The following is a 57,671-nucleotide window of genomic DNA, read 5'->3' as shown; positions in this document are numbered from 1 at the left end:
CCCTCGTCATAATGGTGCGCCAAGATTCTCTCCGGACGGCAAGAAGTTAGCACTCGTGCTGTCAAAAACAGGTAGCCTTCAGGTTTACACGCTAGACCTACAAACTCGCAAGTTGACGCAAATTACGCGTGGACGTGCCAACAATACGGAACCTTTCTGGCATCCGGATGGCAAGTCTCTCATTTTTACGTCTGATCGCGGTGGTAAACCCCAGATTTATAATGTAAATTTGTCAAATAATTCTACTCAAAGAATTACATGGCAAGGCAGCCAGAACTTAGGTGGTCAAATTACCCCTGATGGTCGATTCCTAATCATGGTGAATCGCAGCAACTCTGGATTTAACTTGGCTAAGCAAGATTTGGAAACCGGTGCAGTGCAGGTATTAACCAAAACCTTGCTAGATGAGTCGCCAAGTATCGCGCCAAATGGAGGTATGGTTATCTATAGCTCTATTTACAACCAAACAAATGTATTGTCGATGGTTTCTATCGATGGTCGTTTTAAAGCTAGATTACCGGCAACTAACGGACGCGTAAGAGCGCCTGCATGGTCGCCGTTTCTGTAGCCACGCTTAACCGAAATTAGCTATTGATAGTAATAACTATTGTAGCAAGTAACTATCTATAGCAATTTATCGGCTGTAGAAACTAAGTTTGATAACGTAAGGAAAATAAGATGCAACTTAACAAAGTTCTTAAAGGCTTGATGATTGCACTACCAGTGATGGCAGTAACAGCATGTAGCTCAAGTGATGATGCAACATCTGCGACTTCTGGTACTGAAACTAACCAAGCAACTTCAGGTACAGAAAACAACGTAGACACAACTGTTGTGACTCCAATTGACGCGAACGGTCAACTGTCAGAGCAAGAGCTAAAAGAGCAAGCTCTACGTGAAACTCAAACTATCTACTTCGCATTCGACAACTCTACAATCGCGGGTGATTACGAAGAGATGCTAGCAGCTCACGCAGCTTACCTAAGCAAAAACGTAGACATGAAAGTGACTATCGAAGGTCACGCTGATGAGCGCGGTACTCCTGAGTACAACATCGCTCTAGGTGAGCGTCGTGCACAAGCTGTTGCTAAATACCTACAAGCTCTAGGTGTTCAAGCTGACCAAATCTCTATCGTAAGCTACGGTGAAGAGAAGCCACTTCTTCTAGGTCAATCTGAAGATGTGTACGCTAAAAACCGTCGTGCAGTACTAGTTTACTAATCAGTAGACTTTTTATTTGAGGAATAGCCTCATGTTCAGTAACACAAAGCGAGTCATTATGCTTTCGTTACTGGCAAGTGCAGCGAGCACCGCGCTCGCTGCACCAGCTCCAGTATCCGATCTTAATAGCACCGCAACCAATTCAACTTCCTCTTCTACTCGTACGGCTTCGAACGAATCCGATATCGAGCGTCTAGAGCGCTTGCTACAAAATCGCAATCGCGTTCAACTTCAAATGCAGCAACAAATGGACGACATGGCACTGGAAATTAGTGAGCTACGTGGTCAACTTGAGCGCAACAGCTACGACATGAAACAAATGTTGGAGCGTCAGCGTGAGCTGTTTATTGAGCTTGATAAAGTAAGAAGTGAAGTAAAAACATCAGGTTCTGCAGCTGCTGTTGTTCCAGCAACAGATGCGAAAGGCGCTGAAGGTACCTTTAGTACTGATGTCGATGAGCAAACGGCTTATCAAAACGCTGTGGATATGATCCTAAAACAGCGAGACTACACGGGTGCGATTGCTGCATTCCAGAAGTTTCAAACTGACTTCCCAGATTCTACGTTCACACCTAACTCACACTATTGGTTAGGTCAGCTCTATTTTGCTAAGAAGCAAGATAAAGAAGCAGTGAAGAGTTTTGCAGCCGTTGTGGCATACAAAGACTCAAACAAACGTGCCGACGCTTTAGTGAAGCTTGGCGACATCGCTGCGCGTAACAATAATTCTGAGCAAGCGAAAAAGTACTACGAACAAGTGGTTGCCGAATACCCGAACAGCGCGTCGGCAAAAGTAGCCAAGACTCATTTATAGTTCTTTAGTAAAAGAGGCGCGTCAGCGCCTTTTTTTATGCCCAATCCTTTTTGATCCCAGTCGTTGTACTGTGTAGAATGCTCTAATTCTCGGAAGAAGTTGCGTAGAGCAAGAGCAATGAGCCATATATTAGATAAAATCGACACTGTTTACCCATTCCCACCTAAGCCAGTTCCATTGAGCGATGCTCAAAAACAGGCACACGTAGCGAATATCAAAAAGCTTCTGCAAGAAAAAGACGCTGTTCTTATTGCACACTACTACACGGATCCTGAAATCCAAGCGCTTGCAGAAGAGACAGGCGGCTTTGTTGGTGATTCACTAGAAATGGCTAAGTTTGGTAACCGCCATTCAGCAAGCACGCTTATTATTGCAGGTGTGCGCTTTATGGGTGAATCAGCAAAAATCTTAACGCCAGAAAAACGTATTCTAATGCCAACACTCGACGCTGAGTGTTCGCTTGACCTTGGCTGTCCTGCAGACAAGTTCACTGAGTTCTGTGACGCACACCCAGACCACACTGTTGTGGTTTACGCTAACACCTCAGCAGCTGTTAAAGCACGTGCTGATTGGGTTGTGACCTCTAGTATTGCACTGGAAATCGTAGAAAGCTTAGACGCGGAAGGTAAGCCAATCATTTGGGGTCCAGACCGTCACTTAGGTTCTTACATTGCGAACCAAACTGGCGCAGACATGTTGCTATGGCAAGGTGAGTGTATTGTTCACGATGAATTCTCTGCTGATGCATTGAGAAAAATGAAGTCTGTGTACCCAGAGGCGGCAATCCTAGTGCACCCAGAGTCACCAGCAAGTGTGGTTGAACTGGCAGACGCAGTAGGTTCTACCAGCCAGCTGATCAAAAAAGCGAAAGAGCTACCGCACCCGCAAATGATTGTGGCGACAGACAAAGGTATCTTCTTCAAGATGCAACAATTGGTTCCTGAGAAAGAGCTGATTGAAGCACCAACCGCTGGTGCCGGCGCAACATGTCGCAGCTGTGCACACTGTCCTTGGATGGCGATGAACGGTCTTGAGGCGATTGAAAACGCGCTTGAGAATGGTGGTGAGCAACACGAAATCTTCGTTTCTGATGAGCTTCGTGTTAAATCTCTTATCCCATTGAACCGTATGCTTGATTTCGCAGATCAGTTGAACATGCAAGTGAAAGGCAACGCGTAAGCAAGGTCTTCACCTTCAGAATTTAATAGCCAGCATTCGTGCTGGCTTTTTTGTGCCTTATTCTCGAGTTTTACATCAGATATCTTGTTGATATCGTGAATTTTTCCTAGCATGTAAATAACAAAATACTAATTTGAGGTGCAGATGATTATCTGGTTACAACTCAAACGCTGGCTTCAAGCGAATTTGTTTGTGTTAAATGGAAAAAACCTACTGGTCGCTTTTGCCGGGTATGTGATCACGGCATGGTTACTGCTGTTTTTCGCCGGCGAACACGATCTTACTTCCTCGGTCACCACCTTTGCGTACTACTTGGTGGTGACGGCCTCAACGGTGGGTTATGGTGATTTGTCACCGATCACTGAATTTGGGCAGTGGGTAGTGATCTTATTTGTCATTCCTGGAGGTTTGAGCCTTTTCGCTGCCTTACTTGGTAAAGTGGCGACGGAAGGTGTCGAGTATTGGCGAGCTGGACTATTGGGAAAAAGGAGAATTCGAGTGGAAAACCACATTTTGATGCTAGGTTGGAATGAGCAAAGAACCATACATCTCATTCGTATGTTGCAACACGAAGAGACAGGTAAACGACCTATCGTTTTATGTACGCGCTCTGATATTGAAAATCCGCTTCCGGGGGAGATCAACTTCGTTAAGGTGAACAGCTACACCGATGGCAAAGAGATGGAAAAGACAGGCATCGAGTCTGCGAGCTGTATTCTGATCGATAACCCAGAAGACGATATCACTCTATCGGCGGCTCTCTATTGTGCCAACCGTAATCCTAATGCTCACTTGTTGGTTTACTTTAAAGACGAAGCCTTGAGTGATTTACTCCATAAGCACTGTCCAAACTCAGAGTGTATTCCGGCGGTGGGTGCCGAGATGCTTGCTAAGGCGGCGGTCGATCCGGGTTCAAGTGCGCTGCACCAAGAGCTGCTCAGTTCAACACGTGGTATGACCCAATACTCTACTTACTACCCAGATAACGCCGAGCCAACAACCGTGGCACCGATCTTCACTATCTTCAAAGAGCGTTATCAAGCAACGTTGATCGCGATTGATCATGGCAAAGGGCAGGGGATCGAACTGAATCCAGAGCTGGATGTAACGGTAACTGCAGGATCAAAACTCTTCTATATCGCGGATGAGCGTATTCCTGACTTCAATTGGCAAACCATTACTGACAAGTAACCGCGCTGATGATGCGTATGAGGTTTCTGCCAAGATCAAAAAAGGCTTCCAATCGGGAAGCCTTCTGTTTTCATAAATACCCTTGGGTACTTTGAGCGGTGCTTTTACGCTTATTGCGCTTCAGCCAGTGCGATGCCGCGCTGAGTCAAACCACATAGCATCACAGGGACAGCGTTGAAGATCTCTTCAAACTGCTCTAGGCCTTCAACACCTTGCTCTGCCAGTGTTGCGATCGACGTTTCTGGATCGTAAAGCATGCTGATAGAAAGTAGAACGCCACCAATAAGTGCGTTGTCTTCGCTGTCTTCTGGCATCAAGGTTTCCCAATCATCACGAGCTATCTGCCAACCTTGTAGTAGACCTTCACAGAAGTCACGAGTTGCTTCGTTTACTACTTCTTCTTCATCTAACTGGCAAGCTTCTGGCCAAGTCCAGTTGCCTTCCATTAGCGCTGGACGAGTTTCGTTCCAAAGCGCGATGATCACCTCAATGTAGCTCTCTAGTTGTTCGCCATCACTGAAAGGGGCAACTTCCTCACCACCCCATAGGAATGGTAGCCATTCATGAGGAGTTAACACGTTTGGCGCAGCTGCCATAGCTGTAACAAAGCCCAGTGTTTTATGTTCTGTGATGAGTTTGCCTTCCAGCTCAGGAAGCGCAAGAATTTCTTGTAGTGTCAAACTGAAGTACCGTAGTAGGTGAAACAAATTGGTGCTTATAGTACCAATGTCGCTGCCGCAATCAAACTCCAATCTAAAAAGGCTTGATGTAACTGGATATAATCGCTAGCTTAAACAAAAAAGTAACAACAAAATAATATGCAGATACGTTCCTCTCTTAAGAAAAAAAGCATGATTGCGCTGGGGCTTTACCTTGCGACCTTCATTGCCATCATCGGCAGTGTGACCTATTTCGTTGTTGAATCGCCCGTACGTGCCAAGCTGCAACAGAACTTAGACCTACGAGCAGAAATCCTTTCTTCATTAATTGAAGCGCCACTCAATAGTTCTGAGGGCTTTTTACACAGTTTGGTTGGTCTTGCTCAAGCGAAGCCTGACGCTCAACAGTTAGCCCATCATTTCAAATCTATCCTTGCTACCAGTGACGACACCATCATTAGTGCTGGTATCTGGCCTGAACCCTTTATGTTCGATGCCGAACGAGAGCGAGACAGCTACTTCTTCAACAAAGCGGACGACGGCAAGATTGACCAATTGTTTGCTTACAATAATCCTAAGTCGATTCTGTATCATGACGAAGCTTGGTACTCATCAGTCGACAATAAACCAACAGGTACCATTTCTTGGAGCGACGTCTACCTCGACCCGTATACTCACATTAAGATGATCACCGCTTCCGCACCTTTCTATTATGGCGAACAGTTTGCCGGTGTTGCGACGGTGGACTTATCCCTTACCGAGCTTCTTAACTTCATCAAGAGCCATGCCGAAGAGTACAACCTCGGCATCACGCTGCGAGACCAGCATGAACAGATCTTGGTGTCTCATAACTTCAATCTGGTCGAAGGGATCTACATCAGCAACCATAAATTCGGTCAGTTTGATTGGCAGGTTGATGTCGTCAACTCAAAGCTTCTTGTTGCCGATGAAGTGTTTAGACAAGTTATGAGTATTGAAGGGGGTATCGCACCGTTTCTACTCCTTTGCGTTATGGCTGGTTACTACCTTCTTAATCGTTATCTCATCAGTCCAATCACGACCATCGCCGCCAAGGTCGATGATTCCAAAGCGGGTGGCATTATTGATGTGAATTACCATAGCCAAGACGAGATAGGGCACCTCATCAAAACCTTTAATGAGAAAACCGTGTTCTTGGAAGCTGAGAAAGTGAAGGCTCAAGCGTCGACCAATGCTAAAACCGCTTTCTTGGCGACACTTTCTCATGAAATCAGAACCCCTATGAATGGGGTTCTCGGTACGGCGCAAATTCTTCTGAAAACCCCTTTAAACAGCGAGCAAGAGAAGCATCTCCGTAGCTTGTATGAATCGGGCGATCACATGATGACACTGCTCAACGAAATATTGGACTTCTCTAAGATAGAGCAGGGCAAACTCGATCTCGATAATACTCGTTTCCCATTGGACTCACTCATTGGCAGTATTAATAGTGTTTACTACACCCTATCTGCTGAGAAGGGGCTGCAGTTTAAGGTCTACACTGAAGTACCCGCTGGTCGTTGGTACTTTTCTGATAAAGCGCGTCTGCGCCAAATCCTCTTTAACCTACTCAATAATGCGGTGAAGTTCACCTCACGTGGCTTTGTGGAAGTCTATTTCAAAGAGGTCGTCAGAAATGGGCACACGTACCTGAACATTCGAGTTCGCGATACAGGGATTGGTATCTCAAAAGAGGCACAAAAGCGTATCTTTAATCCGTTTGAACAAGCAGAGTCTTCTACGACGCGTCGTTTTGGTGGTACGGGACTTGGCTTAGCGATTGTGAAAAAAATCACTGAGTTAATGGATGGCGATATTCAGGTGACCAGCGAAGAGGGGATTGGCACCAGTTTTGACGTAAACCTGAGAATTGACCCAACAGAGCCGGGAGAGGTAGAAAGCCTTCCACACTCGAAGCTGAATTATTCTGGGTTAAAAGTGCTCATTGTTGAAGACAACCGCACGAATACCGTGATTATCGAAACCTTTATGAGCAACAAAGGCTTTAGCTGTAAGAGTGTCGAAAACGGTGAGCTTGCAATTCAAGCGGCGGCCTCGGAGCGCTTCGACTTAATTCTGATGGATAATCATATGCCAGTAATGGATGGCGTAGAATCAACCACGGCTATTCGTGCGCTGGCCAATGATATGTCGTCAGTGCTTATATTTGGTTGTACCGCGGACGTGTTTAAAGAGACCCGAGAGCGAATGATTGGTGCAGGTGTCGACTACATCATCGCTAAACCAATTGATGAGAGAGAGCTTGACGATGCGCTGTTCAGGTTCTCGAACAAGCTATATCAATACCATGAAGCCTCGCCCCAAACCAACCAAGAGCCAGCAATCAAGGCCCCAGATAACACAGAAGAGTTGTTGGTTACCTTATACATAGCACTTGAAGATCAGAGCATAGAGCTAGCGACATTCGCGCTAGAAAACTTATTGATCCATATTGAACCAACAGACGACTCGTTACTTCCTTCTTTATTAACGCAAGCTATTCAAGAGCTTTCCAAAGGGCGTTTCCCTTCACAGGAGCTGATTAACTCGATTACGGTCAATATACCCGTTGAATAACTGTATTTAAACTACAGTAAACAAAGTACGGTTTGAGCGAAATTTGAACTAGATCTACTTTTCTGGTGAAAGTAACTGGTTTTACTGGTATTTCTGGTTGTAAATTTACCACTTTGTTTTGAATTTGAAATCTATCACTGCAATTCTTGTGATTTAATAGTGGCATAATCTGGCCGGGTAATGTTTTACCCTTTTTATATGTTACTAAATCACTAAATTTGCAGTGATATCTTTTGGGTTTAATCAATGAAATCTCGTGGACCATTTTGTATCCGTAACGCAGCAGCGGATACTTTTGCTATGGTAGTTTTCTGTTTTATTTCAGGCATGATCGTAGAGGTGTTTATCTCGGGTATGTCATTTGAACAGTCTCTTGCATCACGAACGCTCTCTATCCCTGTTAATATTGCCATTGCATGGCCTTACGGTGTATTCCGTGATTGGGTTTTACGTAATGGTGCAAAGCTATCTGATAGCTCATTGATGAAGAACCTTTCTGATTTGGTTGCTTATGTTCTGTTTCAGTCGCCAGTTTATGCGGGTATCTTATTGGCCGTGGGTGCATCAACAGATCAAATCATTACAGCGGTAACCAGTAATGCCGTGATTTCGTGCGGTATGGGTGTGCTATATGGCTACTTCTTAGATATGTGTCGTAAGTGGTTTAAAGTGCCAGGCTACTACCAGCAAGCGTAATCTTGTTGATTATTGGTCTGTTTTCGATCGAATGAGTTAATTTGTAAGCGAACAGACTATTTAAGCCAACTTTTTTGACAATGCCCCTTGACCAAAGCAAGCAGAATCAATAAAGTAGCGCCTCGTTGAGCAACGCGCTTAACAACAAAATTTGGTGAGGTGTCCGAGTGGCCGAAGGAGCACGCCTGGAAAGTGTGTATACGGAAACGTATCGAGGGTTCGAATCCCTCCCTCACCGCCATATTCTAGAAAGCCTAGCAGCAATGCTAGGCTTTCGTCGTTTCAGGCTATCAGAAAGCCTGACCTAAATATCAAAAAACATATCTTTAGTCATTTTCTTCGTTTAGCTAACTGCAGGTTTATGTGGTCTGCACGTCCTAAGCTCACCTTGTTTCCTTTATTTGGCTAAGCCGCTAAACACGTCCAAACACCCTTCTAAAGCGCATATCTCATTGAAAGTACGGCATAATCACAAATAAATTATACGCACCATCTAGGGGCTTCTTGAGCGTGTTTGCTAATAAAGACACTAGAGGTTGGATTTCATTCGTGATGAAGATCATGGCTCACAAGGTGTTTACGTATTTTTACTTGAAAAATATGATTATAGGAACATAATGAACGTAAAATTTACGTTCGTAGTCAGAGGGAACAGTGTGAGTGAATCGAAAACTGAGGCCGACTTAAAGAAAACAACGATACATGAGGCTGCAAAAATTGCTGGTGTATCAATTGCTTCTGTCAGCCGAGCCTTAAATAATAAACCCGGTATCAGTGAGAAAACGCGTAAACGTATTCTCGATATTTGTAAGGATTTGGGTTACGTACCGAGCACGTCGGCGCGTGAATTAATGGGTAATCACAAAAATACCATTGCGATTTCCCTCGGGCCTATCGATTTTTACGCTTCTCGTTACTTGGGTATGCTGTGGCCATCACTCTCTGCAGCAATTCGTAACTCGGGACGTAACTTGTTACCTGTGAGCTTTGGTGAAGTCGACTTGCAACAAGTAGGGGGCGCCATTTTACTGGGTATGACAGCCAATGATCCGCGTGTCGAAACCTGTAAAGACCTCGGTTTACCTTTTGTCTGTATTGGTATGAGCGAAGGCTCGTTTTGGGTCGCGCCAGACGATTTTAATGGTGGTCGAGAAGCAACACAACACCTTGTAGATAAAGGTCTAAGCGATATCTGCTTTGTGACACCAACCACTTATGGTGACGGCTATCAGTTCCGCCACCAAGGCTATATGTCAGTCATGGCGAGCAATGCACTCCCTATCAGAGAACTGAGGACAGGGCATGATCCACTAGGAGAAATTGCCGCGTACCGATATTTTATCTCAATGGATAAACAGCAACTTGAGGGCTATCAAGGCTTTGTCTGTGAAAGCGATGAAACCGCACTTGGTGTGATTGCTGCATTGAAAGACAAGGGCTATCGCGTTCCTGAAGATTTTTCTGTTGTTGGTTATGACGGTTTGCCGGGAATATCAAAAACACTGACGACCATCGTTCAAGATACGGATAAGATAGCGGCTAAAGCAGCGTCTATGCTTGAACTTGCTATTCTTGGTGAGCAACCCGTAGGTGCGGTCGTTCCGATTACCTTAAAAATCGGCGAAACGACGTAAAACTAAACACTATTCTCCAATATTAAAGGGGCATATCGAAAGGTATGCCCCTTTTTTATTTATCTAACGAAAGATTTACTCAATCGTGACATTGTAAACGTTTAGTTATCGTCTCTCTGTACGGTTTTTAGGGGTTATCATGCCCAAAATCGCTAAAAACGCGCGTTATTTAGAGCGAGATCACTAAATTGAACATGCCTTACGTCATCCAAAACGAAAGTGTGATCAAATTAACGTAAGCGTTTACGTAAAGTCTGCATAATACCCTCAGATTTTGAAATTAAGGAACTGAGGGCAACATGAAAAAAACAATATTGGCAGCATCCCTACTCGCTGCAAGCCTATCTGCAACCGCCACTGAAAAGACAGAAATTACGATTGCTGGCTGGGGTGGTAACGATGTCGTTGTATTGAATAACTTGGTCAAAGAAGTATTGGCTGACGACTTTGAAAAAGCAGGACTAAGCGTTAAATACCAAGCGGTAGAAGGCGACTTCTCTCAGTTCATTACCAACTCTTTATCGGCAGGTACTGCGCCAGATGCATTCTACGTTGACGTGGTTTTTGCGAATACTCTCGTTAACTCTGGCAAAGTAGCAGCAAACAGCGAATCACTCGCTAGTGTTAGCTCTGCTGTTATCCCAAGTCTAAATAGCGCGTTTACGTTAAATGGTAAACAGTATGGAATTGCTAAGGATTTCAATACGATCGCACTGCAATATAACAAAGATATTTTCGATGACGCCGGCGTTGATTACCCAACAAACAGCGATTCTTGGGAAGATTTACGTAAAAAGCTGATCGCGGTGAAAGATGAACTAGGCGATGAAGTATCCGGTATCTGTGTTATGCCTGATTACGCACGTTTCGCTCCATTCGCACTGGCGACAGGCTGGAAGCCATTCAATGAAGAAGGCAAGACCGTACTGGATGAGAACTTCGAGCGTGCATTCAACTTCTACACGGGCCTAGTTTCTGAAGATGAAGTCGGCATTTTGGCAACAGACTTAGGTCAGGGCTGGGGTGGCGGTTGTTTTGGTACAGAAGAAACAGCGGTTGCGCTTGAAGGTAACTGGATCAGTGGATACCTGCGCGACAAAGCGCCAAACCTTCCTTACGGCACAACGTTAATGCCAACCGATCCAAAAACAGGTGAGCGTGGCAATCTTCTATTTACTGTTGCTTGGGGCATAAACGCAGATGGCAAAAATGTAGAAGCAACGCAAAAAGCGGTCGAAATCTTAACTAGCCAAGAGGCGCAGGAGTGGGTACTGGACTCTGGCCTTGCGCTTCCAAGCCGCGAATCTCTCGGTGACGCTAAATTCTTCGAGGTTGAAGATGCAGAAAGTGAATTGGCGAAACAAGTATTTAAAGGTGCTCTAGAAGGTAACGTCGAACCCTTTGCGTTTGGTGATTACGGCACAGCTTGGATGACTCCAATCAACGAAGCCTTGAACTCTGTACTGCTTGGTCAAATGTCGCAAAAAGAAGCGCTCAAGATGGCTCAAGCTAAATACGATGCACTAACGGCTAAGTAGTAGGACGAGCGATGAACTCTTTACGTCTTCGCCAACAAGTTTACGGATGGCTCCTAGCTGGGCCATTTGTACTGACTTTGGTGGTGTTTTTTCTTTATGCATTAGTTCGAACGGTTTACTTCAGTTTTACTGAATACGACCTGTTTAGTGATGCAGTATGGGTTGGTTTAGCGAATTTCAAAGCATTGCTTACTGACGACTTATTTTTACTGTCTTTGGCAAACACGATTTGGTTCTCCCTTATCGTTACCTGTGTTCAAACGGTATTAGCACTGGGCTTAGCAATTCTTGTTAACTCTAAGATTCGTGCGAAAAGCTTCTTTAGAACAGCTTTTTATCTGCCAAGCATTCTTTCCAGTGCTGCGGTAACGCTGATCTTCATTTGGTTCTACCAAAAGAACGGTTATCTAAATGGCTTTGTTACAGATGTTGTGAATCACTACCCACACATCAGTTGTTTCGTGCTTGTAGCGGTGGCAACTCAATTTGTTTTAGTGACTAAAGACCGTATCAAGGGACTGCCTGTGGGCTGGTTCGACCCGGCGTGGGCCATTCTCTCTGTGATTGTGGCGGGTATCGCTACCTTTATCGCTAGTGCAGTGGGTTGGATTGAAGTGACCAAAGATGTGGTAGAGGTTAACTGGCTGAACACCCGTGACCATGTTGGTCCAATGCCATTAACACTCTGGGCTATCGTGATCCAAAACATCTACACCACGATTCCGACCTTCATGCTGCTGTTTTTAGCGGGCTTGCAAGGCATTCCTGGTGAGTTGTACGAAGCAGCGCACATTGATGGGGCGAACAAGTGGCAACAACACTGGAACATTACGATTCCGCAATTGGCACCAGTGACATTCGTTGTCGTGACCTTCTCGATCATCGGCACGCTACAGATGTTTGACCAAGTCGCTCTGCTGGGTTCAGCAGCCCCACTTGAGTCACGTATTACTCTGGCTTACTACGTTTACCACAATGCATTCCCACCGGGTGGCACGCCACAAATCGGTATGGCGAGCGCGGCGGCATTGGTATTGGCATTCATTACATTGGCAGTAGTTTATCTGCAGAAAATCTTTGGAATAAAGGAGAAGGCAGATGGCTAGCCACACTATGACGTCAAAAGATGATGCAGCTCCTGTGGCAACTATGGAGCAGGTCGCAAAGTTTCAAGCGCGACGCCGCTGGGCAAAAGTGGCTTGGGTATACAGCGCACTGATTCTGGTTGCAACCGTAATGCTAGGCACGTTCGTCGTTGCTTTCCTAGCGAGTTTGAAAGATGACCCGCTAGAGCAGCCATTTAAATTCAGTTTTGCTCAGGTTCAGCCAAGCAACTGGGGTGCTGCATACCAACTTGGTCAAGAGGGCAACAACGCGCCAATGTTCGGTGGTTTTGCTCCGGGTGCAGAGGTTAACTTCACGGTGACTTACGCGGTGGAAGAGGGCAAGGAATTCAAAGTTCCTACCATCGAAGTTCCGCGTCGTCGTCCGGGTACGGGTATGGCTGCTGCGACAGTGACAGATTTCGCTTCTGATTACGCTGTGGTGAGTGAGCCGCGCTTAGTGAGTTCAAGTGACGATGTCACGTATGTCGAGAAGCGTGGCCGCAACGAGATTACAAAGCAAGGCCAGAGCCAGACTTGGGAGTTCAATGTTCGTTATCAAGGTAATGGTCCTGAAATTGCGACGCTTCCTCTGACTGTTGAAGCACCACGTGGTCAGGTGCTGATTGATAGCACGCTAGCACCAAGCAAGATGGAACGTCGCGGTCGAGTAGCGGCATGGGATAACGCTGCGCCGGGTTTGATTGGTTATGTATTTAAGTCTTACGTTCGTGTTTACACCGAGTCAGTAAGTTTAGATACCGGTAAGAGCTTATTCATGAGCTGGACCATCAACTCGTTCTTCATCGCGATTGGTAAGGTGATTCTAACGCTGTTCTTTGCTTGTACCGCAGGTTACGCCCTAGCTCGATTGAAGTTCACTGGAGCACGCGCTGTATTCGCTTTCATGTTGTTTAGCATGATGATTCCAGGGCAGGTGACGTTTATTTCCAACTATCTGATCTACAAAGATATTGGATTATTGAATACGCCTTGGGCCGTGATTACTGCGGTGGTGGCATCGGGGCAAGTTCTGATTATGAAGCAGTTCTTCGAGAACATTCCTAAAGAACTTGAAGAAGCCGCAATCGTCGATGGCGCGAGCCCAGCCGTGATTCTTTGGAAAGTCTTTATGCCACTGGCTAAGCCAGCCATTTTGTCGGTCACTATCCTTGGTTTCCAAGGTGCATGGAACGACTTCTTCTGGCCGCTGGTGGTGATAAACAGCCCAGCTGACGCATTCACGCTTCCTGTTGGTCTATTAAGTTTACGTAACGCCTATGGCGTAGCAGGTGACTGGAACCTGATTCTGGCAGGCGCATTCCTGTCGACAATCCCAGTACTGATTGTATTTATGGTATTTCAACGTTACTTCGTTGGTAACGATATTTCTTCCGCTGTTAAAGGTTAATTCTCGGGGATATTTAAGATGTTTATGAACTACACCGCTGGTCAAGGCGAACTAAAAAACTGGATCGTTGAAGAGACGGCATTTGATTCAGCACTTCAAGGTAAATGTGAAGTTGTGATGAGTTTAGGTAATGGCTACATGGGTGCACGTAGTGCCACGGAAGAAAAGTATGTAGGCCAAGTGCGTAACCTATTCGTCGCAGGTACTTATAACAAGTTTGATGAAGAGGAAGTAACCGAGCTTCCAAACGCTGCAGATATGAGCTCAATTGAGATGTTCATTGATGGCCGTCGTTTCCACCTAGAGTCTGGCGAAGTAAGTAACTACTCGCGTCGTCTAAACGTGAAGAACGGTGAACTGACGCGTGAGTTCACTTGGACAAACACAGAAGGCAAAACGTTTGAGATGCGCTTCCGTCGCTTTATCTCTCAAGCAAACCTTCACCTGATGGCGTTCGACGTTCACGTTAAGGCTGTAAACAGCGATGCGGAAATCGAAATCCGCTCTGGCGTTGATGCTCAGCTGTCTAACTCAGGCGCTCAGCACTTCCACGAAGGTGAGAAGCGTATCTACGACAAGCGCTTCATTGAGCTTCTACAACACACAACAGAAAGCAAAGTTGATTTCGTATTCCTAACGTCTCACCGTTACTTCGTAAATGGTACAGAAGTTGAGATCGACCCAGGTCTACAGATGGATCGCCGTAAAGTATGGCTGAACATCCATCAAGAGCTAAAAGCTGGCGAGACATTCGGCACTGAAAAAGTCGGTGTTGTACACACGTCTCGTGACAAGCAGTTCGACGTTGAAGGTTACGAGCTACAAGCACTACGTGACCACGCGCTAACTAACCTGAAAATGAACGCTGACCGCAGCTTTGACGAGCTACTAGCAGACAGCGCCGTTGAGTGGGATAAGCGTTGGGACAACATGAACATCACCATCGGTGGTAACGATTTTGACCAACTAGCGACGCGTTTCGCTCAGTACCAACTAAACATCTTTACGCCAATGCACGACTCTCGCTTCGGTATCGGTGCGAAAGGTCTATCTGGCGAGGGCTACAAAGGTCACTCATTCTGGGATACAGAAGTATTCATGCTTCCGTTCTTCATCTACACAATGCCAGAAGTTGCACGCAGCCTACTTGAGTACCGCTTCAAAACACTTGGCGGCGCACGTAAGAAAGCAGCAGACAACGGCTACATCGGTGCTCAGTTCCCATGGGAATCTGCACTAACAGGTGAAGAAGTAACGCCAGTATGGGGCGCAGTAGACATCATCACTGGTAAGTCGACTAAGATCTGGTCTGGCTTTATCGAGCAGCACATCACGTGTGATATCACTTACGCACTATGGCAGTACTACCAAATCACGGGTGATCAGAAGTTCATGGACGACATGGGCTACGAGATCATGTTCGACACAGCAACGTTCTGGACAAGCCGCCTAGAGTGGCTAGAAGACCGCAACATGTGGGGTATCTGTAACGTAATCGGTCCTGATGAGTACAAAGAACACATCGACAATAACGCGTTCACTAACTACATGGCAGTAGAGAACATCAAGCTAGCGATTCGTTATTACGAAGACCTAGAAGCGTCTAACCCAGAGCTACTGGCTAAGCTGTCTGACAAGCTGAACCTAGTCGAAGCTCGCAAGATGTGGCTAGAGCGTGTAGATGACATCTACCTACCGCAACCGCGTGAGGAAGATAAGATCATCCCGCAGGACGATACTTACCTACAGAAAGAGATCATTGACCTAACTAAGTACAAAGAGCAGCCGTTCGTTGGTGGTCTGTTCCAAGACTACAGCCTAGATCAAGTGAACGAGATGCAGGTATCTAAGCAGGCAGACATCATGGTTCTTTTCCTACAGCAGGAAGACAAGTTTGACCTAGAAACTAAGCTTGCTAACTGGAACTACTACGAGCCGAAAACGCTACACGATTCGTCTCTAAGCCTATCAACTCACTCGGTACTGGCTTCGGATGTGGGTAACCCAGAGCTGTCTTACGACCTGTTCCAACAAGCGGCTTCTATCGATATCGGTCAGAACATGAAGAGCTCGGATCACGGTATCCACGCGGCGTCTATCGGTGGCATGTGGCAGTGTGTGGTATACGGCTTCGGCGGTGTACGTATGCTTGGCGGCGAGCTTCGCATTAACCCTAACCTACCTAAACAGTGGGATAGCGTGAACTTCCCAATCTACTGGAAAGGTGAGCGTCTAGAAGTAACGGTAGACAACACACAAGTAAGCATTGTTCGTCCAGAGTTTAACGGCCAACCACTTAACATTGAAGTTGCGGGTGAGCCACGTGTAATCGAATCAACAGAGGCTGTATTCAATGTGTAAGGCATTTATTTTCGACCTTGATGGTGTAATTACCGATACCGCTGAACTGCACTACCAAGCGTGGCAGCGCATGGCGAACGAAGAAGGATACTACTTCGACCGTGAAATCAACGAGCAGCTGCGTGGTGTATCTCGCGAAGCGTCTCTAAAGATCATCCTAGATGGTCGTGAGATCAGCGAAGAGAAGTTTGCAGATCTAATGAAACGTAAGAACGACTACTACGTTGACCTGCTAAACACGATTTCAGCAAAAGACGTACTGCCAGGAATCGAACAGTTCCTACTGGAGCTAAACGCACGCGGTATTAAGGTGGCACTGGCGTCAGCAAGTAAAAACGCGCGTCCAATCCTACACCGTCTTGGCTTAACGCCGTTGTTTGATGCCATCGGTGATGGCTGGTCAGTACAACGCTCTAAGCCTGCGCCAGATGTGTTTATTCACGCAGCAGGGCAAGTAGGCGTAAACGCGGACGAGTGCATTGTGGTTGAAGATGCAGAAGCGGGTGTAGACGCAGCGAAAGAAGCAGGCATGCGTGTTGTGGGTATCGGCCCTGATGAGCGTGTTGGTCATGCAACATGGCGCTTCGAGGATACAGCTGAGATGAAACTCGCTGCAATCCTGTAAAGCTAACCGCTAGCAAAAACAAGCTTTACACATAATAAGAAAGGGGCAGCTTGCCTGCCCCTAATACGCCCAACAAGGCGAAAGAATTAGAACGTAGGTAGAACAATGGCACGCTTAGAACTGAAGAACATCAACAAAATCTATCCAGATGGTGCGCACATCATCAAAGACGCCAACCTAGTTATCGAAGACGGTGAGTTCACGGTTTTCGTTGGCCCATCCGGTTGTGGTAAATCAACTATGCTGCGCATGGTAGCTGGCTTAGAAGAGATTTCTTCAGGCGAAATGTGTCTAGACGGCGAGGTTGTGAATAACCTGTCTCCTACGGATCGTGGTATTGGGATGGTTTTCCAATCCTACGCACTCTACCCACATATGACGGTAGAAGAGAACATCGCATTTGGTCTAAAACTGGCGAAAAAGCTCAGTGCAGACGAAATCAAAAAAGCAGTCAAAGATGTTGGCGAAATGCTTGAGCTGACCAACCTTATGAAGCAGAAGCCAAGTCAACTTTCTGGTGGACAGCGTCAGCGTGTGGCGATTGGTCGTGCGATTGTCCGCAACCCGAAACTTTTCCTTCTTGATGAACCGCTATCGAACTTAGACGCGTCACTGCGTGTTCGTATGCGTCTTCAATTAGCGGAATACCATCAGAAATTGAAATCGACGGTGATTTACGTAACACACGACCAAGTTGAAGCGATGACTCTTGCAGACAAAATCGTGGTACTGCGTGATGGTGCGATTGAGCAAGTCGGTTCGCCGTTAGATCTTTACTACTTCCCGAAAACTCTGTTCGTTGCTGGCTTTATTGGTTCACCAAAGATGAACTTACTGCCAGCGACACTGATTTCTGCTTGTGAAGAAAAAGCGCACGTAGAAGTCGGTGACTACAAATTTGAAGCGGAAGTGAATGCTCAAGGAGCGACACAAGGTGCGCTAATGACATTGGGCATTCGTCCCGAAGATATCCACCTAGATGAGAAAGGCGTTGGCGTTATCGTTGAAGGTCTTGAGCGTCTTGGAACGGAATCATTGCTTTACACAACACTGGTGCGCGGCGGACAAGAGGTACTAGTGCGCGTTCCGGGTACGGTACATGTTGAAGTAGGGCAGCGTTTGAACATCCGCATCCCTGCTGAAAAGTGTCATCTATTTGATAGCAAAGGTAAGGCATACGAGCGTGGTCATACGCTTAATGACCTAATCACGTTGCCACCTCAAGTGCAGCAAGCAAGTTAATTACGATAAGAATAATAAAAAAGCCCGCGGGCGAGCGGGCTTTCGATTACTGCGTTAGCAACGGTTGCAGCCAATGCCAACGTGAACATTAATGCCTGTTGTAGCAGGTACCAATAATTGCTCCTCATCGGAGCGACAGTAACATAGTGATAATAAGGTAATAATCATGAAAAAAACAGTAGTGGCTTCCTCTGTTCTCTTAGCTCTCGCTTTTTCTGGTGTTTCATTCGCTGAAGAAACGGACGTAACCAAGGAAAACCAAGACCAAGAATTGGCAAAAACCGTTGAGCAGTTGAAATCTGAGTATTCCACCGCCGAGCTATTAACTGCATTGGATGTTCCAAAGCAAGAAGAGAGTAAATTTCACGGCACACTAGGTTCTAACGTAGAAGTTGAACGCTTGATTCGTGATGATGGCGTGAATGAAGGTAAAGTGAAATATACCATCGCGCAAGGTAGCTTCCGCCATGATGACTTACCGGGTTGGGACTTTGGTTTCTACTCTGGTCGTGAAGAACTGTTTACTGGCAACCTAAAGCATGCTGACTACAACCGAGGCGTAAACTCAATTCAAGAAATCTATGTTAACCGCAGCTACAACCATGAAAAAGGTAATATCGGTTGGGGTGTGAAGTTAGCCGGTGAAAGTATTGACCAACGTACGACTCCGGGCGGTAAAGTGTTTGGTTCTTACCAGCTGACCGATCGTTTAGGCATGCACGGTTACGCGCTCTACCATGTTGAGTACAAGCGTGGTACGGGTGAATTTCCATACTGGGAAGTTGAGCCGGGCTTTGGCTACAAAATCAATGACAACACAGGTGCGTGGTTGAACTTCCGTTACCAAGAAGGTCAATGGAATGCGAAAGATGGCTACTCTGAAACTGAAACAGAGTGGATCATCAAGCCGGGTATTTGGCATAACTTCGGTAAGCTGTCTGCGTCACTATGGGGTGAATTTGGTTCATTCGAAAAGACTGTTGATGCAACAGGTGCTCATGCGTGGACGGAAGACTACTCTAAGCTAGGTGTGTCTGCTAACTACCCACTTTCAAAGAGCTGGCGCATGTTTGGTGAAGCAAGCTACAAGAAGATTGACTTCACAAGTGGCCCACAACGTGACGAGTTCGATGGTTACATCCCACTGTTCATCCTAGGCGTCAACTACAGCTTCTAGTCTAAATTTTCATCCCTCCTTCAAGCGAAGGGGGGAACTCCACTCTTTTTAGTATTTCTAGTTTCGGACTGGCTTTGGCGGCAACAGGTCCTTTTTGGAGCCTAGGTGTAGGCTCCTTTTTTATCACCTATTCGAACCTAGACATATTTTTAACAACATCGGTATCGGCTTATGAGCGAACAATATCGCCCTTCACTCCATATGACTCCTGAATCTGGCTGGATGAATGACCCCAACGGATTGGTCTACTTCAACGGCCAGTATCACCAGTTTTACCAATATTACCCTCATGACACTGTTTGGGGACCAATGCACTGGGGACACAAAACCAGTACAGATCTGATTCACTGGCAAGAACATAGGCCAGCACTACTTCCTGATGAGTCAGGAATGTGCTTCTCTGGCAGTGCAATTGTCGATTGGCATAATACCTCTGGATTATTTGAGAATGGCCAGCCGGGTTTACTCGCTTTCTATACCTCGTTTATTCAGCCTAAGGTAATACTTGCCGATGGCTCGGAGGTTGAAGACCCTATTCAACAACAGTCACTAGCGTACAGCCAAGATGGCATGACTTGGACGAAGTATGCTGACGGCGCGCCGATTATCCCAGCTCGTGGCAACCCTGACTTCCGTGATCCTAAAGTGCTCTGGCATGAAGAGAGCCAAGCTTGGGTGATGGTGGTCTCTTGTGGTCAGCATATCGAGTTCTACCGATCAACCAACTTACTAGACTGGCGATTAGTGAGTGAGTTTGGTTACCGCCACGGCGCGCACAGCAAAGGCCCTTGGGAGTGTCCTGACCTGTTTGAGATGCAAATTGAAGGCAGCGACGTAACTCGTTGGGTGCTGGTGGTCGGCATTGGTGAGGGAGCACATTGTGGTGGTGCAGGCACTCAATATTTTATTGGTGATTTCGATGGTGAAACTTTCACTAACCATAATCACCCAGAGAGTGTACTGTGGCTAGATTTCGGTCGTGATTACTACGCAACACAATCCTTCTCTGATGTTCCACCGCAAGATGGTCGACGTATCGTAAGTACCTGGATGAGCAACCACCAATATTCACTCGAGTTGCCAACGCAAGCGTTCCGCAGCTCTATGGCGATGCCGCGTGAGTTATTCCTGTTTGAAAGCAAAGCAGGCTTGCGAGTAGGGCAGCGTTTTATCAAAGAGCTTAACAAGGCGTTAAACCTTGATGCACAAGAGATCTTGCCAAGTGATGAGCAAGCAGTAAGCATCTACAGCCAACATAAAACAATGAAGTTCAGCGCGCATTGTGAGCTTGAAGCTGAGCAAACTCTACACTTAAACCTGTACCAAGACACACCAGTTTTCTTCGAATTTAAACGCTCGGAAAAGGGCATTGATGTGCGTTCGGTGCGTCGTGGTCAATTCGGCAAAGAGCGCATTGATGAGTACTTCCCACACGACTACCGTGTCGAGCTTCCTGTCGATAACAAATTCCAGATTGAATTACTGATTGATAAAGGCTCCATCGAGCTATTAATCAATGGTGGTGAGTTCAGCTTTACCAACCTCGTTTATGCAAAAAACACAGACGCAAGTATTGCGCTGAGCGTCGATAGCGGCAGCCTAAGTTTGGCCAGCATTGAAGTAGCAAGCCTAATGGGAGAAAAATCATGTTAACTGAACAACAAGCTCAAAAGGCGCTGCATCAAGTACTTGCATCCGTTGAACTGCCTAAGCTAACCAAAAAAGATGAAAAGGTATTTCTAGAGCGCCTAGAGCAGTACTTTCCATCACTTACCAGCAAATTACATGATCTCTACGGTGAGCGTTATGACTTTTTCCTGCACCTACAAAAGCTGGTGGTTGTGCTTGCTAAAGCCTTTGCTGGCCGTAAACGTAAGTGGAAGAACCTAGACGAAAAGCGATTGAAGAATCCAGCTTGGTATCGCAGTGAAAAAATGCTTGGTATGGCAGTGTACGTAGACCTGTTTGCTGGCGATTTGAAAAAGCTACAACAGAAAATACCTTACCTAAAATCATTAGGCATCAACTACCTACACCTAATGCCACTATACAAAGCACCAGAGGGTGACAGTGACGGTGGCTACGCGGTATCGGACTACCGCAAGGTAGACCCAAAACTTGGCACAGAGAAAGACCTAGCACAACTTGCAGAAGCACTATCAGACGAGGGCATCAGCCTAGTACTTGATTTTGTGTTTAACCACACTTCAGACGAGCACCATTGGGCAGAGCAAGCACGCAAAGGTAACCCTGAGTTTGAAGATTTCTATTACTTCTTCACTGATCAGCAGGATGTCGACGACTATAACCAAACTTGTCGTGAGATTTTCCCAACCGTACGCCGTGGCAGTTTTACGTATTTAGATGATATTCAAAAGCATGTTTGGACTACGTTCAACAGCTTCCAATGGGATCTGAACTATTCGAACCCAGCGGTGTTTAATGCAATCACTGATGAGATGCTATTCCTAGCGAACATTGGCTGTGAGGGCTTACGCCTAGATGCGCTTGCGTTTATCTGGAAAGAGAAGTGGACTCAGTGTGAAAGCCTGCCAAAAGCACATACTCTGATTCAGTGTTTTAACTCCTGTCTACAAATCGCGGCACCAGCGGTCCTGTTCAAGTCTGAGGCGATTGTTCACCCAGACGAGGTGGCACAATACATCGACAAAGATGAATGCCAGTTATCGTATAACCCATTAATGATGGCGTTGATGTGGGAGAGCCTCGCAACACGCAAAACCGAGCTCCTGACGGCTTCGCTTAAGAAGAGCTTCGAAATCTCAGGTGAGTGCTCATGGGTGAACTACATCCGTTGCCATGATGATATCGGTTGGACGTTTGATGATGCAGTTGCCGAACAGTTAGGCATCAATGGTTTCGAGCACCGTCGATTCTTGAACCAGTACTATACCGGCAAGTTTGAAGGTTCATTCTCTCAAGGCGTGCCATTCCAAGAAAATCCAACTACGGGCGATTGTCGCGTGTGTGGTTCATTGGCATCTCTAGCGGGGTTAGAAAAAGCTATTGAAGCCGACGATTCACAAGAGATTGAGTTTGCTCTCAAACGTATTCGTCTATTAAACAGTATCAACCTCAGTATTGGTGGTATCCCGCTTATCTACCAAGGCGATGAGTTAGGGATTCTGAACGACCACGCTTATCTAGAGGATGAGTTTAAACGTGATGATACTCGTTGGGTAAACCGTCCCGCTATCACTGCTGATGCGATTAAACTTGCTGAACAATCTGGCAGTTACCAAAACCGAATCAGCCAAGATCTGAAACAGATGGTAGCGCTGCGTAAGCAAAACCCAGTGTTTGGAGAGGCGAAAACGGAAATTTTGGAAACCTATCGTCCACACTTGTTTGCTTACTACCGAAGTCATGAAAACGGTGAAAGCCTGTTGGCGATATGCAACTTTAGTGAAACGGTTCAACATCTTCCAGCCTCTATTTGTGATGTGTTAGGTGGGCGAGATTGTGTTGATATTCTCTCTGGACAACGTTTCGATAATCCAGTAATTGAAGTGCCCGCGTACGAGGTCTTGTGGTTAACCAAGAGCACAAAGGCGTGATGCACTGCGAGTTATTACGCTCATTTGATTTGTAGGCTCTGTTTATTTATCAACTAGATAGCCAGTTTACGTGATGACTTAACGAAAACGCATGCTGTAAAGCCCCACCAACGCGTGGGGCTTTTTACGTTAATTATCGGGAATAACGTAAATAAATCTAATGAAATCTCATTTTGAGTAAATCTAAATCATTGTAAAATAATGATATTTTCTTTGTTTGTCGGAGTTCTATGTACTAAGGTTTTAGTGTCACCTTATCAGAGGTTGCATCGAACTCGATTACTTAGGAGAGCCAAATGAAATATCTCATCGCACTTGCCGTTGCACTGACTTCTTTGTCTTCAATCGCCGAAGTACCTAAAAATGCGGAGCCAATTATGGCGTGCTATTTTAATGGGAACCTGATTGGTACTATGACTCCGACACAATGCTTCTCGAAAGGAGGCGCTTTGTATCATGTTCAGCGATCATCATCTCGTTCATCATCATAAACTCGTTATGGGGAGAGCATGACTAGGTTTCAATGGTGATGCTAACCCCTAACAAAAAGAAGCTCGTAGATATGATTAATAGAGATTGGGTCAATTTCGACATGACCGTTGAGTAGGGAGGTAAAGTTAGACAGGATATGAGCTAAGATGACCGGAGATACCAGTAAAGCTCCAATGAGTATCAAAAACAACCAGTTAGATTTGTTCATGCGCCCCTCCTTTGAGTTTTGACTGGATTTTATCAGACAAAATCTCAACAACAAAAACGCATTTGATGGGTAAAATCCATCATTTTTTGCCTTCTCAATGACTCGAGATAAAGCTCGGTAGTTACATGTATCACATTAGCTCATGTGGTGTTTCGCGTACTCTCTCAAGGTCGATTTCAGTCCTTCTAGTTCAGGTGCGTCATTCATCGACAGCGGATAATAAAACGAGATTCCCACCTTGAGTGAACTGGATATTTCACTCACTTCCAGTTCAACCAGAGCGCCACTCTCTACTAGCGGCGAAGCGAGATTTTTACTAATAAAAGCCCACCCATCTTGCTGAACTAGGTTTAAAAGCACATCGTTATTGCTAACAATATGTTGGTTAACGGACACCGAAAACAGAGCAGGTAGGGTATGAATATGGTTCTCACTGACGTACTGTTTTTCCAATTGTAGATCTTCGATACAGAGTGATGCTTGCTGACTAATCGGGTGTTGGGGCCTACAGTACACGGCTAGTTTATCCGTGCCTAAATGGATATAGCTATAGGCACTTTCGACACTGCTGATCATCCTGTTTTGCATAATCGCTAGAGAATGTTTTGTGTTCGATACCGCTTCGATCATTTCTTGGCGGTTTCTATGGAGCCAATTGATGGTGATGTTGGGGAACGCCTGCTTCATGTAATCCTCGATATGGAGGATCAAGCTATTGGGCACCAAGATATCATGGTAGATATCTAGGGATGTATAGGTAGTTTTATAGCTGTCCATCATACGTGTGTTAAGCAGTTCGGTGTTCCTGACTAACAGGCTTGCCTGCTGGTAGAGTGCTTGCCCCTCTTTAGAAGGAACGGCTTTTTTACCTTGAATCTCAAACAGTGTAATGGCGTAGCTATCTTCCAGAGCTTTCACTTGTTCGCGTACCGTTGTTCTGTCTTTGTTCAGTTTCTTGGCCGCTTGACTGTAGCTGCCTTGTTCGATGGTGGCACAGAAGGAAGCAAGGTGTTCATAGGAAAACATAGTGACTCCAAATGATGGGATTTACCCCGCGTTATGCATTATTTAGAACGACTATAGGGTGGTATCTTGCCGTTATCGACGACAGGGATTCCATATTTGGACGTTGCTCACAGAGATCGTGGTTTGTGGTTCTTAAGGAAGAAAGGCATTTTTCTAACCTATAGGTGAAGCGTATGTACTCTGGTTTAAAACTAACCCTACTGGCATCAAGCGTGGCTGTTATGGTTGGTTGTACCCCCTCTGAAAATCACATTGCGAGCGAGATGAGTAGCTCGGCTCCCGAAGCGCCAGTCACGCTCTATATCGCGAAAGATCTTATCACTATGTCTGAACAAACGCCGGAAGGCGCCAATGCCATCGTCGTTCAAGATGGAAAAATTCTGGATGTTGGACCGCAAGCCGAATTGGAAACGCGATACTCAGACTCACATGGCTTCCAAATCAACCAGCAGTTCGCCGACAAAGTGTTAACCCCAGGATTCGTTGAGCCGCATATCCATATGTGGTTGAGTGCTATTTTGATGGGGACTGAATTCATCACGCCAGCTGATTGGTTTTTTCCAGACGGTGCAGCTAAAGGAGTTCAGAGCGAAGAAGCTTACTTCACGCGCTTGAAAGAGGTTGAAGCTAGCTTTGACGAAGGAAAGCCGCTCGTGACTTGGGGCTATCACCAGTATTTTCATGGTCAAAATATGAGTCGAGCAACTCTCGACGAGATCTCACCACAGCGACCAATTATTGTTTGGCACCGCAGCTTCCATGAACTCTATTTCAATACTGCTGCGATAGAAATGTTCGGTTGGACGGAACAAGATTGGAGTGGTGAGGGTTACGCTTACCAACAGATGGATTGGGACAAAGGCCATGCCTATGAAAACGGAGCGAAGACCTTGCTGCAAGATGTGCTTGGTTTTCTGATGAAAGAGGGCATGTTCGCAACGGGCCTTGAACGTACCAAGCAGTATGTACACTCGGGTGGTATCACGACCGCGATTGATCCGGGCGTTGTGATCGACAATGCGACTTATGAGCAGATGGTGAATATTCTTACGGATGAGGCGATGCCAATGGAATACTGGTTAATTCCAGCGGGCAATTTCACTTACTCAATGGCGGGATACGATGCCAATAAAGGCAAGCAGATAGCTGAAGCTCAAACGGTTCAACAACAAGGGCATGGCAACATTCAATGGTTACCAAAGTTCGTAAAACTGTTTTCTGATGGAGCCATGTACAGCCAGTTGATGCAGCTTAAAGATGGCTATTTAGATGGTCATGAAGGGGAGTGGTTACAAACACCAGAGCAATTGGAAGACAGTATGCGCCCTTACTGGCAAGACGACTACACCATCATGGTACATGCTAACGGTGATTTAGGTTTTGAAGCCGCTGTCGACATCGTTGATAAATTGGCGAAAGAGAAACCTCGTACAGACCATAGAACGGGTTTTCATCATTTGGGTATCACAGATAAAGACGATATTCCTCGTGCGGTAAAGCAAGGATCGAATTTCAGTGTTAACCCATACTACACCCATATTTTGGCAGAGAATTATGCGCAAAATGGGGTAGGAGAAGAGCGAGCGTCTGAGATGTCTCGTGGTCGTTCATTTATCGATAAAGGCGGGATCTTATCACTTCATTCAGATGCACCTATGGCACCAGCCCAGCCGCTTGCGTTAGTGTGGGCTGCCGTTAATCGCATTGGATTATCTGGAACCACGGTGATGGGGGCCAGTGAACGTATTAGTGTTGAAGAAGCTTTACAGGGAGTAACAATAAATGCCGCGTATACTGCTCGTTTGGAGGACAGAATCGGGAGTATTGATATCGGCAAAGATGCCAACTTTGCTGTACTAGAGAAGAGCCCGTATAAGGTTGATCCGCGAACCATTAAAGACTTAAAAATAGAAGCCACCATTTTTGAAGGGCATGTCTATCCGATTGAGCAGAGTAATCTCGGTATGCAGATGACTTTCAATACCCAGCGCTCAATGGCGGTAGCGGGATTCATCGACACCCATGATCATGATGTCTGTGAATCGAGCTTATTGATGCAATCTTTAATGCATGGGCGCCTTCTTAACTAGATTGAAAAGCAAGATAAAACAAAGCCTAGCTAAATAACTGTGTTAAGTAGCTAGGCTTTTTCATTGGATACTGATTTGGTCCTAAGTCTGGACGACGTAGAGGGTTGTTAAACGAGAGTGTTAACCAAAGTCTAAGGTTAACAGCAGACGGTTCTCTCCCTCAGGAACCATAGGTGAACGGTGCACCAGTGCAGTCTCTTCGTTACCAATCCAAGCTCCACCTTTGAGCAAAGCGACATCACCACATCCAAGCTGCTGAATGTTCGATTCATCTTGATACAGACCTGAGGCATGATCGGGTTGCCCATTGCTACCGTGGCCAAGCTTAGAGCGGTCAAGTACATGATTAGGCAACCATTGTGTTGCGGTACCGTGGAACGTCGTCACCAATCGACATGGAACTCTGTCTACATGAAAACGTGGGCACATAGCTCGGTTTAACGTGGCAAGGCGTACACCTGCGTCTTTCAAATCGAACAAGCAGCAAAACATATCGACGAGTTCCGCAATGTTTTGAACCAGAGAGGGAGGTAAGTCATCCAAAGATTTCTGAAGTTCTTGATAGGCGCTTTCTGATGAGACGTTGACGGACTTACTGAAGTCAGGGTTATTTGACACAAAATCACTGGTGGCATTGATCAGTTCTTCACTCAACGAGCGCTCCCAAACTACCATGTTGAAGTCGTCTTGATATATGTCCGTAAGCACCATAGGTTGTTTACCTGTGCTGAACGAAGGCGTTTTACTTGCCGTGGCTCCGGTATTGGTAGCAAGCGGTTCAGTGGTTGCAGAATTCATGGTCTCGTCCCTAGTATCAATTGATGCTTATACTCCGGCGCCCACCGCTTTATCGTTTCCACTATATCGTTTTCTCTTAGGATGGGCGCTTACTATTGTTGCAATGTTATATCATAACAATTATAGCAAGAGAAACGCCTTAACAAACGTCGGCTCTTCGTCGGTACTATGAAGAGCGGATAGGGGTGACCCAAAGCACATAATTTCTACGTCGATATCGTGATTGGGAAATTTGTCGAGCCTAGAGCCCAAGATCTATGAGACCCTTGCGATCTATTAGATTTTCGAGAGTTGGCTGCATTACAAGGATTTTTCATGCATCACTTCAACATACGCGCGTTAGAGTATCTTAACGGCTTGTCAAAATATGGCTCTTTACGTAAGGCCGCCAAAATGCTCAATGTTGACCCTGCGGCTATGAGCCGGATGCTCGGACAACTTGAAGATCAGGTTGAGATGAAAATTTGGGAGAGAAACAATCGTCAGTCCTATCTAACGGAAGCGGGCAATGAGCTGCTCAATCACTATCGAAATATCATTCGAAGTGAGGCGGCTGTGCTGTCACAGTTGACTAAGCTGAAGAATCTAACTGGAGGCAGCGCCAGCATTGCAATCGGAGAAGGGTTCATTACCAACTTGGTATCGAAGCCGATGGAAACTTTCATGACGCGCTATCCTGATATCAATCTGTCGATCGAAATCGCTGGAGCGCTGGATGCCGTTAAGCTACTTGAAGATCAGCAGATCGATTTTGCGATTACCTATGCTGCCGCACCACATCCTAAATTGCACACACATGTCGAGCGCAGTCATCCACTAGAGCTGATTGTTCCAAAAGGGCACGTGTTGACTCTCAAAGATCAGCCCGTCACGCTGCAAGATCTACAATCCTTACCACTGGCGTTGATCGACAATTCTACCGGTATGGGAAGGCTCGTTCATCACGCAGAGCAGGTGTCTCACGTGAGCCTTTCACCAAAACTGCAGACTAACTCAGTGAGCGCATTGAAAAACTTTGTATCAGCAGGGCTGGGCGTTACTTTTATGCCAAAGCTAACGGTGTTGGATGAGGTGGAATCTGGAGAGATTGAGATCGTACCGACCAATCTTGAGATTCTGTCGAATGCGCGTGTGAAGGTGCAGTCTTTGAAAGGTCGCGCTCTGAGCCCACAAGCAAGCACTTTGCTCGACTTTCTAGTCGAAAACACCCACTTCCTTCGTAGCGATGCAAGTGGGCTGGCTCGATAATCGGCGGAAATTAAGCAGATACAGTATCGTCGATGAGCTGAACGTTTAGCTCTTCTGGGAGTTGGCGATTATTGGTATAGATACGATCAAATCTATCTAGGGGAGCGACTTTTAAGGCTGCAAAACGCCCCCATTTACTCGCGTCTGCGACTAGCCAGCATTCACGGCTGTTGTTGAGAATGGCTTTGGAAAGATCGGCCTCAACTTGTTCATGCTCCATCGCATAGTGGCTCGTTGTGATAGAGCCGCAACCGCAAATACCAATGTCTGCTTCAAAATCAGAGAAGAAGCTAACTACGCTACTGCCTACCATGTCTTGGTGTTCACGGCGCAGTAAACCGCCTGCTAAATAGACCTCGATTTGCTCGTTAGCTTCTAAAATTCGCGCAACTTGCAGGTTATTAGTGATAACGCGTAGAGCGGGTTTTGCAAGCAGATATTGAGCGATTCGAGTTACGGTCGTACCAATTCCCATCATCACTGTAGAGCCTTCTGGTATCGCATTAGCGACCGCCATTGCGATGCCGTCTTTGACTTCGGATTCAACGCCAGTGCGGAAGCGATAGCTGGTGTTGGTCAGTGCGGTCGGTAGGCTGACGCCACCATGTACACGCCTTGCTAACCCTTGTTCGCACAGTTGGTTTACATCACGTCGAATAGTTTGTGTGGTAACGGCAAACTGGTCAGCGAGATGATCAATTTGAACATCTTGGTTAGATTTAAGAGTGGCAAGTATCTGCTTTTGGCGCTGGTTTAATTCCATAGTGTTTCACTAAAATTGGTTCGGCATGTCGGTAATGATGTTGTCGACACCCATCTCATAGAATCCTATCGCTTTCGATGGGTCGTTGAGCGTCCATATCTTTAGGATTATACCCGATTCTTTTATCTCATTGGCGATAGAAATATCGAGTAGCTGGTGGTCGATATGAATACTATAAAGTTCTAAACATAAAAGCTTATCTAAGCTGTGTTGATCCCACTTATCACAGATAAAGCCGCGTCTTACTTGAGGATAGTGTGCTTTGCATTGAGCCAACACATCTTGGTTGAAGCTTGAAAACAGCAACTTATCTAGCGGGTAATTGATACGTTCAACCGTCGCGAGTACTTCATCGGTCAGTGATTGTGTTGTGTGCTGGTTATAGACCTTTAATTCAAGGTTTAAGGTTACTCCGAGCTCCATACACTTGAGCATCGCTTCTTCCAAGGTAGGAATCGTAACCCCCTCGAATTCTTTACCAAACCAGCTGCCAGCATCTAACGCCTGAATCTCTTCGAGTGCCAGTTCAGACAATTTACCAGTGCCGTTGGTACAACGGTCAACGGTTTCGTCATGCATAACGACTGGGATTTTATCTGCGGTTAGCTGGGTATCAATCTCTACCCATTTGGCACCCGCTTGGGCGGCTCGTTCAATACTCACTAGTGTATTTTCTGGTGCCAAAAGTGCTGCACCGCGATGGCCTGTGATCATGTCAATGTCTATTTGTTCATTTGAAAGTTGAGTGAACATTATCTCTCTATTGTTACAGATTCATTACTATGGATATGAAAATATGGCGGCCAAAGTTGCGTTTTATGGGCAAGATCATATTTCTACTAATGTTCAAATAAACATTTTTATGTTCATATGAATGTAATAATTGAATCGCATACTCAACCAAAATTTAGCCTTCTATACTCAATTCAAGTTACACATCCAAAACAAAGGATTCAAAATGAAAAAGCTAATAGGAACAGTAATGACAGCCGCAGCGCTTCTTGTCGGTTGTGGTCAAGCAGATGAAGCAGCAACAGAAGCGAAGATTGAACCGATTGATATCAATATGAGCTTGGTGTTCACTCAGAATGAGCTTCTAACGCAAGAGCTAGTAAAGGTGACGGACAAGATTCGTGAACGCACTGATGGCTCAGTTAACATTAAAGTTTTCCCAGGCGGCCAACTACCTGTTTATAAAGACAACCTAGAGCAGGTCGTAAATGGTGCTAACTGGATTGCTGTGGAAGATCTGACTTACCTTGGTGATTACGTTCCTGATTTTGCAGCACTTGCAGGTCCTATGCTTTACAACTCTTACGACGAATACCTAGCGATGATGGATACTGACTATGTCGCAGGTCTTAAGCAGCAAGCTGAAGAGAAGGGCATTAAGGTACTAAACGCAGACTATATGTTTGGCTTCCGCCACATGATCACCAATAAAGAGATCGTGAACTCTTCTGACATGGCAGGCATGCGTATTCGCGTACCACAAAGCCAACTGTTTATTAGTACACTCTCTGCTATGGGGGCAGCGCCAGCTTCTCTTCCTTTCCCAGAAACATACGCTGGTGTTCAGCAAGGTGTTGTTGATGGTCTAGAAGGCTCTATCTTGACCATGTACTCAACTAAGATCTACGAAGTTGCTAAGAACATGTCGCTAACTAAGCACTTCCTTGGCTCTGTTGGCATCTACATCTCTCCAACCTTGTGGGATAAGTTCACGCCAGAACAGCAAGCGATTATTAACGAAGAGCTAGAAGCGGGTGTTGAATCTAATACTCAAGAGCTGGTTAAGCTTGATGAAGAGTACAAGCAGAAACTAGAAGAACTGGGTGTGACCTTCAATGAAGTGGACTCTGAAGAGTTTAACAAACTGACGGCAGACGTTTACAACCAGTTTCCTACTTGGAGCGAAGGCGTTCACGCGACCATCATGAAAGAGCTTGAGACGATTCGTGCGGCTCAATAACGATTAGAATTTTATTTGTTAACACTAGCGACCCACTAGTTTTGGGTCGCTTGATTCCTGTTTACTCGCAGCACTAATAGTGGGTAAATCTAGGAGGGTCTTTTGTTTTTATTAAGAAACCTTGAAGAAATCTTAGCGTCGATTGCTATTTCAATCACAGTACTTGTCGTGATTGTTAACGTTGTTTTGCGCTATGGATTTGGCTTTGTTGTACCTTGGAGCGAAGAGCTCTCAGTGATCTGTTTTATCTGGGCTGTTTATCTGGGTATTAGCTCATGTTACAAGCACAAACTTCATATGGGCGTTGATGTGATTGTTGCTATGTTGCCAGAACAGTCGAAGCGCATTTTCAAACTGTGTGTCCATATTTTCCTTTTGGGCATCAATATCTTGATGTCTGTTCTTAGCTACCAGTACTTAATGTTATCGAACAAAGTGACACCAGTGATGGGCATGTCTTACTTCGCGATCAATGGTGTATTGGTGCTCAGTTTTTGCCTAATGGCTATCCACACCGTTAAATTCATTGTGGACGATTTGGCTTCCCTTAAAAGTTCTAAGCAGTAGGTGCTCATAATGGAAAGCTATCTTCCTATTTTTATTCTCTTTGCTCTTTTCCTACTGAATATTCCGATTGCGTTCTCATTGATCTCTTCAGCAATGGTTTACTTCTTGTTTATCAATGACTCGATTCCTGTGACCTTGGTAATGCAAAGGTTCATCAGCTCTACGGAATCATTTCCACTGCTCGCTATTCCATTTTTTATTATGGTGGGTTCAGTGATGAATTATGCTGGGATCAGTAAGAGTCTCCTTGCCTTTGCTGATTCAATGATTGGTCATAAGACAGGCGGATTAGCTCAGGTTAACGTCGCACTAAGTACTCTGATGGGCGGTATTTCAGGCTCAGCCAATGCTGATGCTGCGATGCAGTCAAAAATCTTAGCACCTGAGATGACCAAACGCGGCTACGACTTACCGTTTACTGCGGCTGTGACTGCAGCATCTTCAAGTATTAGCCCTGTTATTCCACCAGGCATTAACTTGATTATTTTCGCTCTATTGGCGAACGTTTCCGTGCACCAAATGTTCATCGCGGGTTATGTACCAGCGTTTTTGATGGCTCTGTCCTTAATGGTCACCATTTGGTTTATCGCTCGTAAGCGAAACTATAAACCTTCACGCTCGAAGCCGGCGACCGCAAAAGAACGCTTTCACTACTTTTTGAAAGCGATACCGGCGTTGCTGATCCCGTTCGGCATTATTCTAGGGATGCGTTTTGGCCTATTCACGCCAACGGAAGCTGGTGCGATTGCCGTATTGCTGTGTGTCATTATCGGTGCGTTTATTTACCGAGAGTTGAGTTTCAAACACATTCCTCAAATTATGCGAGAGACGGTGCAGGGGACCAGTAGTGTGATGTTCATTATCATCGGCGCGATGGTTTTCGGTTACTACATGACACTGGAGCAGATCCCCCACAATGTTGCATCGGCTTTGATTGAGCTAACAGACAACAAGCTGGTTCTGCTGTTACTGATCAACGTTTTGTTGCTGGTGGTAGGTATGTTCATTGAGGGCGGTGCAGCAATGATCATCCTGACGCCACTGCTGCTTCCTGCTGTATTGAATTTGGGCGTAAACCCGGTTCATTTTGGCATCATCGTAATTGTGAACATTATGATTGGCGGTGTAACACCACCGTTCGGCTCTATGATGTTCACGGTTTGTTCAATTTTAAAAGTTCGAATGGTCGACTTCGTTAAAGAAGTGGCTCCTTTGTTGTTGGCGCTACTGACGGTGCTAATGTTGCTGACTTTCTCGGAAAGTTTGGTGATGTTTTTGCCGAATTTGCTTTAACACTGCAACGTTATTCATTATTTAGAGGTGTAGAAATGAATTCGGTAACGAATCAACTAAACGAAAACTGGAAACAGGTGGATTGGGTTTTAACGGACGTTGATGACACATTAACGTGGAAAGGCGAGTTGCCACCTGAGACGCTGATTGCACTAAAAAAGCTTCGTGATGCTGGTAAGAAAGTGGTCGCGGTAACGGGCGCTTGCGCTGGTTGGTGTGATCATATTGCACAGCTTTGGCCTGTTGATGCCGTACTCGGTGAAAATGGCGCTTTTATTATGGAAAAGAAAGACGGCTATTTAACACTGCGATCAGACGTCCCAATGGCAGAGATCAATGAGAAACAGCAACAACTTAAACAACAAGTATTGGCGATATTGAAAGACTATCCAGATTTAGAGTTAACACTGGACCAGTCCTATCGATTGTGTGAAGTCGCGATTGATATTGGACAAAATCGCCCTCGTGTTGATGAGCAAGTGATTGAAGAACTGGTGGCCAAGATTCATGCGTTAGGCGCACATGCAACTGCAAGTTCGATTCATATTAATGCGTGGTACGGTGAGCACTCAAAAAAGGCGACAGCTACGGCTTTTCTTAAGGAGAAAGGGCTGTCAGCCGATGAAATAATCAAACGCAGTTGCTATGTGGGCGACTCAATGAATGATCAGTACATGTTTGAGGTATTGCCCAACAGTGTTGGCGTGGCAAATATCGAGCATTATTGGGAGCGTCTTGCCTACCGTCCTGTGGTGGTGATGACTCATCCCGGCGGTTATGGTTTTGCAGAGTTCACAGATAAGTTGCTTGCGCTGAAGTAACTTAACTCAAGCGATGCTCAATTCATTAAACGGTTTTAAATCGGTCTCGTTAGTGAGGCCGATTTTTTTGCCAACAAGAACACTTCAACTCTCTTCCTAAAGCATATCCGACATTCTAATTGTCAATATAATCTACGTTTTTATTCTATCCACTACTCGTTTCTTATCTAATGTGTAATTAATCGATAACAATGCTATATGTTATTTATGTTGATAACTTTCGTTTAATTTTAAATGTTATAACGGTGGGATGTTAAATATAAATCCTATGTCACTACGCCAATATCGGATATAACTTAACCTCACTTACCGCTAGTTGCTTATTTAATGATCAGACCTAAGTAGTGGTACATGATTATTTAATGTTCCAATTAATTTAAGTATTAATAAAAAGGGCGAATTTTAATCTACAGTGAATTCTGAAATTGGTCTGTTTTTGATCGATTGTTCTTTTTTTATTGAATGAGTATCATAAAAACAATAAAAAATATGTGTATTTTTTAATCTTGAAACGGATTTTTTCAAGACTTGTCTCACGTTTTATATTTAAAAATTAATTAATTCACCTCTGTTTCATAAGTGAGATAAAAACCTTTATAAACAGTGTCTTGTATTATTAAAACTATTAAATTACCGATAATCGATCGAATGGTGATCAAAAAAGAAATAAAAACTAGACATAATTAGATTAAAAATAAATCAAAGATGTTATTTGAGGTATTTGAATGTTTTAAAATGTGTATATAAGATTGCGCCAAATTTTTTAGATATCGGTTTCAAATGTCTTTGAACAGAAATGTTGCTCATTTTCTTATCGCCTTAATTTCGGTATTAATAATCTCTGGATGCCAATCAACCAAACCGGAATGGTATTCCAAACCAAAGGTTGATAACGATGAATATATCTATGCCGTTGCTCAGGCACGTACGTTATCTCACGCAAAAAAAATCGCTGTAAACAACATTAACGAGAAGCTATGGACTCAAGTTGAATCCAGTTTTTACATGCGCGATACCATGCGAGAAACAAATGGTTCTGGCTTCTCGAATAGCTTAGTCGACAATAAAGTAAACACTAAAACGGAGTCACTGACTCTAAATGGTATTGAATACTTACAGATGGAAGAGAACGATCTCGGAGCATTTGTCGAAGTTAAAATACAGAAGAGTTTAGTGACTCAGCAGTTAATACGTGAAATTGAAGAGATTAATCGCAAAGCTCAGCGAGAAATCACAGCCCTAAAGCATGAAGACAGACTGCTTTGGTGGTTGGATAACCGCACCGCATATCAGATGCAGCACGACGCGTCAGTACGTATTGCTATGCTCGCACCTTTGATACCTGACTATAAAGCGGACGTTAGTTCAATCGAGAAACTGGTGGTTACGCACGAAGAAGTCAGTAGCCAAATCAATATTCGCCTTTCATCTGATCGCGAATCGAGCAAGGCAGTTCAGTTACTAGGCAACCAGCTTTCTCAATTTAATATTGCCACATCGACATCTAAGAAAAAGAACCAAACACATATTCTGAAGGTGGATTCAGAGCGCCGCAGAAATAAAGTGGGTGACGCATTTATTTCTACATTGGTTTCGAATATTAAAGTGGTCAACATGAAATCGAAAACAGTATCTCGTAGTGAAATTATTTCGACGGGTAATTCTGTTACTAACTACAAATATGCCGACGAAGGGGCAGCTCGCCATTTCGATGAGCAAGTAAAAGAACAAGGGATTTGGACAGCGCTAGGTTTAATCAAATAGCAAACTCCAGATTCTAGAAAAATAAAATAAAACGAACATGTTCGGAGCGAATAAATGTTAAAGAAAACACTGGTGGCTGGTGCTGTACTTGCAACTTTGTCTGGTTGTGCAACGGTAAGTGAAGTATGTACGCCTGATACACGCGTAGAAATCGAAGCGGCTGATATTCAGTTGCCTTCTTCAGATGACACTAAGGTTGTTGTCCTGCCTGTAGACCTTGAATTCAAGAGCTCAGCATCGAAAAAGATGCAGGCAGCAATGCGAAATGCGCTAGAAACGCAGATCGATGCAACGGGCGCAAACCTTGTTGATCGTAAAATTGCCAACAAAGTAAAAGGCGAGATCAAGCTGGCTGAACAAAGCGGTCGTCTAAGCAGCAAAGGCGTACCAATCGCCGATTACGCGGTTATCACAGAGATCACTCGTGCTGACTTGAGCACCTCTTTCAGCGAGCGTCGTACTTACGAGAACGATGAAGGCGAGACTAAGGTTGTTCCAGCGTCATGTAGCTATGACTTTGATGTAGAGGCGATTGCAAAAGTAGTTGCTCTACCAAGCATGGAAGTGATGAAGCGCATTAAGCTTGAAGGCGACTACTACTCTTCATCAGAAACCAGCAACTCTCGTTGTCCGGTTAGCGAAGCGGGCTACGGCTCAATGGCGGCGAAAGCGGCAACAGAAGCGGTAAAATATTCTACCGATTTGAGCCAAATGCTAGCAGCAAGTGCTCCAGTGTTAGAGATGCGTCAATGTGCTGTTGGTACGCAAGTACGTATTGCGATGGGTAAGCAGAAGAAAATTAAACCGGGTACAGATATTCTATTTTCAAATGCGATGAAATCGATGGAAGGCGAAACTGAAATTCACCCAATCGGTGAAGGCTACGTTGTAAACAACGAAATTAACGCAGTAACCGACAAGTACTCTTGGGTTGTGATCGACGAAGAAGTCTCACTAAAAATGAAAAAAGGCACCATGGGCAAAGTAGACGCTTCAAGTATTGAGTGTGCTATTACTGATCTTCCATGTCAGCTAGAAAAAGCTGAAAGAGCCGCTAAGGGAACAATATAACCCATGAAAAAACTACTTATTGCAACATCGCTAGTAGCGGTTCTAGCTGGCTGTCAGAGCAACAACGCGACCGTTAAAGAAACACAAAACTTTGCGCCTTGTACCTTCCCTGATGCACCTACGGTATCGGCTCCAGGCTGGATCTGTGATGTGATCCCTACTGATATCGCTACTGCTGCTAAGGGCTACGCTAAGAAAAGTGCAGCGGGTATGAGTGTGATGCGTAAGATCGCTGTTAATGACGCGCGTGTAAACCTTGCTGCCGAATTTGAAACGGACGTGAGCAACTTGTTCCAAGCGGCGACAGAGGGCGTAACGTCAACTTCAGCTGCTGGTGGTGCCACTGTTGTAACCGAAGATGTTAAAGAGACATTCGAAAACATCACTAAGTCGGTTGTAAACAAAACACTTACCAACAGCCGCGTTATCGTAAGCCAAGCAAGCCCAACAGGTGGTCTTTATGTTCTAGTCGGTATGGACCAGGCGGCATACGACGCGAACATGAACAAGGTAATCGATGAAGTGACTGGTGAAGATTCTGCACTGTGGGATCAATTCAATAACGAAAAAGCAGCAGCAGATCTTGCGGCAGCGTTCGAATCATTGAAAAAGTAACCGATAGATATCGATGATTAAAGTGAAAAAGGCCGCCATTTGAGTGGCCTTTTGTCTCTCTATACCTTGGAGTGAACCATGTACCAAATGACTAAAAAGTCTGTTTTGGCTGCTGTGATCTCAGCTGTTTTGAGTTCTCAGGCTCAGGCCCTAACAGAAGACCAGAAACAACAGCTAGACAACGCGATTGTTAAAGCCAGTCAGTCTCAAGAAGACAAGATCAAAGAGTTCCACGCTTACGTAAATGCTTACTTAGATGAATACGAAGCATGGCGTGACGAATACACAAACAACCTTGATCAACGCCGTAGCGATCTGATTAAGAGTTGGGGCGAAGGTGAAGTTTCCTCTCAAACCAAACAGGTCGAGTATTCACAAGACGATCAAGTGAAGACTGCCGTTGATTATGAAAGTAATACCGCGACGGTATCTGTTTTGGTTGATGAAGACAGCACGCCTGAAGAGATCAAAGCGCTTGTAAAAGAGATTCCTGTTGAAGTGGAAGGGCAAAGTGTTGAACTGGCCGAATTGAAAGCGGAAGACCATGCTGTTCTCTACTCTTTGGAAAAAGAGCAACAAGAAAAGGACTTTGTAATCGAACAGACGCAAAGTCAAATGAATGAGCTTGATGTTCAAGCTGAGCGTCTTATTCAATCGAACACTGGTATTCCAGATTCCTTCATTTATCAGCGTGCTCACAATAAAAAATTGGCACTTCTGACCAAAGCGCAACAGCGAATTGCAGCACAAACTAAGCTGTACGACGAAATGCGTGCTAAACACGGAATTGAAGTAACACGACCAGAGCCTCAGGTCGAAATCGTTGAACCGGTTAAAAAAGTAGAGCCGCCTAAAGAAGTCGCTAAATCACAGGCCGTTTCAGAACCAAAGCCAGCAGCAGAGAAAAAGCCGGCTTCTAAAGTGGTTGAAAAGACCATAGAGAACGCAGCTGAAAACGTTCCTGAAACTCATGCTGTGAAACTTGAGCCTGCTGTAAAACCTGCGCCTGTAGTGGAAGTAACTGCTACACCAGTGAAACCGAAAAAGGTGGTGAGTTACAAAGTTAAGCTTCCTGAAAACAGCTTAAAAGCGCGTGCAAGTAAGTACAGTGCATTAGCTGAGAAAGAGAGTCAAAACTGGGAAATTGATGCGGCATTGATTATGGCGATCATGCACTCGGAATCGGCTTTCCGTCCTGATGCGAAATCGCACGTTCCAGCATTTGGTTTGATGCAAGTCGTACCAACCAGCGCCGGACATGATGTGAACAAGCAAGTCCGCAATATTGATGCGCCGATGAAAGTGGCCGATTTATATCAACCCGTGATTAACGTAGAAACCGGCACGGCTTATCTAGATATCTTGAACAGCAAATATCTACGTAAGATCAAGAATGACGAAAGTCGTTTGTACTGTGTGATTGCGGCGTATAACACGGGTGCGGGCAACGTGGCGAGAGCATTTAATAAAGATCGCTCTACCAGTATTGGCAAAGCTTCTAAGGTGATTAATGAACTGACGCCACAAGAAGTCTATGACCAACTGGTCGCTAACCTGCCATACGATGAAACCAAGAATTACTTAAAGAAAGTAAACAGTCGTATTGCACTGTATAAGTAATTATTAAGTCATAAATAAGATAAGTAGAACAAAAATAAAGTACATGTTGTTGGCATGTACTTTTCTATTAGTGGAAGAGTAGAGAGTAACTATGTTTAAAATTTTCGCGTTAGTGTTTATCGGTGTGGGTATTTACCTTGGTCTAAATTACAGTGATGAAATTGAAAGCATCATGGATACTGATGCGTTTGAGCGAGTGCAAGAAAAAGCGGAAGACGGTACAGAGGCTTTAATGGATAAGATCGACGAGATTAAAGGTTAATCATGTCTCAAGAGCAAACCACAGATATTCAAAAAGATATACAAGAAGAACTGCAAGAACTTCAGGATGCGCAAGAGTCGCTTTTGGAAGAGCAAAAGAAGGGCGGGATAGCGCGCACCATTGGTTTGGTCTCGGTTATCTCTATTGCTTTGGGCGGCTTTAATGACAGCTTCGATGCATTAGAAAAGATGTTTGATTTTGGCCTGTCTCAAATGACGGATATTCCATCACATAGAAAGCTGGATAAGATTTATATTCGTTCATCTGCTGAAACGTTAGATCAAACATTCGGTGCACCCGTCTATATTAAGCGCGCAACAACGAACGATGTGATTAAGTATTATCAAGACGATAATTTCATTCTTTCGGCTATCACGCGTGATAACGCCATTGTCGCTTATCTGGTATTTCCGAATGAAGGATTTGCACCCGAAACTCTAGAGCATGCCGGTGGTTCGGATTTCTTCTCTCACTCTTTTAGTGCTATTGAGAGTGTTAATGAAATCCGAGCATCGTTTGCGAGAACGGGTAATTACTATATTGAAGAAAATAACGGTGGTGAGTTTGGCTACCTATATTCTTCAATCAGTGGCGTCAGCGAGTTTATTTCACCGATGTCACAAGATAATAAGAAGTTACTTTCTGAAGTGGTCGATGCATTTACAATGGATGAGAACATTGTAGACACTGTTCAGTCACTGCGTATGAATGCGAAACCGAACTTTTACGGTTACAGCACATTAGGCGTGGGTGCGTTAGAAGAAGCGATTCTGTCTAATACTGAGTACCGCTTAATTAACAAGATTTAGAACTTCTTTCTCTCTAGCCTTCTCGGAGGCTAGTATTTGATGAGCAATTGAATAATGGCAAATATTGAATTTAAAGCTTTTCTTGATAGGCTAAAAGCGAATAAAAGAGTGATAGTTCAAGCGCATGATTTTCCCGATCATGATGCGATCTCTTCCGCTTATGCGTTGGCGTACTTGCTCAAAACACAGGGTTTGAATCCGTTCATCACCTTTCAAGGGCATATTGATAGGGTATCGCTACGAAACCTCATAGACTGGCTTGAGATCCCAATATATAAGCCAGAAGACTTGAAACTACAGCCGGATGATAAAATCATCGTGGTTGATGGCTGTATCGGTGAGAAAAACATTACCGACTTTACGGGTGAAGAGGTCGGCGTAATCGACCACCATCAAGTGCAAGCTCCGGAATCAGTTTGGTATAGTGATATTCGGTCTCACTATGGTTCTACTGCCACCATCATGGTCGAATATTATCAGTATTTTTCGTTAACCATGCCTCAGCGTGTGGCGACGGCACTATTAGTGGGTTTGAGTTTTGATACGGCAAACTTCACCAGAAGTGTTGGCGCAGCCGATCTTAAAGCTCTGGCTTATCTGCAAGCCAAAGCGGACAACCAGATGGTGAATAAGATTTGTCGTAATCAGGTGCAATTTGAGGAGCTGCAACTTTTCAATTCGATGCTTGCGAGCATGCGACGAGAGAAGAATGCCGCCTTCGCTGTGCTACCGGAAGGGTGTCCAAAGAACATGTTGGGTGTGTTGGGCGATTTTCTCTTGAGCGTCGATGAGTTGGATATTGTTGTACTGATAGCACGAACCAGTGACAAGACGTTTATTTCACTTCGCTCCGAATGCTCTGAGAATAATGTCGCCAAAATCATTAAACGTTCTTTGAACGACAAAGGCATTGGCTTTGGTGGCGGTCATCCGCATATGGCTGCTGGAATGATTCAGCGAAGATTTCGCTCTGGTGAAGAATTAGATTGTCTTTATGAGCTTATCCGACCGAACTTAGTTCTTGATGCTGCTGTATCGGCATAGATAACCCGCTCGTTAGCTCGATAACGAAGGTTTGAATTAAAAAGCACCGCTGAATAACGTTTTTTCAGCGGTGCTTTTTACTTATGAGGGCTTGTTTATTCGTCATAACTCTTCAAAAATGTAACACGCTCCCCATGTGCTAAGCGTTAAACCTCTCGAATTGATTTATAGTCAACACTTGTAAGCTTGTTAAGTCAACATGCGCTTCATAAAGTGTCTCAAAGTTACGAAAATGTTGCGATAGACAGAGGCAGAGCAATGGAAGTGATGGTTATTGGTAGTGGCGTGATTGGATTAACCAGTGCTTGGTACTTGGCTAAAGAAGGGCACAAGGTGACAGTCGTTGACCGTCAAGACAGCAGCGGTAAGGAGACCAGTTTTGCCAATGCGGGGCAGATCTCTTATGGCTATTCATCGCCTTGGGCGGCACCGGGAATTCCTGTTAAAGCACTAAAATGGCTGACGCAGGAGCACGCTCCATTAAAGGTTAAGCCATCGCTCTCACCGGCATTGATTCAATGGGCCACGCAGATGCTCGCAAACTGCAGCCAATCCAAGTATGCGGTTAACAAATCACGTATGTTGCGTATTGCTAACTACAGCCGCGACTGCTTAACAGAGCTTCGCGAGTCGGAATCTCTCAACTATGAAGGGCGTCAGCAGGGGACCCTGCAAGTGTTCCGTGACCCTAAACAGCTTAAGGCGATTAAGCAGGACATGAAGCTACTGCAAGAGAGTGGTATCGAACACCGTCTCTTGAATGTTGACGAGTGCATTGAAGTGGAACCTGGGCTCAAAGCTGTACAAGATAAGTTAGTCGGCGGGTTGTATTTACCGGGAGACGAAACAGGTGACTGCCATAAGTTTTGTTTAGAGCTGACCGAAAAAGCGAAAGCACTCGGCGTCGATTTTAAGTTTGATACAGAAGTACATTCATTGAATCGACAGGGTTCGTCTATAACCAGTATCAACACCAGTGCGGGTGAGCTAACGGCGGACGCTTTTGTGCTAGCGACAGGGAGCTACTCTACCGAGCTTCTTAAGAAGATTGATATTGACGTGCCTGTCTACCCAGTGAAAGGTTACTCGTTAACGCTACCGATTGTTAACGCAGATAAGGCTCCAACCTCTACGGTGATGGATGAGACATACAAAGTAGCAATGACACGCTTTGATGATCGAATTCGAATTGCTGGAACGGCAGAGTTGGCAGGCTTTGATTTTGATATCCCTGAGAAGCGCAAAGCGACTATAGATATGGTGATTAAGGATCTGTTTCCTGAAGCGGGCGACCACGCCAAAGCAGAATACTGGACAGGGCTCCGCCCAATGACCCCAGACGGCACGCCAATCATCGGTAAAACCCCTGTAGGCAACCTCTACACCAATACTGGGCATGGCACCTTAGGCTGGACCATGGCGTGTGGTTCAGGAAAAATTCTCGCTAGTGTGGTGAGTGGTAAGGTCCCTGAAGTTGAGAGTGATGATCTGAGTGTGGCTCGATATCAGTAAAATCCTAAAGATACGAGATACGAGATTAGAAAAGTTAGCCTAAACAAAAATATAATCGTCAACGCCTCCAAGGAATTTGGAGGCGTTTTGTGTTTAGGCTTATAGAAACCCGATGACTACTGTGTTGCAGACTCAAGTACTTCGGTAAAACGTGCCCACGACTTTTGGTCGGCTTCCAATTGGTAATTCATTGAACCAAAAACAGTGAACGCGTGTGGTGCGCCGCTGTATGTCAGCATTTCATGATCGACATTTGCTTCTTCCAGTTGCTCTGCAAGACCGCCAAAGTCAGCCATCGAGATCATAGCGTCTGCAGTACCGTGGAAAATGACCACTTGAGAAGGGGTTTGAGAATAGTCTTGCCCTTCAGGTGTTGATAATCCACCGTGGAAAGAGACATATGCTTTGGATGGAATGGCTGCTCGGGCTGCTTCTAGTACGGCTGCGCCACCAAAACAGTATCCCATCATCACATTATTATCGAGATTACCACCCAGTTTCTCAGCTTGAGCTGCAGCGCCCATGAGTAGAGAACGCATTTTCTCTCTGTCTTTATAGAGCTCCCCAGTGTGCTGCTTTTTGTCTTTCACTTCGGTTGGTCGAATGCCTTTACCGAAAAGATCGACAGCAAACACGTTGTAGCCGAGCTCATTGAGCATTTCAGCGCGTTTTTTCTCGTAGTCTGTCAATCCGTCCCAATCATGTACAAGTAGTACTAAAGGTGCGTTGTCACTGGATTCACTCCAGTAGCCTTCGTATTCAAGGCCATCGACGGTATAGGGTATGTTCTCGCCTGCGATAACAGGCGCGCAGAGTGCTGCACTGAGTAAAGATAGAGCCGTTCGAATTTGCATAGGTCCTTCCTGTCGGTATTTTCCCAATGCAAAGTATAGAAAAGAAGTTCAAGGCTGCATGGTTAGGAGCACCAAAACGGGAGGTTGCTTCGATTGCGAGCCTTGGGTTGCTTACCAGTCTTCGGTTGTGTCGACACCGAGGTCTGGGTATTTACGTTGATAGCGCGGTAGCATGGATTCATTGCCAAGCAAACCGCCTTGATGAATATAGATGATGGTTTTCTCTGGATTATTTTGTTGCCATCGTGCAAGGCATTGCCACATTAAAGGGTCGTAAAGAAGGTCGAATTCAACATCGGTTTCATGCAGAAGATCGAGCCACATTTGGTAGTCACCTTGGTATAGCTTGCCGAAGTGGTGTTTGGATTCTAGAGGTAGAATGTGTGGATGGTCATCTTCACCAAGTTCATTGAACTGACGCGTTAAGTAGTCATTACCACCAACACAAGCACAAGTGATCACTGGGATATTATGCACTTTGAGGTGTTTGTGAAGATAAAGCGCGGTACTGCCTGTACCAGCCGGTAGAGCAACAACAAAATCGTGCTTCGATTCGAAACGTGTCCAGCTTAAGATTTCCATCGCTAGCTGCTTTATTCCGTACTCAGACATCTGACTGCGCCCACCTTCTGGAAGCACGATGCACTCTGGCCCAGGCTGTCTGACTTGTGCGATATAGTCTTTTGGATGAAGCTGGCTCGCGACAACCTGCATACTAATCACTTTCGCACCAAGATCGAGTGCACCACGGTAGTTACCTATCGGCTTATCGACTAACCATTGAGGTAAGTGATCAACATAAAACTCCAAATTCCAGCCTTTGATTTTCGCCAGTGCCGCCAATGACAATAGAGAGTTAGCTTGCGCTGAGCCGTAACAGATCAGTGTTGTTATGTTTGGGTGTTCTTCTTCCAGTAACTGCATGAACTTACGCGCTTTATTGCCACTGAAATGTGAGTGCAATTGATCGTCGCGCTTTAAGAAAAAAGTACGACCATTAAATTGATGCTGTGTGATCGGGCTGTTGTTGAGTTTCATGCGATATCGGTGCTATTCGGCACAGGCTAGATATTTGGGTGGCGCAGTATCCGCTAGCGAGTGACTCAAGTAAACCGTTTGAATCAAAGTTTGGTTGATTAGTTCGTCCAAACCTTGATTCTGCTGCGCCGGTTTGAGTTATGACGATGGTGTCTGCGATTGATCAAACACCACCAGTGCCACACAGCCACCATCTCGGTGATTCAAGAGCTCAAAGTCCCAGTTGTAGCGGTTACATAAGTCATCCACGATCAACAGACCAAGCCCATGCCCACTCGGGTTGTATTGTTCGGTGAGACCTTCACCTTGGTCTTGAATACTGATCAGTTGTTGAGTCAGGGTAACCTTAACTTTACCTTGATTGGTTGCCGCGATGGCGTTTCTTAGAAGATTGCCAATCAACATGTTAAGAATGGCACTGGTAGCGCGAACACTCGGTTCTCCCTCTACTTCCAGCTCGACTTCAACCTGTTTCTCACTCGCTTGTGCAGAGTTTTTGGCAATAATTTGCTCAAGTTCTTGTTGGCAAAACAGTCGAATGGGTGCGTCGTCTTGATTACGCTCATATCGCACTAAGCCGAGTAGGGCATCGACCATCTCTGACATCTGCGATACCGCCTCATCGACGCGTTTAACTTGTCGTTGCTGGAAATCCGTCATCTGACTTCGTAGCAAGAGTTTGTTGGAGCCGCGAGCAACGGTCAGTGGTGTACGTAACTCATGGCTAGAGTAACGAGCAAAAGCCTGCTCACGTTTTACTAACGCATTGATCTCACGACGATATTCATTGAGTTGGTTGGTAAGCTGTCGAAACTCTACCGCAGCGCCATCTTGAACCGAAAACTCTTGATTTAGGTTGTTTTTATTGCCCTCTAACTGTTTTGCTAGTGAATTAAATGGCTCAATTAATCGTTGAGAGAGGCGGTAAAGTAGTGCCCCGAAACTGAAGATAAGTATCGCTAACAATGTGAGAACAAATGAGGTCGCATAGAGCAGCTCTGTGACGTTAAATTCTATTCTGTCTATCTCTGAGAGCAGGATAAGAGGATAGGTCACACCTTCGTGAGAGTATTGACCGATATAAACCATGCGAGAATATGGCTCATCGCCTACCTCTCCGATGAAGCTCTCTTTGCTATCGATGTATTTTTGATAGCGTTCTGGTATCAGAGTTTTATCGTTGAAGGCAGTGGTCAGGTCATCAATACGCACTTCACCTTGGGCTCCGGCTTCAAAGAGAGTCACCGCATAGTTTCGGTCAATCAGTATACGCCTCTCACCCACACGGTCTTCCGATAAGTACAAAGCAGCGATAAAGACCGCATAGACAAAGGCGGTGATGATAACGGCCATCAACCCAAAGAACAGGGCGAGTCGACCAGTCAGGCTTTTGGTGCTGCTAAGTACATTTAATATCACGCGTTGGACTCCAGTCTAAATCCGACCTTAGGCACGGTAATCAGCATCTGTTGATCAAAAGGTTTGTCTAATTGATTTCTCAATTGATAGATATGGCTGCGTAGTACATCGTTGTTTGGTTCATCTTCTTCCCAAAGTTTATAAGAGATCGCTTCACGGGTTACGACATCAGGAGCGCTCTTACACAACATCTCAAGAATCGTGTAAGTGGTTGGGTTAAGTGCCAAGAGTTTATCTTGTCGGTAGGCTTTACGTGTCTTCTGGTCGATGCTGATTTCACCAAACTCCAATTTACTTGATGCAACCGTACCATGGTAACGGCGAACTAGAGCCTTCATGCGCGCTTCAAGAATATCGAGGTCAAATGGCTTGGTGAGATAGTCGTCAGCGCCATGTTCAAAGCCTGCGAGCATGTCATCTCGGCTATCCAGTGCTGTCAGCATAAGAATGGGAGTGCTATTGCCGTTTTCACGCAATTTATTACAGACAGTCAGGCCATCCATGCGCGGTAGCATCAGGTCAAGGATAATGATATCGAATGAATTCTCCATTGCGAGCTGCAATCCAAGCTCGCCGTTATCGGCGTAATCGAGCTCCATACCAATGCACTCGAAATAGTCGAATAACACCCCCGCTATTTCACGGTTATCTTCAACCAGCAGAACTCGTTTCATCTCATTACCTATATGAACTTAATTAGTTATAACGATCATCCTGAATTGACGTGAAAAATATGTCAATAACATAACTTTCATGGATGGGGTATTAGTCTGATTACGGAATCAAAAATAGAAGACCGTATTATGACTGAACTTCACATTAACTCGCGCCGTTCAAGCGAGCCTCAGATTAGCCCTGCAGTATCACTTTCCATCATTGTTCCTTTTTTCAATGAAGAAGAAGTGCTACCTGAATTTCACGCTCGCTTAACTAAGGTTCTCGATGAGCTGCCTATTTCAAGTGAAATTGTTTATGTCGATGACGGCAGCAATGACAATAGCCTCGCTCTGGTCGAAGGATTTAAGTCGATAGCTAGCTCGATTTCAGTGATCGGTCTTTCGCGTAACTTTGGTAAAGAGTCGGCAATGAGCGCAGGCTTGGAGCATTGCCGAGGTCAAGCTGTGATCTTATTGGATGCTGATCTTCAAGATCCCCCTGAGCTTATCCCAGATATGGTCGCGAAATGGCGTGAAGGTTATGACGTGGTCAATATGCAGCGCAGCCAGCGCGATGGCGAAACTTGGTTTAAAAAGTTCTCTGCCGCCAGCTTCTATCGTGTGATGAACGCCGCTGCGAAAATTGATGTACCTGAGAATGTTGGGGATTTTCGTCTGTTAAGCCGAGAAGTTGTCGATCATATCAATCAGCTTCCAGAGCGTAATCGCTACATGAAAGGTATCTTCTCGTGGCCGGGCTTTAAACAAACGACGGTGCAATTCAAACGTGATCCGCGCTTCTGTGGTGAAACCAAATGGAACTACCTAAAGTTGCTGGGTTTGGCGATGGATGGCATCACTTCTTTCTCAATCCGACCTCTACGTATCGCCACTGCACTTGGTAGTCTCGTTGCCCTCAGTGCGTTTGTTTACGGCATGTTTATCGTCTTCAAAACCCTGATCTTTGGTGAGCCAATCACTGGATACCCGTCAATGATGGTGGTGCAGCTTGCACTCGGTGGTGTTCAGCTGTTGAGCATCGGTTTGATGGGTGAATACATTGGCCGCATCTTTATCGAGACCAAAAATCGCCCGCTTTACCTTATTCAATCTGTCGTCGATAAACCGGCGCTAAAAACAACGTATAAATTAGAGGAATCAGCATGAGCCTGAACAGAACGCACCTGTGGTATTTATTAGCCTTTGCGCTAATTCTTAGGTTGCTGTCACTGGCTACGTATCCATTGATGGATACAACCGAAGCACGTTATGGCGAAATGGCTCGCCTGATGGTGGAAACGGGAAACTGGCTTACGCCGCAGTTTGACTACGGTGTGCCTTTTTGGGGCAAACCACCCTTGTTTACATGGATGAGTGCCGTAGGTATCGAAATCTTTGGTTTGAGTGAGTTTGCTGTGCGTGCTCCTCACTGGTTAGCAGGCGTGTTTACCATTGTTTTAATCGCTTATTTTGCGAAACGTACTGGCCAAAACTCATTGGTTGCAGCGATCGTTTTGGCAACCTGCGGCATTTTTTCTATCGCCGCGGGTGCTGTGATGACAGATATCGCACTGACGTTAGCCATGACAATCGCGATGCTAGGCTTCTACCTTTGTTGGAAAGGAGAGGGCAGCAAACGCACAAACAATGCATGGGGCTACGTTGGTTTTATTGGTCTTGCTTGTGGTCTGTTAGCGAAAGGGCCTGTCGCGATTGTGATTATGGGTATCGCTGTATTCCCATGGTTGGTACTTCAGCACGGGTTTATCGGGGCATTTAAGGCGCTATGGCAGCGTTTCCCTATTGTTTCGGGTTTAGTGCTGATGTTGGCGATTGCCCTGCCGTGGTACATCATGGCTGAGATCGCAACACCGGGGTTCATTGATTACTTTATTGTTGGCGAGCATTTTAAACGTTTTGTCGTAAGTGGTTGGGAAGGCGATCTTTATGGCTCGGCACACGATGAAGCGCGCGGTATGATCTGGGTATTCTGGATTCAATCTGCAGCGCCTTGGTCGATTGTTCTACCTATTCTGGCGTTTGTTCGTCGCCATAAAATCAAAGAGCAGAATGAAACTAACAGCGGCTTATTCTCTTTCTTAATCTGCTGGCTTATTTCACCACTGCTGCTTTTCACAATGGCGGGCAATATTCTACCTGCGTATGTGTTGCCGGGTATCCCAGCACTAGGCTTGTTGGTTGCAATGCTGGTGGTTGAGAAAGATAAGAAATGGTTCTCAAGTGTGGCGTTAGTTCTACCTGTGCTACTGATGATTGCCATGGTTTACTTGAACCTTGGCAAAGCGAATGAGAAAAGCGATCGAATTATCTTCAATCATATCGAAGACGACGCCCCTAGTTACTACATCGGCAAGCGTCCTTTCTCTGGTCAGTTCTATAGCTTGGGACAAGCGAAGAAGGTCGATGACATTTCAGATGTGGATACCAGCAGTAAATTCTATTTGATAGGCAAGAAGGCGAGCGTTGAAACAGTGATACAGGATAACGCGTTTAGTTGTGTGCTAGAGCCGGTTGATAAGAAAAAACGCGCTCTGTTTAGTTGTAAGCCACTATCAGCAAAAGCAAAAACAGTAGCTGAACCTGTTGCGATGAAGTTTCATGATGAAAGTGCTATATCGTTGTAAATCGATGGCCTCAAGCGTTGAAAACGTGTTGAGGTCTCATCACCAACTGATTAAGTTCGCTTGTGTGGGGGCTGGTGGCTTTGTCGTTGATTGCAGCGCCTTTGCCCTGTTTCATTTTATCGGTGAGGTTCCCGTTATGTGGGCGAGGGTATTGGCGTTCTTTGTTGCGGCGACCAGCACTTGGCTCGGAAATAGAGTGCTGACGTTTGCCTACCAGGGGACAGGGTCACGCAGAGATGACTTTCGCCAGTGGCAAAAATTTATGGCGTCGGCACTATTCTCAGCTATACCTAACTTAATCTGCTTCAAGCTATTGACGATCGTTTTACCTGAATTCTATGGCGCGCTATTTTTGGCGATGGCCGTCGGGGTGCTGGTGGGCATGGTTAGTAACTATTTACTCAGCAAAGCTTGGGTATTTAAACAGACTCAAGCTTAGTTATACAGCGTCGTACAGAAACAAAAAAGTCCAAGTGGGAAATCACTTGGACTTTTGTCGTTTAACGCGAAGAGTTTTCGTTTTGCTACTGAGCTCTTGCGTTGTGGCTAAGAGTTAGCGTAGAGACTAGCAGTTAGCGTTGCGCTGCACGTTGGCGGTTCTTGCCATTACCAGAAGGTTTGCCACCTTGACCGTTACCTGCTTTGTTGCGGTTTGGTTTGCCGTTTCCTTGAGATTGACCACCCGGACCTTTCTTAATGAAACCGCTCGCTGGTTTACGACCGTTGCCGCCGCCATTTCCGTTGCCCTGATGACCATTACTTTGGCCGTTGTTACTATTAGGCTTCTTACCACCTGGCTTTTTGCCTGAATGGTTACGTGGCTTCTCGCCGCCCAGACCCGGTTGCGATTTACTGTGTTTAGTCGCGAAACGGTGCGCACCGTGACGACCAGACTTACGACGTTGGGCAGGGGTTTGTGCATCAAAGTCATCCTCAGGCACTAAACAACCCGGCTTGTCACCAATTAGGTGCTTCTTGCCCATGTCGATTAGCGCTTCGCGGATTAGCTTCCAGTTTTCTGGATCGTGGTAACGCAATAGTGCTTTGTGTAGACGACGTTGACGGTCACCTTTTGGCACTGGGATATCTTCACGCTTCTTGTACTTAACGCGTTTCAGAGGGTTTGTCTCTGAGTAGTACATCGACGTCGCGTTACACATTGGCGATGGGTAGAAGTTCTGTACTTGGTCACACTCGTAGTTGTGCTTCTTTAGCCAAAGCGCAAGGTTAAGCATGTCTTCATCTTCTGTGCCCGGGTGAGCTGAGATGAAATAAGGGATCAGATACTGTTTCTTACCCGCTTCCGCACTGTACTTCTCGAACATCTCTTTAAAGCGGTCGTAAGTACCCATGCCCGGTTTCATCATCAGATCCAGTGGGCCTTTCTCTGTATGCTCTGGAGCAATCTTCAGGTAGCCACCTACGTGGTGCGTTACAAGCTCACGCACGTATTCTGGAGACTCAATCGCTAGGTCGTAGCGAACACCTGAAGCGATCATGATCTTCTTAACGCCTGGTACTTTTCTCGCTGAACGGTACAGGTCGATAGTGTGTTTGTGGTCTGTGTTTAGTTTCTCACAGATCTTAGGGAACACACATGATGGACGGCGACAGTTCACTTCCGCTTTCGGGTCCGAACAACCTAGACGGTACATGTTCGCCGTAGGGCCACCCAAGTCAGAGATAGTGCCCGTAAAGCCAGGTACTTTCTCTTTAATGTCTTCGATTTCATCCAAGATAGACTCTTTTGAGCGGTTTTGGATGATACGACCTTCGTGCTCGGTAATTGAACAGAACGAACAACCACCGAAACAGCCACGCATGATGTTAACTGACGTTTTGATCATGTCGTAAGCAGGAATCTTCGCTTTGCCATACATAGGGTGAGGGACACGCTTGTATGCAAGGCCAAATACGTAGTCCATCTCCTCTGTTGTGAGAGGGATTGGTGCTTGGTTTACCCAAAGTTCGCGATCACCGTGACGTTGAATCAGAGCACGACCAGAGTATGGATTCGTCTCTAAGTGCAGAATGCGGCTAGCGTGAGCGTAAAGAATACGGTCGTTGTTAAGCTTTTCAAATGCAGGGATACGAACCGCTGTTGTTTTCGCATCATGGCGAGAAGGGCGGATAGTAATTGGCTGCGCTTTTGGCTCTTCGTCTTTTTTGGTATCGCATTGCGTTTCCACTTCGTACGGGTTAACCGGTACATAAGCTTTATTCGGCTTTTCGATACGAGAAGAGTCGATGATCTTGTAACCTTCAGGTGCCGCTGCAATGTTGATTGCGGTACCGCGAATGTTGGTAAGGTTCGCGATCTCTTCACCATCGGCTAGGCGGTGTGCAACTTCAACCAGTGCACGCTCTGCGTTACCAAATAGAAGAATATCTGCCTTTGCATCAAACAGGACAGAGCGACGAACTTTGTCAGACCAGTAATCATAGTGAGCTACACGACGTAAGCTAGCCTCAATACCGCCAAGAACAATAGGCGTACCTTTGTAAGCTTCACGACAACGTTGAGAGTAAACAAGAGTTGCACGGTCAGGACGTTTACCACCTTCGTTATTTGGCGTGTAAGCATCGTCGTGACGTAATTTACGATCAGAGGTGTAACGGTTAATCATGGAGTCCATGTTACCCGCGGTGATACCGAAGAATAAGTTAGGTTTACCTAGCTTCATGAAGGCATCTTTGTTGTCCCATTTTGGCTGCGCGATGATACCCACGCGGAAACCTTGAGCTTCAAGCAAACGACCAATGATCGCCATACCAAAGCTTGGGTGGTCAACGTATGCGTCGCCCGTTACGATGATAATGTCGCAGCTGTCCCATCCTAGAGCATCCATTTCCTTTCTACTGGTCGGTAAAAAGGGTGCTGTACCGTAGCATTCGGCCCAGTATTTTTTGTGTTCGTGAATAGGAGTGATATCGCTGTACATATTTCGACCTCTGATTTTTGAGGCGGGAATTATAGCGGCATGCGCCCTGACTAGCCAGTAGAACATGCCCCTGTTAGTTCTAGTGTCTTTCCCTATTGCAGCACGTAGAGCTGTGCCGGGAAGAGATTCTTGGAAAGAGCATAGACCAAGGATACGAGACAACGAGCAAATTGATGATTTTGATTAGTGTTCCAAGCAGTTTTTGATATCATTCTGCGAAAATAAGTCCATATAAGTAGATCCCAATGATCGAATCTGTATTACTGCAATTCGCGCCTATGTTACTGGGTGCACAACTCGTATTAACGCTGATCTTAGTGAAAGGCGATATCTGCCCGGGCCAACGCGGTCGTATTCATAAAGTGTTACCAGCGATTGGTGTACTTTGGCTGGCGGTAGCGTCACTCAAGGTCGAGGCTTTCTTAGTGGTGTTCGCCATCTTCTACTTCTTCTCTCAAGTGCAAACTAAGAAGACTCGTGATGCAGGACCAATCTGGGTGATGTACCTAGCTTGTGGTTTGGCACTCTCTTATGTAGGAATTCAAGCAAGCGAGAAGGCGACAGTAGTGAGCTTAATCTCGTCACTGTTGTTGACGGTGTTGTTGGGTAGCGCTTTCTCACACCTGTTATTGACGATCGCTCGAACGCGTCTTCAAGCCTTCCATCGCATCCTACCTGTAGCAGGTATTCTTAGTGGCATGTTAGTCGTACTGACAACAGTGTTTGGTGTTTACTCACTGCCTGAGTCGGTGCTTGAACCTATGGTTACTTCACTGTTGTTTAGTTTCGCGTTACTTATCTCTGCAATTGTGGTTTGGTGTTGGCACCTGCTGTTTGCAAAAACACCAGAGAAAGTCCAACTGGCGGTGGCGCTGTTGATGTTAATCGCAGCGGTTGTTGGCTTAGAACCTATTTGGGCTCTTTAGTTTTCAGGTCAAGCCCTCACTGACCTATTGATATTATTGGGCGAGTGAGGGCTTTTGAGTGAGAAATGTGATCTGTTAATAAGCGAGGTTACTATTGTCGTTCTAAACTTAAATCAGTCGATGTGTTCGTAAGGAGTACGAGATGGATTTAAGCAACGTCAAAAGCCTAGATAGCATTATTTTGCTGGGGATAGTTAACGAAAAACTTCGCTTAGAGTGTGACAGCTTTGAAGACCTAGTCAGCATGTATGAAATGGATATTGAGAGTGTTGTCGGCAAGCTCGACATGCTTGGATACCAATACGATCCACTGACCAATCAATTTAAGTCATACGCCAGATAGAGGCTACATTGGTGATAGAGCCTATGTTGGCTAGAGAGCTTATGTTGGCGGTAGAACCTACGTTGACGATAGAACCTACCCAACCATGAACTTATAGCTATCGGTAGAAATTCAAAAGCCACAGACTTATGCGCTGTGGCTTTGTTGTTTCTGCTGGGCTGTATATTTAAAGATGACCTCTAAACTACTTTAATCCCATCAAGATGACTCTTACTCTGCTGTCGAGCGGTACTGAAGAACGCTTGTAGGTAGCGTTTGTCCTTGTCTGAATTTCTAACCGCTGCGAACAGGCGGCGAGAGAGCCCTTTACCTAGCGGTTTGCTGGCAATCAGGCCCTGTCTAGAAAACTCACTGATGGCCCAGTTGGGTAGTGCCGCGACGCCCAATCCTGCCGAAACCATCTGTACCAACATCAAGGTATTGTCTGCCTGTTTCCATTTCTTCGGCTCAATGCCAGCGGGTTGTAAAAAGTGTTTTACTACATCTAAACGCTGCTTTTGTACTGGGTACGAGAGCATGGTCAGATCAATGAGATCTTCTGGCTGAATGGCCTCTTTTTCTGCCAACGGTGAGTTAATGGCAGTAATCAAACGCATCTCAAAATCGAACAGGGGCTCATAATGCACTTCTGAGCGCGGTTGAATGTCTGAGGTGATCACCAAGTCTAGCTCCCCAGCCATCAGCGCTGGCAAGGGTTCAAAACCAAAACCGGAGGAGAAGTCTAGGGTCACGCTCGGCCAAGCCACTTGGTATTCCTTTAAGGCTGGCATCAGCCATTGGAAGCAAGAGTGACACTCAATTGCCATATGTAGCCTGCCATTAACATCTTCTTTGAGGCTCGCCAATTCGTTCTCGGCTTTCGCAAGCTTTGGTAATACGTCATCCGCTAGTCTGAGCAGTATTTCACCTTCAGAAGTGAACTTGACTGGGCGAGTTTTACGCAGAAAGAGCTGCCCCCCGACACGAGCCTCGAGATCTTTCAGCTGGTGGGACAAGGCCGATTGCGTCAGGTGTAATGACGTTGCAGTCGCAGTCAACGAGCCACTATCACGCAGTGTAGTCAATGTTCGCAGGTGTTTAAGCTCTATCATGAGTAACCCTCATAGTTCCTAAGCTGATGGTTAATATTTCTTAATAACTACCCTACGTCGTTTTTGTGGATGTGTAAACATCTGGATGGCTAAATGTTTTTAATATTCTCATAGATGATTCGATGAACATGAGAATTACTAATAAACAGGTTGAATATTTGGAACTTGTTCATGGGTAGGTTTGGCGAGATAGTTTAGCCATCCAGACGCCTTTGGTTGCGAATTACAATCGGCAGTCTGAACAGAATCTAAAAAATAATAGTGATTAAGGAACAGGCTCATGACGACAACAACTCATATTTTAGGCTACCCACGTATCGGCGAAAAACGCGAGCTCAAGTTTGCTTTAGAGAAATACTGGCGCGGCGAAATCGACCAAGCAGCATTGAAAGCGGTTGGAAGTGAACTCCGCCAACGAAACTGGCAGGTTCAATCAGACGCAAACCTAAGCTTTACGACAGCGGGTGACTTCGCTTGGTATGATCATGTATTGACCACAACCTTGCTTCTAGGGCACGTACCAAAGCGCCATGCTGGTGGCGACGAAGATGAGAAAGCTTTCCCTGATTTAGATACCTTGTTCCGCGTAGGGCGTGGCCAATCTCAAGCTCAAACATCATGCTGCACTGGAAACCACAATCATGACCAATCGGGCGCGGCGGCTTCAGACATGACCAAATGGTTTAACACCAATTACCACTACATTGTTCCTGAGTTCAGCAAAGATGACGCGTTTGAGGTGAGCTGGCCGCAGCTGTTTGATGAAGTCAATGAAGCGGTCAAAGCGGGACACAAAGTAAAGCCGGTCTTGCTAGGTCCATTGTCTTACTTGTACTTAGGTAAAGAGGTAGAAGAGGGCTTTGATCGTCTGAGTTTACTGCCTCGCTTATTAACCGCTTACCAAGCTATCTTGGCGAAACTGGCTAAGCTTGGCGTGGAGTGGGTACAAATTGATGAACCCATTTTGTCACTAGAGCTTGAAAAGCCATGGGCGGATGCCTTTAAGCTTGCTTACCAAGTGATTCGAGGAGACGTAAAGCTTCTGTTGACCACCTATTTTGACTCAGTGAATGATACGCTCGATAAGATTATTGAGCTGCCAGTGAACGGTTTGCACATTGATTTGGCGGCAGCACCAGAACAGCTAGAAAATGTCCTATCAAAATTACCAAATGAGTGGGTACTGTCTGCTGGGGTGGTGAATGGTCGCAATGTATGGCGAGCGGATCTTGCGAAGCAACTGGCTCGACTTCAACCTGTAAAGGCAGAGTTAGGAGAGAGGCTGTGGGTGGCAAGTTCATGCTCACTGCTACACAGTCCGGTTGATTTAGAGCTTGAAGAGACACTGACTGATGAAGTGAAGAGGTGGTTTGCCTTTGCTAAACAAAAAGTAACGGAAGTTAGCCTGTTGGGAGCGGCGCTTGATGGGGACGCCAACGCGATCTTGGCTTGTGAAACTTACAGCCAACCCATTGAAGCGCGAAAACAAGCAACCCATGTGAACAAGCCACAGGTTCAAGCGAGGCTCAACACGCTAACCAAGGCGTTAGGCGAGCGCAGTGCACCTTATGCTGAGCGTGCAGCACATCAGTCTGAAGTATTGGGGCTGCCACTGCTGCCAACCACGACGATTGGTTCATTCCCGCAAACCGGTGAAATCCGAGTTCAACGTAGCGCGTACCGAGCAGGCAAACTAAACGACACCGAATACAAGCAAGCACTAAAAGGGCATATTGCGGATGCGGTTAAGCGTCAAGAGGCGCTCGATCTAGACGTACTTGTTCATGGTGAAGCTGAACGCAACGATATGGTGGAGTACTTCGCTGAAAATCTTGCAGGCTTTCAAACCACCAAGTTCGGTTGGGTTCAGAGTTACGGCTCTCGCTGTGTGAAACCAGCGATTGTTGTGGCTGACATTGAGCGAGAAAAGCCAGTGACGGTAGAGTGGTCGACCTATGCTCAATCTCTGACGTCTAAGCAGATGAAAGGCATGCTAACAGGGCCTGTGACCATTTTATGTTGGACCTTCCCACGTGAAGACATTTCTCGCAAAGAGATTGCTAACCAATTAGCGTTTGCACTGCGGGATGAAGTTTCAGACCTGCAAGAGGCCGGCATCAATATTATTCAGATTGATGAACCAGCGATTCGTGAAGGCTTACCTCTGAAAAAAGCGGATCACGCAGAGTATCTTGAATGGGCGGTGGATGCGTTCAAAGTTTCTGCTGCGAGTGCCAAGCCAGAGACTCAGATCCACACGCATATGTGCTATAGCGAATTTAACGAGATCATTGAATCCGTTGCGGCGCTGGATGCAGACGTGATTACGATTGAAACCTCTCGCTCGAACATGGAACTACTTAAAGCGTTCGAAGAGTTTAATTACCCGAATGAGATTGGACCGGGTGTTTACGATATTCACTCACCAAATATTCCATCAGAGGAGTGGATCATTGGGTTGCTAAAGAAGGCAGCAGAGAAGATTCCAGCAGAGCGTTTGTGGGCAAACCCAGATTGCGGCCTCAAAACCCGTAACTGGGCAGAAACTGAAGCCGCGTTAGCTAATCTTGTTTCTGCAACCAAAACGCTACGTAAAGAGTGGGAAACTGAAGGCGTGTAAGAGAAGTAGAGCATGAGTAAGGTTTTGTATCTTAGGCTTTACTTGCATAAAAAAGCCTCGCAATCGCGAGGCTTCTGTCTCTTATTTTTCTCGAATCTCGAATCTCGAATCTCGAATCTCGAACTAACTACCGCTTTC

49 protein-coding genes, 1 tRNA gene and 1 pseudogene (1 of these 51 running past the window's edge) are annotated in these 57,671 nt (G+C 45.6%); 39 read left to right on the top strand and 12 right to left on the bottom strand.

Going from position 1 to position 57,671, the window contains the following annotated elements:
- From tolB to KI655_RS04435, 5 genes are all read left to right on the top strand, one after another.
- Positions 1 to 568, top strand: partial view of a Tol-Pal system beta propeller repeat protein TolB gene (gene tolB / locus KI655_RS04455; RefSeq protein WP_285402130.1) — the final stretch only. It extends 785 nt beyond the left edge of the window; 568 of the gene's 1,353 nt are visible here — the last part of the coding sequence; the start codon falls outside the window, past its left edge; its stop codon occupies positions 566 to 568.
- Between the two features lie 110 nt (positions 569 to 678).
- On the top strand, positions 679 to 1,221 hold the full coding sequence (gene pal / locus KI655_RS04450) for a peptidoglycan-associated lipoprotein Pal (RefSeq protein ID WP_239840620.1): 543 nt from the start codon (positions 679 to 681) through the stop codon (positions 1,219 to 1,221).
- A 31-nt stretch (positions 1,222 to 1,252) separates the two neighbouring features.
- A complete protein-coding gene (gene ybgF / locus KI655_RS04445; protein ID WP_285402126.1) occupies positions 1,253 to 2,035 on the top strand; it encodes a tol-pal system protein YbgF in 783 nt (260 codons plus the stop codon).
- A 117-nt stretch (positions 2,036 to 2,152) separates the two neighbouring features.
- The gene (gene nadA, locus KI655_RS04440; RefSeq protein WP_285402124.1) at positions 2,153 to 3,214 is read left to right on the top strand and encodes a quinolinate synthase NadA; all 1,062 of its coding nucleotides are present in this window, start codon (positions 2,153 to 2,155) and stop codon (positions 3,212 to 3,214) included.
- Positions 3,215 to 3,358: 144 nt separating this feature from the next.
- Entirely contained in the window at positions 3,359 to 4,405 is a 1,047-nt protein-coding gene (locus tag KI655_RS04435) for a potassium channel family protein (protein WP_285402123.1), read from the top strand.
- A gap of 110 nt (positions 4,406 to 4,515) precedes the next feature.
- On the opposite strand, the gene KI655_RS04430 is transcribed toward KI655_RS04435, so the two are convergent.
- The gene (locus tag KI655_RS04430; RefSeq protein ID WP_285402121.1) at positions 4,516 to 5,085 is read right to left on the bottom strand and encodes a YecA family protein; all 570 of its coding nucleotides are present in this window, start codon (positions 5,083 to 5,085) and stop codon (positions 4,516 to 4,518) included.
- 171 nt (positions 5,086 to 5,256) lie between these two features.
- On the opposite strand from KI655_RS04430, the pseudogene KI655_RS04425 reads away from it, so the two are divergent.
- The 14 genes and pseudogenes from KI655_RS04425 to KI655_RS04360 all read left to right on the top strand — a co-directional run.
- A pseudogene (locus KI655_RS04425) lies at positions 5,257 to 7,524 on the top strand (ATP-binding protein); the annotation flags it as partial.
- 381 nt (positions 7,525 to 7,905) lie between these two features.
- Positions 7,906 to 8,355: an L-alanine exporter AlaE gene (locus KI655_RS04420; RefSeq protein ID WP_285402117.1), complete on the top strand. Its 450-nt coding sequence runs from the start codon at positions 7,906 to 7,908 to the stop codon at positions 8,353 to 8,355.
- Between the two features lie 153 nt (positions 8,356 to 8,508).
- A tRNA-Ser gene (locus tag KI655_RS04415) sits at positions 8,509 to 8,596 on the top strand.
- 376 nt (positions 8,597 to 8,972) lie between these two features.
- A complete protein-coding gene (locus KI655_RS04410; RefSeq protein WP_285402115.1) occupies positions 8,973 to 9,989 on the top strand; it encodes a LacI family DNA-binding transcriptional regulator in 1,017 nt (338 codons plus the stop codon).
- 299 nt (positions 9,990 to 10,288) lie between these two features.
- Positions 10,289 to 11,527, top strand: coding sequence for an extracellular solute-binding protein (locus KI655_RS04405; protein WP_285402113.1), 1,239 nt, complete (start codon positions 10,289 to 10,291; stop codon positions 11,525 to 11,527).
- An 11-nt stretch (positions 11,528 to 11,538) separates the two neighbouring features.
- Positions 11,539 to 12,633: a carbohydrate ABC transporter permease gene (locus KI655_RS04400; protein ID WP_285402111.1), complete on the top strand. Its 1,095-nt coding sequence runs from the start codon at positions 11,539 to 11,541 to the stop codon at positions 12,631 to 12,633.
- Positions 12,626 to 14,041: a carbohydrate ABC transporter permease gene (locus KI655_RS04395; RefSeq protein WP_285402110.1), complete on the top strand. Its 1,416-nt coding sequence runs from the start codon at positions 12,626 to 12,628 to the stop codon at positions 14,039 to 14,041. The genes KI655_RS04400 and KI655_RS04395 overlap by 8 nt, the downstream gene beginning before the upstream one ends.
- An 18-nt stretch (positions 14,042 to 14,059) precedes the next feature.
- Complete coding sequence (locus KI655_RS04390) at positions 14,060 to 16,402, top strand: glycoside hydrolase family 65 protein (RefSeq protein WP_285402108.1); 2,343 nt, start codon at positions 14,060 to 14,062, stop codon at positions 16,400 to 16,402.
- A complete protein-coding gene (gene pgmB, locus KI655_RS04385; protein WP_285402106.1) occupies positions 16,395 to 17,027 on the top strand; it encodes a beta-phosphoglucomutase in 633 nt (210 codons plus the stop codon). Before KI655_RS04390 ends, pgmB begins: the two co-directional genes overlap by 8 nt.
- Before the next feature lie 105 nt (positions 17,028 to 17,132).
- Positions 17,133 to 18,269, top strand: coding sequence for an ABC transporter ATP-binding protein (locus KI655_RS04380; RefSeq protein WP_150871887.1), 1,137 nt, complete (start codon positions 17,133 to 17,135; stop codon positions 18,267 to 18,269).
- Between the two features lie 166 nt (positions 18,270 to 18,435).
- Positions 18,436 to 19,446: an OmpG porin family protein gene (locus KI655_RS04375; RefSeq protein ID WP_285402103.1), complete on the top strand. Its 1,011-nt coding sequence runs from the start codon at positions 18,436 to 18,438 to the stop codon at positions 19,444 to 19,446.
- Between the two features lie 171 nt (positions 19,447 to 19,617).
- Entirely contained in the window at positions 19,618 to 21,099 is a 1,482-nt protein-coding gene (locus KI655_RS04370; protein WP_285402101.1) for a glycoside hydrolase family 32 protein, read from the top strand.
- Entirely contained in the window at positions 21,093 to 23,024 is a 1,932-nt protein-coding gene (locus KI655_RS04365; RefSeq protein WP_285402099.1) for an alpha-amylase family protein, read from the top strand. Before KI655_RS04370 ends, KI655_RS04365 begins: the two co-directional genes overlap by 7 nt.
- A 296-nt stretch (positions 23,025 to 23,320) precedes the next feature.
- The gene (locus tag KI655_RS04360) at positions 23,321 to 23,515 is read left to right on the top strand and encodes a hypothetical protein (protein WP_285402096.1); all 195 of its coding nucleotides are present in this window, start codon (positions 23,321 to 23,323) and stop codon (positions 23,513 to 23,515) included.
- A gap of 41 nt (positions 23,516 to 23,556) precedes the next feature.
- On the opposite strand, the gene KI655_RS04355 is transcribed toward KI655_RS04360, so the two are convergent.
- Together KI655_RS04355 and KI655_RS04350 are read right to left on the bottom strand one after the other, a co-directional pair.
- Positions 23,557 to 23,724 (bottom strand): hypothetical protein, encoded by a 168-nt coding sequence (locus KI655_RS04355; protein ID WP_285402094.1) that lies wholly within the window; start codon positions 23,722 to 23,724, stop codon positions 23,557 to 23,559.
- A gap of 135 nt (positions 23,725 to 23,859) precedes the next feature.
- Positions 23,860 to 24,750: a LysR family transcriptional regulator gene (locus KI655_RS04350; protein WP_285402092.1), complete on the bottom strand. Its 891-nt coding sequence runs from the start codon at positions 24,748 to 24,750 to the stop codon at positions 23,860 to 23,862.
- Positions 24,751 to 24,923: 173 nt separating this feature from the next.
- Between KI655_RS04350 and KI655_RS04345 the strand changes: the two genes are divergently transcribed.
- Complete coding sequence (locus KI655_RS04345) at positions 24,924 to 26,840, top strand: amidohydrolase (RefSeq protein ID WP_285402090.1); 1,917 nt, start codon at positions 24,924 to 24,926, stop codon at positions 26,838 to 26,840.
- 120 nt (positions 26,841 to 26,960) lie between these two features.
- Here KI655_RS04345 and KI655_RS04340 read toward each other — a convergent pair whose 3' ends face one another.
- Complete coding sequence (locus KI655_RS04340; RefSeq protein WP_285402089.1) at positions 26,961 to 27,638, bottom strand: DUF1826 domain-containing protein; 678 nt, start codon at positions 27,636 to 27,638, stop codon at positions 26,961 to 26,963.
- Between the two features lie 315 nt (positions 27,639 to 27,953).
- Between KI655_RS04340 and KI655_RS04335 the strand changes: the two genes are divergently transcribed.
- Positions 27,954 to 28,886 (top strand): LysR family transcriptional regulator, encoded by a 933-nt coding sequence (locus KI655_RS04335; protein WP_285402087.1) that lies wholly within the window; start codon positions 27,954 to 27,956, stop codon positions 28,884 to 28,886.
- Positions 28,887 to 28,896: 10 nt separating this feature from the next.
- On the opposite strand, the gene KI655_RS04330 is transcribed toward KI655_RS04335, so the two are convergent.
- Positions 28,897 to 29,649 (bottom strand): DeoR/GlpR family DNA-binding transcription regulator, encoded by a 753-nt coding sequence (locus KI655_RS04330; protein ID WP_285402085.1) that lies wholly within the window; start codon positions 29,647 to 29,649, stop codon positions 28,897 to 28,899.
- A gap of 9 nt (positions 29,650 to 29,658) precedes the next feature.
- The gene (locus KI655_RS04325) at positions 29,659 to 30,363 is read right to left on the bottom strand and encodes a glycerophosphodiester phosphodiesterase family protein (protein ID WP_285402466.1); all 705 of its coding nucleotides are present in this window, start codon (positions 30,361 to 30,363) and stop codon (positions 29,659 to 29,661) included.
- A gap of 244 nt (positions 30,364 to 30,607) precedes the next feature.
- Between KI655_RS04325 and dctP the strand changes: the two genes are divergently transcribed.
- The 12 genes from dctP to KI655_RS04265 all read left to right on the top strand — a co-directional run bounded on the left by dctP (position 30,608) and on the right by KI655_RS04265 (position 42,999).
- Entirely contained in the window at positions 30,608 to 31,621 is a 1,014-nt protein-coding gene (dctP, locus tag KI655_RS04320) for a C4-dicarboxylate TRAP transporter substrate-binding protein (RefSeq protein ID WP_285402084.1), read from the top strand.
- Positions 31,622 to 31,723: 102 nt separating this feature from the next.
- Entirely contained in the window at positions 31,724 to 32,188 is a 465-nt protein-coding gene (locus KI655_RS04315) for a TRAP transporter small permease (RefSeq protein ID WP_285402083.1), read from the top strand.
- A 9-nt stretch (positions 32,189 to 32,197) separates the two neighbouring features.
- Positions 32,198 to 33,481 (top strand): TRAP transporter large permease, encoded by a 1,284-nt coding sequence (locus KI655_RS04310; protein ID WP_285402082.1) that lies wholly within the window; start codon positions 32,198 to 32,200, stop codon positions 33,479 to 33,481.
- Between the two features lie 35 nt (positions 33,482 to 33,516).
- Complete coding sequence (locus tag KI655_RS04305) at positions 33,517 to 34,302, top strand: HAD-IIB family hydrolase (RefSeq protein ID WP_285402081.1); 786 nt, start codon at positions 33,517 to 33,519, stop codon at positions 34,300 to 34,302.
- 780 nt (positions 34,303 to 35,082) lie between these two features.
- Positions 35,083 to 36,066: an LPP20 family lipoprotein gene (locus tag KI655_RS04300; protein WP_285402078.1), complete on the top strand. Its 984-nt coding sequence runs from the start codon at positions 35,083 to 35,085 to the stop codon at positions 36,064 to 36,066.
- Positions 36,067 to 36,120: 54 nt separating this feature from the next.
- On the top strand, positions 36,121 to 37,137 hold the full coding sequence (locus KI655_RS04295; protein ID WP_285402076.1) for a hypothetical protein: 1,017 nt from the start codon (positions 36,121 to 36,123) through the stop codon (positions 37,135 to 37,137).
- Positions 37,138 to 37,140: 3 nt separating this feature from the next.
- Complete coding sequence (locus tag KI655_RS04290) at positions 37,141 to 37,752, top strand: lipoprotein (RefSeq protein WP_285402074.1); 612 nt, start codon at positions 37,141 to 37,143, stop codon at positions 37,750 to 37,752.
- A 78-nt stretch (positions 37,753 to 37,830) separates the two neighbouring features.
- Positions 37,831 to 39,372 (top strand): transglycosylase SLT domain-containing protein, encoded by a 1,542-nt coding sequence (locus KI655_RS04285; protein ID WP_285402072.1) that lies wholly within the window; start codon positions 37,831 to 37,833, stop codon positions 39,370 to 39,372.
- 91 nt (positions 39,373 to 39,463) lie between these two features.
- A complete protein-coding gene (locus KI655_RS04280; RefSeq protein WP_285402070.1) occupies positions 39,464 to 39,634 on the top strand; it encodes a hypothetical protein in 171 nt (56 codons plus the stop codon).
- 2 nt (positions 39,635 to 39,636) lie between these two features.
- Complete coding sequence (locus KI655_RS04275) at positions 39,637 to 40,443, top strand: ETEC_3214 domain-containing protein (protein WP_285402069.1); 807 nt, start codon at positions 39,637 to 39,639, stop codon at positions 40,441 to 40,443.
- Between the two features lie 54 nt (positions 40,444 to 40,497).
- Positions 40,498 to 41,487 (top strand): bifunctional oligoribonuclease/PAP phosphatase NrnA, encoded by a 990-nt coding sequence (locus KI655_RS04270; RefSeq protein ID WP_285402068.1) that lies wholly within the window; start codon positions 40,498 to 40,500, stop codon positions 41,485 to 41,487.
- A gap of 258 nt (positions 41,488 to 41,745) precedes the next feature.
- Positions 41,746 to 42,999, top strand: a complete 1,254-nt coding sequence (locus KI655_RS04265; RefSeq protein ID WP_285402067.1) for a D-amino acid dehydrogenase — start codon at positions 41,746 to 41,748, stop codon at positions 42,997 to 42,999.
- 116 nt (positions 43,000 to 43,115) lie between these two features.
- On the opposite strand, the gene KI655_RS04260 is transcribed toward KI655_RS04265, so the two are convergent.
- From KI655_RS04260 to KI655_RS04245, 4 genes are all read right to left on the bottom strand, one after another.
- Positions 43,116 to 43,853, bottom strand: a complete 738-nt coding sequence (locus tag KI655_RS04260) for a dienelactone hydrolase family protein (RefSeq protein WP_285402066.1) — start codon at positions 43,851 to 43,853, stop codon at positions 43,116 to 43,118.
- Positions 43,854 to 43,964: 111 nt separating this feature from the next.
- The gene (locus tag KI655_RS04255) at positions 43,965 to 44,891 is read right to left on the bottom strand and encodes a pyridoxal-phosphate dependent enzyme (protein WP_285402065.1); all 927 of its coding nucleotides are present in this window, start codon (positions 44,889 to 44,891) and stop codon (positions 43,965 to 43,967) included.
- Positions 44,892 to 45,029: 138 nt separating this feature from the next.
- Complete coding sequence (locus tag KI655_RS04250; RefSeq protein ID WP_285402064.1) at positions 45,030 to 46,310, bottom strand: HAMP domain-containing sensor histidine kinase; 1,281 nt, start codon at positions 46,308 to 46,310, stop codon at positions 45,030 to 45,032.
- The gene (locus tag KI655_RS04245; RefSeq protein ID WP_285402063.1) at positions 46,307 to 46,984 is read right to left on the bottom strand and encodes a response regulator transcription factor; all 678 of its coding nucleotides are present in this window, start codon (positions 46,982 to 46,984) and stop codon (positions 46,307 to 46,309) included. Before KI655_RS04245 ends, KI655_RS04250 begins: the two co-directional genes overlap by 4 nt.
- Positions 46,985 to 47,113: 129 nt before the next feature.
- Here KI655_RS04245 and KI655_RS04240 point away from each other — a divergent pair, with 129 nt between their 5' ends.
- Genes KI655_RS04240 through KI655_RS04230 form a run of 3 tightly spaced genes read left to right on the top strand, consistent with a single transcriptional unit; the run spans position 47,114 to position 50,050 of the window.
- Positions 47,114 to 48,133 (top strand): glycosyltransferase family 2 protein, encoded by a 1,020-nt coding sequence (locus tag KI655_RS04240; protein ID WP_285402062.1) that lies wholly within the window; start codon positions 47,114 to 47,116, stop codon positions 48,131 to 48,133.
- The gene (locus KI655_RS04235; protein WP_285402061.1) at positions 48,130 to 49,611 is read left to right on the top strand and encodes a glycosyltransferase family 39 protein; all 1,482 of its coding nucleotides are present in this window, start codon (positions 48,130 to 48,132) and stop codon (positions 49,609 to 49,611) included. The genes KI655_RS04240 and KI655_RS04235 overlap by 4 nt, the downstream gene beginning before the upstream one ends.
- Entirely contained in the window at positions 49,586 to 50,050 is a 465-nt protein-coding gene (locus KI655_RS04230) for a GtrA family protein (protein WP_285402060.1), read from the top strand. The genes KI655_RS04235 and KI655_RS04230 overlap by 26 nt, the downstream gene beginning before the upstream one ends.
- Before the next feature lie 133 nt (positions 50,051 to 50,183).
- Here the strand turns inward: KI655_RS04230 and KI655_RS04225 are convergent, their stop codons facing one another.
- The gene (locus tag KI655_RS04225) at positions 50,184 to 52,553 is read right to left on the bottom strand and encodes a YgiQ family radical SAM protein (protein ID WP_285402059.1); all 2,370 of its coding nucleotides are present in this window, start codon (positions 52,551 to 52,553) and stop codon (positions 50,184 to 50,186) included.
- A 245-nt stretch (positions 52,554 to 52,798) separates the two neighbouring features.
- Here KI655_RS04225 and KI655_RS04220 point away from each other — a divergent pair, with 245 nt between their 5' ends.
- Both KI655_RS04220 and KI655_RS04215 read left to right on the top strand, forming a co-directional pair.
- Complete coding sequence (locus KI655_RS04220) at positions 52,799 to 53,479, top strand: hypothetical protein (protein WP_285402058.1); 681 nt, start codon at positions 52,799 to 52,801, stop codon at positions 53,477 to 53,479.
- Positions 53,480 to 53,621: 142 nt separating this feature from the next.
- Positions 53,622 to 53,822, top strand: a complete 201-nt coding sequence (locus tag KI655_RS04215) for a DUF4250 domain-containing protein (RefSeq protein WP_285402057.1) — start codon at positions 53,622 to 53,624, stop codon at positions 53,820 to 53,822.
- A 179-nt stretch (positions 53,823 to 54,001) separates the two neighbouring features.
- Here KI655_RS04215 and KI655_RS04210 read toward each other — a convergent pair whose 3' ends face one another.
- Positions 54,002 to 54,913 (bottom strand): LysR substrate-binding domain-containing protein, encoded by a 912-nt coding sequence (locus tag KI655_RS04210; protein WP_285402056.1) that lies wholly within the window; start codon positions 54,911 to 54,913, stop codon positions 54,002 to 54,004.
- Between the two features lie 280 nt (positions 54,914 to 55,193).
- On the opposite strand from KI655_RS04210, the gene metE reads away from it, so the two are divergent.
- A complete protein-coding gene (gene metE / locus KI655_RS04205; protein ID WP_285402055.1) occupies positions 55,194 to 57,533 on the top strand; it encodes a 5-methyltetrahydropteroyltriglutamate--homocysteine S-methyltransferase in 2,340 nt (779 codons plus the stop codon).
- The last annotated feature ends 138 nt before the right edge of the window (positions 57,534 to 57,671 follow it).

It is taken from the genome of Vibrio sp. D404a (assembly GCF_030248535.1).
Lineage (GTDB): Bacteria > Pseudomonadota > Gammaproteobacteria > Enterobacterales > Vibrionaceae > Vibrio.
This window is presented reverse-complemented; position numbering and strand designations above follow the sequence as displayed.

Excerpts from the sequence above, each read along its gene's own strand:
- pal (WP_239840620.1), top strand. The coding sequence starts at position 679 with ATGCAACTTAACAAAGTTCTTAAAGGCTTGATGATTGCACTACCAGTG.
- ybgF (WP_285402126.1), top strand. The coding sequence starts at position 1,253 with ATGTTCAGTAACACAAAGCGAGTCATTATGCTTTCGTTACTGGCAAGT.
- nadA (WP_285402124.1), top strand. The coding sequence starts at position 2,153 with ATGAGCCATATATTAGATAAAATCGACACTGTTTACCCATTCCCACCT.
- KI655_RS04435 (WP_285402123.1), top strand. The coding sequence starts at position 3,359 with ATGATTATCTGGTTACAACTCAAACGCTGGCTTCAAGCGAATTTGTTT.
- KI655_RS04420 (WP_285402117.1), top strand. The coding sequence starts at position 7,906 with ATGAAATCTCGTGGACCATTTTGTATCCGTAACGCAGCAGCGGATACT.
- KI655_RS04410 (WP_285402115.1), top strand. The coding sequence starts at position 8,973 with ATGAACGTAAAATTTACGTTCGTAGTCAGAGGGAACAGTGTGAGTGAA.
- KI655_RS04405 (WP_285402113.1), top strand. The coding sequence starts at position 10,289 with ATGAAAAAAACAATATTGGCAGCATCCCTACTCGCTGCAAGCCTATCT.
- KI655_RS04400 (WP_285402111.1), top strand. The coding sequence starts at position 11,539 with ATGAACTCTTTACGTCTTCGCCAACAAGTTTACGGATGGCTCCTAGCT.
- KI655_RS04395 (WP_285402110.1), top strand. The coding sequence starts at position 12,626 with ATGGCTAGCCACACTATGACGTCAAAAGATGATGCAGCTCCTGTGGCA.
- KI655_RS04390 (WP_285402108.1), top strand. The coding sequence starts at position 14,060 with ATGTTTATGAACTACACCGCTGGTCAAGGCGAACTAAAAAACTGGATC.
- pgmB (WP_285402106.1), top strand. The coding sequence starts at position 16,395 with ATGTGTAAGGCATTTATTTTCGACCTTGATGGTGTAATTACCGATACC.
- KI655_RS04380 (WP_150871887.1), top strand. The coding sequence starts at position 17,133 with ATGGCACGCTTAGAACTGAAGAACATCAACAAAATCTATCCAGATGGT.
- KI655_RS04375 (WP_285402103.1), top strand. The coding sequence starts at position 18,436 with ATGAAAAAAACAGTAGTGGCTTCCTCTGTTCTCTTAGCTCTCGCTTTT.
- KI655_RS04370 (WP_285402101.1), top strand. The coding sequence starts at position 19,618 with ATGAGCGAACAATATCGCCCTTCACTCCATATGACTCCTGAATCTGGC.
- KI655_RS04365 (WP_285402099.1), top strand. The coding sequence starts at position 21,093 with ATGTTAACTGAACAACAAGCTCAAAAGGCGCTGCATCAAGTACTTGCA.
- KI655_RS04360 (WP_285402096.1), top strand. The coding sequence starts at position 23,321 with ATGAAATATCTCATCGCACTTGCCGTTGCACTGACTTCTTTGTCTTCA.
- KI655_RS04355 (WP_285402094.1), bottom strand. The coding sequence starts at position 23,724 with ATGAACAAATCTAACTGGTTGTTTTTGATACTCATTGGAGCTTTACTG.
- KI655_RS04350 (WP_285402092.1), bottom strand. The coding sequence starts at position 24,750 with ATGTTTTCCTATGAACACCTTGCTTCCTTCTGTGCCACCATCGAACAA.
- KI655_RS04345 (WP_285402090.1), top strand. The coding sequence starts at position 24,924 with ATGTACTCTGGTTTAAAACTAACCCTACTGGCATCAAGCGTGGCTGTT.
- KI655_RS04340 (WP_285402089.1), bottom strand. The coding sequence starts at position 27,638 with ATGAATTCTGCAACCACTGAACCGCTTGCTACCAATACCGGAGCCACG.
- KI655_RS04335 (WP_285402087.1), top strand. The coding sequence starts at position 27,954 with ATGCATCACTTCAACATACGCGCGTTAGAGTATCTTAACGGCTTGTCA.
- KI655_RS04330 (WP_285402085.1), bottom strand. The coding sequence starts at position 29,649 with ATGGAATTAAACCAGCGCCAAAAGCAGATACTTGCCACTCTTAAATCT.
- KI655_RS04325 (WP_285402466.1), bottom strand. The coding sequence starts at position 30,363 with ATGATCACAGGCCATCGCGGTGCAGCACTTTTGGCACCAGAAAATACA.
- dctP (WP_285402084.1), top strand. The coding sequence starts at position 30,608 with ATGAAAAAGCTAATAGGAACAGTAATGACAGCCGCAGCGCTTCTTGTC.
- KI655_RS04310 (WP_285402082.1), top strand. The coding sequence starts at position 32,198 with ATGGAAAGCTATCTTCCTATTTTTATTCTCTTTGCTCTTTTCCTACTG.
- KI655_RS04305 (WP_285402081.1), top strand. The coding sequence starts at position 33,517 with ATGAATTCGGTAACGAATCAACTAAACGAAAACTGGAAACAGGTGGAT.
- KI655_RS04300 (WP_285402078.1), top strand. The coding sequence starts at position 35,083 with ATGTCTTTGAACAGAAATGTTGCTCATTTTCTTATCGCCTTAATTTCG.
- KI655_RS04295 (WP_285402076.1), top strand. The coding sequence starts at position 36,121 with ATGTTAAAGAAAACACTGGTGGCTGGTGCTGTACTTGCAACTTTGTCT.
- KI655_RS04290 (WP_285402074.1), top strand. The coding sequence starts at position 37,141 with ATGAAAAAACTACTTATTGCAACATCGCTAGTAGCGGTTCTAGCTGGC.
- KI655_RS04285 (WP_285402072.1), top strand. The coding sequence starts at position 37,831 with ATGTACCAAATGACTAAAAAGTCTGTTTTGGCTGCTGTGATCTCAGCT.
- KI655_RS04280 (WP_285402070.1), top strand. The coding sequence starts at position 39,464 with ATGTTTAAAATTTTCGCGTTAGTGTTTATCGGTGTGGGTATTTACCTT.
- KI655_RS04275 (WP_285402069.1), top strand. The coding sequence starts at position 39,637 with ATGTCTCAAGAGCAAACCACAGATATTCAAAAAGATATACAAGAAGAA.
- KI655_RS04270 (WP_285402068.1), top strand. The coding sequence starts at position 40,498 with ATGGCAAATATTGAATTTAAAGCTTTTCTTGATAGGCTAAAAGCGAAT.
- KI655_RS04265 (WP_285402067.1), top strand. The coding sequence starts at position 41,746 with ATGGAAGTGATGGTTATTGGTAGTGGCGTGATTGGATTAACCAGTGCT.
- KI655_RS04260 (WP_285402066.1), bottom strand. The coding sequence starts at position 43,853 with ATGCAAATTCGAACGGCTCTATCTTTACTCAGTGCAGCACTCTGCGCG.
- KI655_RS04255 (WP_285402065.1), bottom strand. The coding sequence starts at position 44,891 with ATGAAACTCAACAACAGCCCGATCACACAGCATCAATTTAATGGTCGT.
- KI655_RS04245 (WP_285402063.1), bottom strand. The coding sequence starts at position 46,984 with ATGAAACGAGTTCTGCTGGTTGAAGATAACCGTGAAATAGCGGGGGTG.
- KI655_RS04240 (WP_285402062.1), top strand. The coding sequence starts at position 47,114 with ATGACTGAACTTCACATTAACTCGCGCCGTTCAAGCGAGCCTCAGATT.
- KI655_RS04235 (WP_285402061.1), top strand. The coding sequence starts at position 48,130 with ATGAGCCTGAACAGAACGCACCTGTGGTATTTATTAGCCTTTGCGCTA.
- KI655_RS04230 (WP_285402060.1), top strand. The coding sequence starts at position 49,586 with ATGATGAAAGTGCTATATCGTTGTAAATCGATGGCCTCAAGCGTTGAA.
- KI655_RS04225 (WP_285402059.1), bottom strand. The coding sequence starts at position 52,553 with ATGTACAGCGATATCACTCCTATTCACGAACACAAAAAATACTGGGCC.
- KI655_RS04220 (WP_285402058.1), top strand. The coding sequence starts at position 52,799 with ATGATCGAATCTGTATTACTGCAATTCGCGCCTATGTTACTGGGTGCA.
- KI655_RS04215 (WP_285402057.1), top strand. The coding sequence starts at position 53,622 with ATGGATTTAAGCAACGTCAAAAGCCTAGATAGCATTATTTTGCTGGGG.
- KI655_RS04210 (WP_285402056.1), bottom strand. The coding sequence starts at position 54,913 with ATGATAGAGCTTAAACACCTGCGAACATTGACTACACTGCGTGATAGT.
- metE (WP_285402055.1), top strand. The coding sequence starts at position 55,194 with ATGACGACAACAACTCATATTTTAGGCTACCCACGTATCGGCGAAAAA.